Genomic DNA, 56,971 nt, shown 5'->3' with positions numbered 1-56,971 from the left:
TGCTGGAAAAAGGCGCTGATATTCTGATCGGTACCACAGGCCGGCTGATTGACTACCTGAAACAAGGCCTGTACGACCTGTCGCAAATCCAGGTGGTGGTGCTTGATGAAGCCGACCGCATGTTTGACCTCGGTTTTATCAAAGACATTCGTTTTATGTTCCGCCGCATGCCACCGGCCACTGAGCGCCTGAGTTTGCTGTTTTCTGCCACTTTATCTTATAAGGTGCAGGAACTGGCATTTGAACAGATGAACCAGCCGGAACACATTCATATTGCGCCGGAGCAAATGACCGGCAGCCGCATCACCGAAGAGCTGTTTTATCCGTCCAGCGAGCACAAAATTCCGTTGTTGTTATCGCTGATGGAAGAAGAGTGGCCGGATAAGGCCATTGTGTTTGCCAATACCAAACACTGGTGCGAAGACATTTTTGCCTGGCTCGAGGCCGATGGCCATCGGGTTGGTATGTTGACCGGCGATGTGATCCAGAAAAAACGCTTAAAAATCCTCGACGATTTCACCAGCGGTAAGCTGGATATTCTGGTAGCGACAGACGTCGCGGCCCGTGGTCTGCATATTCCGAAAGTCAGTCACGTATTTAACTTTGACCTGCCGGACGACTGCGAAGATTACGTGCACCGGATTGGCCGTACCGGCCGTGCCGGCGAAAGCGGCAAGGCCATCAGTTTTGCCTGCGAACGTTATGCGCTGAATCTGACTGCGATTGAAGACTACATCAAGCATTCCATTCCGGTCACACAATATGATGCCAGCGCCTTGCTGACAGATTTAGTGGTGCCAAAACCACGCGTGCGTCGCCGGATGGGACAACCAAGACCAGGCCAGAGCCGTACCGGTGGCCGTGGAACGCCGAATGGACCAAGACCAGCTCGCACCCGACCTCGTTGAGACCGGCTTTGTGCTGCCGGCGAGTACACAGCATCAGGATATCTATGCTGTGATTGATCTCGGCTCCAACAGCTTTCACATGTTGATGGTGAAAGTTGTTGGCGGCAGTGTGCAGGTGATAGGCCGGGTTAAACGCAAAGTACGCCTGGCCAGTGGCCTGAATGACAGCCTGGTGCTCAGTAAAAAAGCCATGACCCGCGGTTGGGAATGCCTGGCGCTGTTTGCTGAACGCCTGCAAGACATTCCATCGCAAAACATCCGCATCGTTGGCACCGCCACTTTACGCCTCGCCCATAACGTCAAAGTTTTTCTGGCAGAAGCAGAGAAAATTCTCGGCCATCGTATCGAAGTTATTTCCGGCGAAGAAGAAGCACGGCTGATCTATTTGGGCGTGGCACATACCTCCAGTTCTGACAGCAACCGCCTTGTCATTGATATTGGTGGCGCTTCGACCGAAATGGTCATCGGCCACGGCTTTTCTCCATTGCATCTGGCCAGTCTGCATATGGGCTGTGTCACTTATCTCGACCGTTATTTCAGTGATGGTTTGCTCAGCGAAGACAATTTTAATGCAGCCATTGCCGCGGCAGAAGCAGAAACCGCTAGCATCGCGCAGCAATTTCTCGGTACCGGCTGGCAGCTGTCGGTAGGCGCATCCGGCACTGTGCAGGCGATGCAGGAAATTCTGGTTGGGCAGGGCATGGATGAGGTGATCACGCTGGCGCGACTGGAAACCATCATGCAACAGAGCATTGCCTGTGGCCAAATCGATAAACTGGACATTGTCGGTCTGGCACAGGAACGCAAGCAGGTATTTGCCTCTGGCCTGGCCATTTTAATCGGCTTGTTCCGGCAGTTACATATTCCCGGCATGACCTTGTCCGGTGGGGCACTGCGCGAAGGTATCTTGTACGGCATGCTGCCGCAGCTGCAGCATACTGACGTGCGTAACCGTACGATTGCCAGTCTGATGGTGCGTTATTACATCGACCAGCAACATGCCAACCGCGTCGCTGAAATGGCACTGCAACTGGCGCATCAGCTGCAGGATCAGTGGAATCTGGCCAAGTTTGAAGGCTTGAGTATGCTCAGAGCCGGCGCGTTGCTGCATGAGCTTGGCTTGCTGATCGAATATAAAAATCACCACCATCACGGCGCCTACATAATCAGTCATACCGAATTACCAGGTTTTACCCGGGCGCAGCAACAGTTGCTGATGGCGCTGGTGTTTAATCATCGTTCTGATATTCAGCGCGATGTGATTGCCCGCCAAACCATGACGTCAGTGTTGTTGGCGGTGCGACTGACCCGTTTGCTGCGGCTGGCAGTGATTTTGTCGATGCGGCGTAAACATGAAGCATTGCCGGAAGTGCAGATCAGTGCGCAGGCCGAAGTATTAATAGTAGCGCTGCCCAAAGGCTGGCTGGAGCAACATCCGTTAATGCGCGCAGAGTTGGAGCAAGAAGTGGCTTATCAGCAGGCCGCAGGCTGGCAATTGCAAGTGCGCTAAAGCACCATGTTGCATAACAAAAAGGCCGCAAACGCGGCCTTTGTCTTTTCCGGCTGAAATCAGACAGACTTTTCTTTCAGCCAAATTGCCACTTTCTTGGCGAAATAGGTCAGGATGCCGTCGGCGCCGGCGCGTTTAAACGCCAACAAGGATTCCATCACCACCGGTTTTTCGGCCAGCCAGCCATTCTGAATAGCTGCGACATGCATGGCATATTCACCGCTGACCTGATAAGCAAAAGTAGGCACGCCAAATTCGTCTTTGACGCGGCGAACAATGTCCAGATAAGGCATACCAGGTTTCACCATCACCATGTCGGCGCCTTCTTCCAGGTCCATCGCGACTTCGCGTAAAGCTTCATTGCTGTTGGCCGGGTCCATCTGGTAATTCTTTTTGTTGCCGCCTTTTAGGTTGCCGGCAGAGCCGACTGCATCGCGAAACGGGCCATAGTAGCTGGATGCATATTTGGCGGAATAGGCCATGATCCGCGTGTTGACATAACCCTCAGCTTCCAGTGCTTCCCGGATGGCACCGATGCGGCCGTCCATCATGTCGGATGGTGCGACGATATCGGCGCCTGCTGCAGCGTGCGACAGTGCCTGTTTCACCAGTGCATCCGTCGTGATGTCATTCACCACATAACCTTTGTCGTCGATGATGCCGTCCTGGCCATGTGTGGTGAATGGGTCCAGTGCGACGTCGGTGATCACCCCAAGTTCCGGTACATGCTGTTTTAGCAAGCGCACTGCGCGTTGCGCCAGACCTTCCGGGTTCCATGCTTCCTCTGCTTCCAATGACTTTTTATCTGCGGCTGTCACCGGGAAAATCGCGATGGCAGGAATGCCTAAGGCTGCCAGTTCACGCGCTTCTTCGAGCAACAGATCCAGCGTCAGCCGTTCAATGCCGGGCATCGAGGCAATGGTTTCGCGTTTATTGTCGCCGTCGATGATAAACATCGGGTAAATCAAATCATTCACAGTAAGCTGGTGTTCGGCCATCAGCCGGCGGCTGAAATCGTCGGCACGCATCCGGCGCATCCGGCCGGCAGGGAAATAACTAGAGTTCGGATTCATCCGCAGTTCCTTCAGTTGGCTCAGGGGCAGCATCAACGGAATCAGATTCAGATTCCGGTGCGGGTGCTAATTGTACCTGATTACGCCCTTGCTGTTTGGCCTGATATAAGGCCCGATCGGCGGCCTGAATGTAATCTGAGCTGACCATATCGGCTTCTGCGACCACCGCATAACAGCCGGCACTGATCTGTACAGCAAGATCGCCGATTTCGGTCTCAAACGGTGTATCTGCAATCGCTTGCCGGATTTGCTCGGCCAGCGCGACTACACCTTCGGCATCAGTATTCGGCAGAATTAAGGCAAACTCTTCACCGCCGTAACGACAAACATGGTCGCTGGAGCGCTTCAACAGCGCCTGAATACGCTGCGCGACACCACGGATCACCGCATCCCCGGCCAGATGTCCATGCCGGTCATTGATCTGCTTAAAGTGGTCGATATCCAGCATCACCAGCGCCAGCGGGCGCTGTTCTCGACGGCTGCGTTTCATCTCCGCCAGAATTTTCTTATCAAAATATGCGCGGTTGCGCACGCCGCTTAAAGCATCAAGTGTATTTTGCTCTTCCAGCGCGCGGTTTTTTTCCGCCAATTCGGTCAGGGCAACCTGTAATTCCAGCGTGCGGGATTGGATGTTGTCTTCTAAACGTTCGGCGGTTTCTCGCTGCCAAATCAGTTGTTTGCGATAAACCACTAAGGCACAAAGTGCTGCGCCAATACTGAAACTTAAACTGATCACTAACGCAAACAGCCACGGAAACTGCAGCACAGGTACGAAGAAATTAAGGACGGGCTGGACATCAGGCATCGGCGGTGATCCCGAATAATTTCAGGCTATTGGCCCGGCTGGCGCTTGCTACCAGTGAGATATCCAACTGCAGTAAAGCAGCGACTTTGGCCCCGATAGCGGGCAAAAAGGCCGGCTCGTTGCGGCGGTTTTTCGGTTTGTCCGTTAAATTACGCGGTAACAAATAAGGTGCATCCGTTTCCAGGACCAGACGGTCCAGCGGTACAAATTTCAACGCTTGTTGTAAGTCCGTACCGCGCCGCTCGTCACAGAGCCAGCCGGTAATGCCAATATATAAGCCCAAATCGAGATACGCCCGCAGTTGTGTCGCATCACCGGTAAAACAATGGGCGATACCATGGTCTATCTGATGTGCCTGCAATAAATCGATTTGGTCGGCAAAAGCGTCCCGTTCATGCAAGTAAACCGCTTTTGCATATTGTTTGGCAAGGGAAAGTTGTGCAGAAAACACGCGTAACTGTTGCTGTTTGGCTGAGAACATCCGGTTATAGTCCAGGCCACATTCACCGACAGCAACCACGGCCGGCTTCTGCAACAGCAGTTCGAGTTGCTGCAGCCAATCGGTACTGACGTGATCGGCCTGGTGCGGGTGTACTCCGGCGGTGGTGAAACTACCAGGATGTTCAGCGCAAAATTGCAGATTGAGTTGGGTCTCAGCAAGGTCACTGCTGATCAGCAATAATTCGCTGACACCTGCCGCCTGAGCCTGACTGACGACCTGTGTTCTGTCGTGGTCGAACTGAGCGCTGAATAAATTGACGCCTGCATCAAACCAGCGGCTGGGATCAGTCGACACGACGAACCCGGATTTTGCGGTTACTACGGCCGTTATCGAGCAGGAAAGATCCAAAAGTTGCGCGGGTGATAGTGCAAACATCGCCGGGTTTCACATCTAACCGGCTGTCATCGGTTTGCAGCCATATCTGACCATTCTGCATATTGATTTCGAGCCGGCCTTTTGACGTGATGCGGACTGTTTTGGCTGTCAGTCTCAGGTCTTCGACCTGCTGCTCCGGCGCGCGGTTTTCCAGACCAAAGCTCTGGACAGGATCTGCTGCGACCTGCACCGTTGGCGTTGCAGGCTTTGCAGGCTTTGCAGGCTTTGCAGGCTTTGCAGGCGTTGCAGTGAGTTGTTGGGTGCTGCGTGCCAGTTGGTCATAGCATTGCAGGCGGGCATGGTCTTCTGCCAGCTGCAAGCAGTTGTGTAATGCCGTGGGCAAATCAGCTGCAAGCACTTGGCTGCTCAGCAATAAAAACAGGGGCAGAGTACTCAGAATTCGCATATCTCTCCTAAGACCTAAGGGCCCGGTTGCTGCCGCACTTCGCTGACGGCTTGTTTTCAGCGGACGCGTTTAACCCGGATCGATTTAGTGCCCTGTTGGCATTTCATCGTGTATGAACCAAAGACGCCGCTGCTGATCACACAATTGTCGCCCTGACTGACTTTCAGAAACCCATTATCAAGCTGCTGCCAACGTTGGCCATTTTGCATGGTCAGCAGCAGTTTTTGTCGTGAATCTGTGCTGATACTTTGCACCTGTACATTCAGGTCGGCGATTTTGGATTCGATAGTCTCACCGCTGGTACCGAACAAGGCTTCATCACGTGCTGTTTTTACTGGTTCAGTGACCTTGGCTGCTGCCGTCGCTGCAACTGCATCTGGTGCTTTGGCGCTGACGCTCTTGGCACTCTGCGTATCGACATATTGATCGTAACATTGCAAGCGGGCACTGGCGTCCATAATAGCGCGACATTGTTGCAGACTTTCTGCGGCAGTGACTGATCCAATCAGACCAAAAAATGACAAGGCAATGAGTTTGCGCATATCAGCTCTTTTCATCAATTTTTTCTTCCGTGACTGCTTCGTCTGCTTCGTCTGCTTCATCGGCTGGTCGTTCGTAGAAGCGACCTAGCCAAATGCCGATTTCATATAAAATACACATTGGCACGGCCAACAGCGTTTGCGACAGTACATCCGGCGGTGTTAAAAACATCGCGACGACAAAGGCGATGACAATAAAATACGGCCGCTTTTCAATCAGCGCTGCTCTGTCCATCACGCCTGACCAAATTAACAACAACATGGCAACCGGAATTTCAAAACTCAGGCCAAAGGCAAAAAACATCTGCAGGACAAAATCGAGATAGGTGCTGATGTCCGGCGCATTGACCACGCCTTCGGGCGTGACACTGGTAAAAAAGCCAAATACCAGCGGAAACACAAAGAAATAAGCGAAGGAAATTCCCAGATAAAACAACAGCGTCGACGAGACGATCAGTGGCGCTATCAGATGTTTTTCTTTGTTGTACAGCGCCGGCGCAATGAAGCTCCAGATTTGATACAACACATATGGAATCGCCAACACAAAAGCGACAATAAATGTCAGCTTAAAGGGCACAAAAAAAGTGGAAGCGACACCGGTCGCGATCATCGTCGTGCCTTTGGGCAACGATGCTAACAGCGGCATGGCCAGCAGGTGATAGATGTCATTGGCAAAATACGCCAGACTCAGGAATAACAAAACGACTGCGGCAATCGATTTCAGCAATCTGTTGCGCAGTTCAATCAGATGCCCCATCAGGCTGTTGGGGTCATGTCGGTGTTTTTTGCTCATTCACTTGTGCTGTTGGTTGACCACTGGAAGGGGCGACTGCAGCCGGCACCGACGGTGCTGCTACTGCAGGGGGTGTACCTGCAGCTGGTATAGCCGCAGGCAGTTGTGCCGGGATGTCGGTCGCAGCTTGTGCGGGCTTGCTGTACGGACTATTCACATCCGCGGCGGCCTGGCGCAGTTCCGCCAGTGCATTGATTTCGTCTGCAGATAAACCAAGCAGGCCTTTTTCTTCGGCCTGCCGCAGTTTTTCATGCAGTTCATGTACCCGCAGCTCATCAGACAATTCAGATTTCATCTGATGGCCGAATTCGCGGATAGAACGGATGGTGCCTGTCACAGTGCGGATAGCGCCGGGTAGCTTCTCCGGCCCTAGCACCAGCAAAGCAACGACGCCAACAACAACCAGTTCCCAGAAGCTCATCAGTGCTTATCTTGTACCTGATTCACCGGAGCCGCGCTTTGAGCCGGAGTAGCCGGCGCAGCTGGCGCTACTGGCTGTGTTGCGGCTGGCTGAGCGGTCACCGCAGCGTCGCGTTTTACTTCAGCCGGAAAAGTCGCGTCCTGTTCAGCAGGCTCTTCCGGATCTTTGATTGAACTGCGGAAACCGCGGATCGCAGAGCCGAGATCGTTGCCGATGTTGCGCAGACGTTTGGTGCCAAACAACAACACGATAATCACCAGAATAATCAGCAACTGCCAAATACTAATGCCACCAAGACCCATGATATATGCTTCCTCAGACTAAAAACTGTTCCAGTATACGCTTGTTATCTGCCCGAACTCCATGCCCGGTTCAGATCCCTGCGCCGATTCTATAAAAAAATTATGACAATATTGCTTTACCCGCACCAGCTACAGCCAGGGTAAAAGCGCCGAGAGCCAGCGTATGGTGGCCGAGCGCCAATAACAGCGTGGCGCTGATAATCAACGCCGCTGCCACAATCATCAGTTTCAGGCTACGACCTTGCTGTTGTTGTGTTTGCTGCAGTAGTTGTAACTGGGCCAGTAACTGTTGTTGTGAACGCGGTTGTTGCTGCAGATAGCTATGCAGCAGCGTAGGCATTTCCGGCAGTTTCTCGGCCCAAAACGGCAGATTCTCTTTGATTTGCCGCAACATAGCCCAAGGGCCCATTTGTTGTTTGACCCAGTTTTCCAGGAACGGCTTGGCGGTTTTCCACAGGTCGAGCTGCGGATAAAGCTGCCGGCCTAAGCCTTCGATATATAACAAGGTTTTTTGCAACAGCACCAGCTGCGGTTGCACCTGCATGTTAAAACGACGTGCGGTATTAAACAGATTCAGCAGTACCTGGCCAAAGGAGATCTCGGCCAGCGGCTTTTGGAATATCGGTTCACAAACAGTACGTATCGCGCTTTCAAATTCTTCAATAGAGGTATCTGCCGGGACCCAGCCCGAATCGACATGCAATTCAGCCACTTTACGGTAATCCCGATTAAAAAAGGCGACAAAATTCTCCGCCAGATACCGTTTATCTTCTCGGTTCAGCGTGCCGACGATGCCACAATCGATACCGATGTATTGCGGGTTATGTGGTTTGTCCGGCGCCACAAAGATATTGCCGGGATGCATATCGGCATGGAAAAAACTGTCGCGGAACACCTGAGTGAAAAACACTTCAACGCCGCGTTTGGCCAGCAATTCCATATCGGTGCCGTTGGCAATCAGGCGCTCAGTATCCGATACCGGGATGCCGTAAATGCGCTCCATCACCATAACATTTTTCCGACTATGGTCGCTGTAAACAAAGGGAATATACAGGGATTCGGAGCCTTCGAAGTTGCGGCGCAGCTGAATAGCGTTGGCGGCTTCGCGTTGTAAATCCAGCTCGTCGAGAATGGTTTTGCGGTACTCTGCCACCACTTCACGCGGTCTCAGCCGCTTGCCGTCGGGCAAAAACTTCGCGGCGGCGATGGCAAGATCTGCCATCAGTTCCAAATCGGCCTGAATTTGTTGCTCAATGTCCGGCCGGATCACTTTAATCACCACTTCCGGCGCTGAACCATCTGCCAGACGTAAGCGCGCGGTATGAACCTGCGCGATAGAGGCCGAAGCCAGCGGTGCCACGGCAAAGTCGCTGAATAATTCGTTGATATTTTTAAGGCCAAGAGCCTGTTCAATCAGCTGCTGTGCCTTTTGGCCGTCAAAGGGGGCGACTTTGTCCTGTAGTTTAGCCAGCTCATCAGCCAGCTCTGGCGGAAACAAATCGCGCCGGGTCGACAGCATCTGACCAAATTTGACCCAGACCGGCCCTAGGCTTTGCAGCGCCAGCCGCAACCGCACGCCCGGACTTTGTTCCGGATGGCGGTTTCGCAGCCAGAATGAAATGACCCGAAGTGGCTTCAGCCACCAGGGGCGCCACTGCGCCGGGATCAGCTCATCGAGGCCGTGTTGCAATAAGGTTTTAATGATTTGATAAAAACGGCTGATGCTCATGCGAAGGCCCGTGACTGCGAAAGCAGGCCAGCTAGCTGGCGTTGTAAAAGTTCGGTGCGGGCAGCGACAGCACTGACATCCTGGCTGAATTGCTGCACTTCGGCCGCGACCGGCGTCAGCCGTAGTTCATCCTGTGCCAGTTCGCGCAAGTTGTGGTCACTCTGCTGCAGATATTGCCTGATACTGCGCTGCAGCAACTGAATACCGTTCGTGGCTTTGTGCGCCATAGCATCACCCAGATAGATCGATAGACGTTCCTGCCAATCCGGGTTCAGTTGCTGAAAGAACTGCGAAAACTGTTGCAGCGTTTGCAGGTCGCCATCGATCTGCAGTTTGTCCTCGCGGATCAAACGGGTCAGCTGGCTGGGGTCTGATAACTGCTGCAAGGCCGACAAATCAGCGCTAATGCTGCAATCGACCGGTTCGTCGTGGCTGTTCAGCCAGATGCCGTTTTGCTGCGCGGTAAACACCAGCCGCAGCGGAATGCCGCGTAACCGCACGGCAAACTGCTTACCCTGCAGCCGATTCAGGCGTGTATGCGCATCCGGGTCCATACCTATCACCGGATTCAGCACTTTTTCCGCAACAGTGCACAATAAACCGGGCAATAACAGTTTCAGCATGATGTGCTCGTCAGAATTTATAACCACGGTGCAGGGCGACAATACCCCCGGTCAGATTGTGATAGCTGGTTTCAGCAAAGCCGGCCTGCTGCATCATCTGTTTCAGCGTGTCCTGGTCGGGGTGCATGCGGATAGATTCAGCCAGATACTGATAAGACTCGCGGTCGTTGGCGACCAGCTGACCCATCGCCGGCAACAGTTTAAAAGAGTACAGGTCATACACTTTGCTGAGCCAGGCTTCGGTCGGTTTGGAAAACTCGAGCACCAATAAGCGGCCACCCGGTTTCAGCACGCGGAACATTGAACGTAGTGCGGCGTCTTTGTCGGTGACGTTACGCAGGCCAAAAGCGATAGTGATGATGTCAAAACTGTTGTCGGCAAAAGGCAGTGCTTCGGCGTTAGCCTGTACATAGCTGATATTGTTGACCAGACCCAGGTCACGCAGTTTATCTTTGCCAACATTCAGCATCGATTCGTTGATATCAGCCAAAATCACCTGACCGGTTGGACCGACCCGACGGGAAAATAAGGCGGTCAAATCACCGGTGCCGCCGGCTAAATCCAGTACTTTCTGACCAGGCCGGACACCACTGCAATCAATGGTGAAGCGTTTCCACAGCCGGTGGATGCCCAGTGACATCAGGTCATTCATTACATCGTATTTGGCCGCGACACTATGAAAGACATTGGCAACCATCGAAACCTTTTCGTCACGGGCAACAGTTTTAAAACCAAAATGCGTACTGTCTTGGGTGCCGGAATGCTGTTGTTCGGACATGAAATAACCTTAGCCAGAAAGAATGTGGCGCTAGTGTAAAAGATCCCACTGCAGAGTCCAACCCAAAGCGGTGGATCAATTGTCGCGGATCAAATCGAATGTGGCAGATACGACGATGTTACCGTTGACGATCAGGTGCAGCTGATGGGCGCCGCCATAATGCCGGCGGGTCGTCAGGTCGCTGAAACGATAAGATTTTTGTAGCTTTAGCGTGCCGGGGCCGGCTTCCCGTTGTAGCCATTGGAATACTTTGTGTCTTTTGCTGCCGTTTTTCGAAGCAAAATCAATTGCATATTCAACCCTTAGCGGCGCGGGGCCGTCATGCAGCGTGAGCTGTGCGGCAAAATTCAGCACTTCTCCATAATTCAGCTGTTGCTGAGCCAGGGTCAGGCTGGCGTCCAGCGCGCGGATATTGCAGCCAAATAACTGCAGCGCCTGCGGCTGGCGCTGTTTTAACAGGCCGCGCAAGGCATGTTTCAGGATCCAGTCGGTGTGGCGGTGCTGGCCATGCCACTGCTGCGCCAGCTGCAGCACCAGGTCGGGGTGGTCTTTGCTGATATCGTTCAGATTGTTGGCCACACTGCGTCGGACGTAATCTTCCGGGTCCTGCTTTAAACGCTGTAACAGCGGGAATAACGGCGTTGGGTCAGCAATAAATTGTGGCAGTTTTTGCCCCCAGGGCAGACGGGGCCGGCAGCCTTCAGAAGCCAGCCGGCGCAAATGCATATTGTCTGACCCTGCCCATTGCTGCAGCTGTTGCATACTTTGCTGCGGGTAACGTTGCAGAAAAGGCCGGATGGCAAATTCGCCGGTGGAGTAACAGGTGAAATGCGCCAGCGCTTGCATCGAAGTGGCAAAATCGCCGAGGCCAAACTGCTCAACGATGTCCGGAAAGATAAAACCGGGCAAGCCACGGATTTCGCTGCTGACCGGTTTCAGTAACTCGCAGCAGTGAGCGAATGGCAAATCCAGCTGTTGATACAAAGTGGTGGCGATGCGGCGGACTCGCTGTTTCAGACTCAGTTCGGTGTAGGCAGAGTCCCAGAGCGTGCTTATAAATGTGTCGGCGTTAAAGCTGGGATGGTGCTGACTGACGTTAGCCGCCAGTCGTTGCAACAAAGCAAGGTCTAAAAAGTCTTTTAGCAGCGGCGCGCTCATGCGGCGGGTTTACAGCATCGCTTCGGTGGCAACCTGATTGCGGCCACGTTTTTTCGCGACATTCAGCACCTGATTGGAGCGGGCTAAGAACTGGTGCCAGTTTTCCTGCGCCTGATATAAGGCCACACCCAGCGAAATGGTGACTTTCGGTAGTGCTTTTTTGCTGCGCGATGACACAAAACGCAGCTTTTCCACGCCGCGGCGTACTTGTTCGGCGATTTCACTGGCGGTACGCAGGTCGACATCCGGCAGCAGGATCAGGAATTCTTCGCCACCGGCACGGACCGGCAGCCCGCTTTCCTGTACATAAGCACTGATTTTTTTCGCTACTTTTGACAGGATCACGTCACCGATGTTGTAGCCGTAATCCTGATTAAATTGCTTAAAGTGGTCGAGATCTACGGCGATGGCAGCGATACGGCGGTGCGGGTTTTCGGCCAGCCACTGGTCGATATGTTCCTGCATCGCCAGCCGGTTGTAGAGGCCGGTTAAGGCATCGACATGCCGCTCACGTTTTAATTGCTCCAGCTCGGCGCGTAATTGATAACTCTGTTCATTTGATTTCAACAGCTGGTCACGCAGTTTTTGCTGACTGGCTTTGAGTTCGTAGGTCGCGGATAGAATACGGCCGATAGTTTCACGTGCCTGTACCGGTGTCTCGGTTTTCAGCGCAACCAGACCGTGATCCAGCACATCAATATAATCATGAATAGCTTCACCAGCTTGTTCAGACTGCTGATTCAGCGCATTGACCATTTTATACACGGCAGCAATCATGGCTTCGTTTTGCCGGCCGGTCGGTACAATGTAATTGCTGTACAGTTCCGTCATGACAAAATCGTCGAACGGGATACGGGCGGTCAGTTTATCTTCGATGGCCTGACAAAGTTCAGCGATCACGCCGCTGATATATTCGTAGGCAACAGTGAAGTTTACCGGGTGTGCGGCCAAACGATGCCGCTGCAAGAAGGCTATGGCTAACGCCGCCTTCTCGCTGGCTTGCTCGATTGAATCCTGATACATCATGCCAAGTAAAACTCCAATGGATACTGCATAGACTTAGCGTAACTTAAGGCCGATATGTTACGGAAAAGCCATGCCAACGCAAGCGCGCGCAAAAAATTACAGCGCTGTCACACCTAAAATAACGGGACAACCTGAAGCCGCCAAGCCTTTTTTGCGGCAATAATGGATTTTTTTCTGAATATTCAGATATTTGTCTTAGCCACGTTATTCATGATTCTGACTCTGTGCATAAAATCCGCTCAAAAGGCAGAAATCTGAGCCGGTTAGCAACTGAACGACGTGCAGAATTGTATACAATCAGTGCTGTCATATAGCCATTTGGATTGCCAGAAATGAAACAAAAATTATTGGTTTCGCTGTGTTGTGCTGCGTTGATGGCCTGCGCGCAGCAACCAGCCTCAACTCCTGCTGATTTTGACCGTTTTGCTAACGACTGGTGGCAGCGTGTTGAACAGGTCCAGACCAATACCAAGTCAGGTTTGCCAGATATGTCTCCGGCAGCGCTGGAAAAGGCGCAGCAGCAGCGACTGGCATTGTTGGCAGAGTTGAATAAAACCGATGCCAGTGGTTTGTCAGAACAGCAAAAAATAAACTTGGCGATTTTACAGTACCGCGTACAAAACGACATTGACGAATACCGCTTTGGTGCGCACTACATGCCACTGACAGCGGAATCCGGTTTCCACAGTGACGTGCTGTTTATGCTGAATATGTCGTCTGTAAAAACCGAAAAAGACCTGCAGACATATCTGGAAAAACTGGCTGCGCTGCCACTGTATATGCAGCAGCAAATGGACTGGATGCGACAGGGGCTGGCCAAAGGCTATACGCAGCCAAAGGCCGTGTTAGCCGGATATGAAGACAGCATCAAATCTTTTATCAGCACAGCTCCGCAACAAAGCCCGTTCTACCGGCCGCTGCTGAAACAACCGGCCGGCATCGACCCGGCGCGCTGGCAGGCTCTACAGCAACAGGCCAGTGCGTTGATCAGTCAGCAAATCACGCCGGTGTATCAGCAATACCTGGATTTCTTTACAACCCAATATGTTCCTGGTGCGCGGGACAATATTGCGGCCGTAGCTTTACCGGATGGTGCCGTCTATTACCAGAATCGTCTGGAGCACTACACCACGTTAAAAATGACGCCGCAGCAAGTGCATCAGATTGGTTTGCAGGAAGTCGCCCGCATCCGCGCCGAAATGCAGCAGGTGATTCAGCAAACCGGCTTTAAAGGCAGTTTTGCCGAGTTTGTCCAGTTCCTGCGGACTGATCCGCAATTTTATGTGACAAAACCAGAACAATTATTAAAAGAAGCGGCTTATTTGTCGAAGAAAATCGACGCGCAACTACCGAAGTTATTCAAAACGCTGCCACGCACGCCATATGGCGTTGAACCGGTACCGGCTGAAATAGCTCCCAAATACACCACGGGCCGTTATGCCGGTGGCCGCGCAGCGGGTGAGCCGGGTTTTTATTGGGTGAATACTTACGCTCTGGACCGCCGTCCTTTATATGAACTGGAAGCGTTGACGCTGCATGAGGCGGTGCCGGGTCACCATCTGCAGGTGGCTCTCGCTAACGAGCAGGAAAGCCTGCCGGTGTACCGCCGTAGTTTTTATACCTCGGCTTTTGGTGAGGGCTGGGGACTGTATTCTGAGTATCTTGGGCTGGAAGTGGGTTTTTATACCGACCCCTACAGTAATTTTGGCCGTCTGACTTATGAAATGTGGCGTGCCTGTCGTCTGGTCGTGGATACCGGCATGCATACAATGGGCTGGAGCCGGCAGCAAGCCATTGATTTCCTTGCTCAAAACACTGCTCTATCGATGCATAACGTAACAACGGAAGTTGACCGGTACATCAGCTGGCCGGCGCAGGCGTTGTCTTACAAACTCGGCGAGCTGACCATCAAACGTTTGCGACAAAAAGCCGAAAAAGCACTGGGTGACAAATTCAATGTACGTGAATTCCATGACGCTGTGTTATCCAACGGCAGTGTGCCGCTGTCGGTGCTGGAACAGCAAATAGACTTGTATATCGCCCGGGTTCAGCGTGGTTAAATGGAACAAACCGTTGCTCAGCACTGGCTGAGCAACGGCCTTTTATGTTAAATTTCAATAAATTATTGTTATTGTAATCTGGGATGTCGCGGTGATTTGGTGGGTGTTGGCTATTGCATGCCTGATTGTGCTGATGGTTGTGATGATAGTCAGGACTGACAGCCTGGCCTCGGAGCACAAAAGGTTGTTGGTACAGTTCAAAATGCTGGACCAGGAATCTGTGCAGTTTCAGCAAATTACTTACGAACTTGCCGAAGAATTCAGTCAGTTTTTGCTGTTACAGCTTGGCGCCGCGCGCAGATTGAGCCGAATGCCAGAGGACGAGTTGTACCAGTTTGAAATCGCGATACAGTTGATCCCCACCTTATGTAAGGAGATGTCTGGCCGTCGGATGAGTTTCAAAGCCGCATTGCAACGGGCACTGAAACTTCACGCAGATATCGAAATAGCGGCTTTTGAGGCCACTATCGGCCGGCATGGCCGATTGATCACCGGCTGGCAGAAACAGAGTTTTGCAGGTTACTTGCAGATGTGTCAGCAAATGTATTTGCTGACAAAAGAATATTCACATAAAGAACAAAGGCCGGGTCAGCCAGAATTAGCAGGATAATTATTTAGTTACGCAGTGCGATCGACGGGGCTGTATCAATCTGCCCATCCTGATCTACTGCAGCCAGCCGTTCGCCAGATTTCAACACCGCCATGCTGAAACTCGGGCTACGACGGACAAAAGCCAGTTCATAACCGAAACGTTGCAATTCAGAGACTGAAAACTTCTGAGCGACATTCAGCCGGTCCCAAAAATAGTCCAGATTCTTTTCTTCAGCGCGTCTGTCTTCGGTCACTGCAACCATTTTTAACAACTCCGTTTCAGTTTAATAACCAAGGTTGGTGAAAGACTCAACTTTCACTGTAAGCCTTTGCTACACAAAGTACAAGGTCAAACTCTGCTTTTGTTGCCGGAATAATCGATAATCTGTTGCCTTTTTTCAGCAATTGCATGTCGGCTAAGCCATAGATTTGACGAAGCTCGGTCATACTCAGCACTTTGCTGAATTGTTCGACGAAGCCAACCTGCACAGCAACCCATGGCGCTTTCTCAGGTGTTGACTTAGCGTCGTAATATAAGCTACGAGGTTGAAACTGGCTTGGATCAGGATAAGCCTCGGCCAAAATAACCCCGACACCGGCAATGCCGACATGAGCACAGCTGGAGTGATGAATGAGGACCTGATCGCCAATCTTCACCTGATCACGCAGAAAATTGCGGGCCTGATAGTTTCGGACACCTTCCCAGACCACGCCCTTCGGGCCTGCAGCCTGAATGTCCAGGATACTGCATTCCGCCGGTTCCGTTTTAAAAACCCAGTACATCCTGTCACTTAGCTCAATTTTTGTAGTCAATGTAGGTAAATTAGCAGTTGTACACTTGCACCGCAAGGCCTGAACGCGTAAGTTGGATGTTGCATTATTGATAACAGGAGAATGCAATGTTCCAGCCGAAATGGATGCTATTACTGGGTTGTCTGAGTCTGACCGCCTGTACATCAACGCCGCAGTCCGCACAAGACACTAAGACAACAGGGAGCAATGCTGCACCTGCCAAAGTAACGGTTGTCAAAGCTTATACCAAGGACACGGATAAAAGTGCCTTGGTGTGTCGTAAAGAAAAAGTGCTTGGCAGTAACCGGGCCGTAAAAGTCTGCAAAACTGTTGCGCAGCAGGAAGAAGAGCGTAAGCAGGCTGAGCGAATGGTGAATGACCGTTCCTTGCAACAAAGCCTGGGTGGTGGTGGCGGCGGTCGCTGATCTGGCCATTAGAACTTGGTTCTTATCGCTGCTTGCTGCAGAATATGTGTCCATCAGGATTCTCGGGGAGCAGCGATGAGCCAGGTACTGTCAGACCTATTATCATTATTAAAGTTAGAAACCATCGAGTACGGACTATATCGTGGCCAGAGCCAGGACCTCGGGTTCAAAGCAGTGTTTGGTGGTCAGGTGATGGGGCAGGCGCTGTCTGCAGCCAAAGAAACTATTCCGGAAGACCGCAAAGTGCACTCTTTTCACTCGTATTTTTTGCGCCCGGGTGATGCGGCGCGCCCGATAGTGTACGAAGTCGAAAATATCCGCGATGGCAAAAGTTTCAGCACACGCCGGGTCAGTGCTATTCAGTATGGCAAACCGATATTCTACATGACCGCATCCTTTCAGGCAGATGAGCCGGGTTTTGCTCATCAGGATTTAATGCCGCAGGTGCCGCAACCAGAAGATTTAGTGTCAGATCTGGAGTTTTATCGCGAGAACGCCGGGCTGATCCCGGAATCTATCCGCAGTAAATTTATCTGCGAAAAGCCCATTGAGATGCGTTCTGTGGCTTTCCATAATCCATTTAAACCCCTGGTCAGTCAGGCCAAACGTTATGTCTGGTTTAAGGCGAATGGCGCCATGCCGGATGACCTGCGGGTGCACAAATATTTATTGGCTTATGCCTCCGATTTTAACTTTTTGCCGACTGCACTTCAGCCGCATGGCAAGTCGTTTATGGCGCCAAATATGCAGGTTGCGACCATAGACCATGCCATGTGGTTTCATGAAGATTTTCGCTTTGATGACTGGCTGCTGTATGCGGTGGATAGCCCAAGCGCGTCCGGCGCCAGAGGACTGGTGCGCGGTCAGTTCTTTAACCGCGCCGGCACTTTGGTCGCATCGACTATGCAGGAAGGCGTGATCCGCAGTTATGAGAAAGCGAGGGGCGAGTAGTCGCCCCAACCGCTAAGACGCCGCAGATGCACCAATCTGACGGATGCTGGCGCTGACAGTCGCCGGCAATAACTGATAAACGGCAGCTTCCAGCGCAGAAAATCTGGCGGCTGGCCGCAGTTTATGCTCTGCATCAACATGCAGATACCCCTGATCTTTTAAAGCGTTAATCAGCGTGACAAAAAGCTTCTTGTCATGAAACTCCGGCGCATCCAGCCCGTGTAACGTCAACAACCGCAGTGCCAGCTGATGTGCCTTTTGCTCTAACTCATCCCGCTCCATCGGCTCCGAGTCTGCGATTAACTGCAGAACCATCGCATGACGTTGCAGCATGCCATCGGCCAGAGTTGCCAGCAGTTCCAGCTGAGCACAGCTCTGTAGACTGAGGTGATATTCCGCACCGGCCTGCTCGACATAAATGAGTTTTTCCTGCTGCAAAAACAACAAGATGCCTTCGACATAATTTTGTAAATGCTGTGGCTGCAGGAACAATTCCTGCTCGAGCAATGGCTGGAGTTGCTGGCACAGCTGCAATAGTTGTGTCGCGGTGGACTGCTGGCGTAATAATGCGGTAGCCAAAATGGCAGGGATCATAAACAAGTGGCTGATATTGCTGCGGTAATAACTCATCAACACTTGGTCATGCGGGGCAAACCGCACCAGAGCGCCGAAATTATCCTGGTCAATCTGCACTTTTTGCAGGCGCTGCGCATGGCGTAGCCAGTCACTCACCTCACCGTCAGCAAAACTGACATTTGGATGATAGGGCACCTGCTGTAGCAGACGGCGATATAACGACATTTGAGTTAACAGCTGTTGCTCCGGCATCACCTGCTGCGGTGCAGACAGCAAACAGGTTGCCAGTAGGTTCACACTGTTGACGGCCGCACTTTGGTTGATTCGCAACATGACCTGATGTGCCAGGTCGGCGACCAATGGATTCAACCACTCTGGTTTCGCTGGTTCCAGCGGATCTATGGCACTTTTCCAGTCCGGCACTTGTTGCTGTAAATACTGGTTGACCGACAGTGGCTCACCAAAATTCACGAAGCCAAAACCATAATTGCGCAGCTTGGTGGCAGCTTTAAGAATGCCAAAAGCAGACTCTTTGGTTTTATTCAGGCCTTTTAATTCACGCAGATAAGTGCCGACTTCCATCACGTGTTCATAGCCGAGATACACCGGCACAATTGTGACCGGACGGTCTATACCGCGCAGCATGGCCTGAATGGTCATCGCCAGCATGCCGGTTTTTGGCTGTAACAGCCGGCCGGTGCGGCTGCGCCCGCCTTCACTGTAATATTTAACTGCGTAGCCTTTGCGGAATAATTGAGTCAGATATTCGCGAAACACTGTGGAATACAGTTTGTTCCCGCTAAAACTGCGACGGATAAAAAATGCGCCACCGCGGCGGAACAGTTTACCGATAGGCCAGAAATTCAGGTTAATGCCGGCGGCAATATGCGGCGAAGCCAGGCCTTGCTGGTAAATTACATAACTCAGCAGCAAATAATCCATATGGCTGCGATGACAGGGCAGATAGACAATTTCGTGGCCTCGTTGCGCCAAATCCCTGACCTGCTCGTTATTGCGGATTTGAATGCCGGTATATAACTTACTGAATAACCAGCGTAAAAAACGGTCACCCACTCTGACTGTGGACTCGCGTTGATCGGCTGCGATTTCTTCCAGTAACAGCAAAGCTTCCTGGCGCGCAGCTGTCGGCGGGATTTGTTTTTGTGCGGCTTCTTCTTCGATGGCCTGGCGGACTGAGGCCGAGCCTAACAATGCGTTGAATAAGGCGCCTCTGTCCGGTTGTCTCGGGCCTGTAGCGGCGAGCTGCTGGCGATAAAACTGAAACCGGGCCAGTCGCAGCAGTTTGTGCGCGGTGTCCTCGCTGGTGCCGTATTTTGTGGTCATCTCCCGCAGAGACAAGGGATTGGAGAACTGCACTAAAGTGTGCCGGCCAGAAATCAGTACAATAAACAGTTTTTGCAGCCAGTTCGGCGCGGCCTGTTCACCGATGATGGCTTTGACACTGGCTTCTTTGCCTGGCGCTCGTCCCCAATTGATTGAAACAGGTATCAGCTGAGCATTTTGCGCAGGGTCCAGATGCGCTTGCAGCATTTGCTGGCCAATTTGCAATGCTGTGCTGGGGTGTTGATGACCACTCAGGGTTTTCGGGTTTTCCAGATAAAGAGTTCTCGGCAAACGCACATGGCCTAACTGCACTTCGTCGTCGGGTGCCGGCAAACCCAATTGGCGACAAACCCGCATCAAAGTCGCAAGGTCAGTGGCGGAAGACACTTTGGTGATGTAAAACAGCGGCTGGTCGCTGGTACCAGTCTGGGTATTCGTGGCGACAATTTTGCATTGCACCAGTGGTTTAAGTGGCCAATATAATAACCTGGCCAGAAATTTTAATCGGGCAAACATAAGGAACCTGCGACACAGACAGCCCGCTACTTTAGCACGGATTGAAAAACAGCGCCAAATTCAGGTCTTACCAGTAAAATGTGCAGGGATAGGCTTGGCACAGCAGAATTCACTGTATATACTCCCAGTATTCACTGTATAGGCATTCAGCACCATGCGACCACTGACACCAAGACAAGCCGAAATTTTGCAACTTCTGAAAGATTATCAGGCCCAGACCGGTATGCCACCAACCCGTGCTGAAATTGCCACGCAACTAGGATTCAAATCCGCAAATGCCGCTGAAGAACATTTAAAAGCGCTGGCAAAAAAAGGCTTTATTGAGATGTTGCCCGGGACCTCAAGAGGGATCCGGCTGGTGGACGACGCTGCAGATGATGCAGCAAACGAACCGGAAATTCAGGGTTTACCATTGGTCGGTCGGGTTGCCGCCGGTCAGCCGATTCTGGCAACTCAGCATATCGAACAATACCACCAGATAGACGCCAATCTGTTTCATCCACCGGCAGATTTCCTGTTAAAGGTTTCTGGTATGAGCATGAAAGATATCGGAATTCTGGACGGCGATTTGCTTGCCGTGCATAAAACAACTGAGGCCCGTCAGGGAGAAGTGATTGTTGCCAGAGTCGATGAAGATGTCACAGTGAAGCGATTCCGCAAAGATGGCCAGTTTGTTTACTTACACCCCGAAAACAGCGACTTTAATGTGATAAAAGTAGATTTAACCCAGCAGTTTTTTGCGATAGAAGGTTTAGCTGTAGGTGTTGTACGGACTCAGACCTGGTGATTTATAATTAAAATCATTGTATTAGAGAGAAGCGCCTTAGTTTTTTTGACTAAGGCGCTTTTTTTTCGTTCTTTCCTTGGCTTTTTGTCGATTATGTCTAATTCTTAAGCAGAACCTGCCAAAACAAATGGTCAGATAAAAGATCAAGGCTGGTTTCTTACAGGAAAAAATAACAACGATAAGTTGCAGAATCGGGATGCAAAGTTGTGGGCGCGTCGGATTCTGGCAACAGTTTTTGCAAAACTGACAGAGGAGACGTGCTGTGGCGAACACGATGTATCATCGTTGCTCGCTGCTTGCCTTGTTGTGTGTCGATTCGGCTATCGCCGCAGAAATGCCCCTGAACATGACCCGGGGGGTAACGGAAATCAGTCAGAAGGTCTATGACCTGCACATGACTATTTTCTACATTTGCTGCGCCATTGGCCTGGTGGTTTTTGGTGCCATGTTTTGGTCCATTCTTCATCATCGCAAAGCAAAAGGTGTGCAGCCTGCGCAATTTCATGAAAGCACCAAAGTTGAACTGCTTTGGACCGCAATTCCCGTCGTCATTCTGGTTCTGATGGCGATTCCTGCGACCCGAACCCTCATTGCCATGGAAGATACCAGCAAATCAGAAGTCACAGTCCTGGTTACTGGTTCCCAATGGAAATGGCATTACAAATACCTTGAATATCCGGTTGAGTACTATTCGCTGCTTGCGACACCAGCCAAACAAATCCAAAACAAACTGCGCAAAAACGAAAACTATCTGCTTGAGGTCGACCGGCCTCTGGTTATTCCTACCGGCAAGAAAGTACGGTTTCTCATGACCTCTGATGACGTGATCCACTCCTGGTGGGTGCCGGCGTTTGCTGTGAAAAAAGATGCCAATCCAGGCTTTATCAACGAAGCCTGGACTCAGGTAGATCAACCGGGTACTTACCGCGGGCAGTGCGCGGAGCTGTGTGGCAAGGACCATGGTTTTATGCCAATTGTGGTTGTTGCGAAGACTCCTGAGGATTTTGATAGCTGGATACGGGTCGAAGGAGAACGACTTGCCAAGCTGAAAGCCGCAGAGCAGGAGTTGCTGTCGATGCAAATGAGCATGACTGACGCTATGGCAATGGGCGAAAAAGTCTATCAGGGCTATTGCGCGGCTTGTCATCAACCAACGGGCACTGGTTTACCCGGCGTGTTCCCGGCTTTAAAAGGCAGCAAAATGGCTACTGAAACTGGCCGAAAATCAGACCATATTCAAATTGTTCTGAACGGAAAAGCCGGGACTGCGATGCAGGCATTTGGCAAACAACTGAGTTTGCAGGAAATTGCTGCCGTCATTACGTACGAGCGTAATGCCTGGGACAACAACACCGGCGATCTGGTCCAGGCTGCAGATATTCAAGCAGCCAAAAACGGACAGAAGGAGTAAGGCATGAGCACCATCTCAACAGACACCCATCAGCATGCCGGACCGCACGATGCAGATCATGGCCACCATCATCCGCCGGCTGGCTTTAAGCGTTGGTTTTATACGACGAATCACAAAGATATCGGGACTTTATACCTGTTGTTTGCTTTGACGATGTTTTTCATTGGCGGATTAATGGCGATGGTGATCCGTGCTGAATTATTTCAGCCAGGGTTGCAATTGGTACAACCGGATTTTTTCAACCAGATGACCACTGTGCATGGGCTGATCATGGTGTTTGGTGCCGTGATGCCAGCCTTTACTGGCTTGGCAAACTGGCTCATTCCCATGATGATAGGCGCGCCGGATATGGCGTTGCCGCGGATGAACAACTGGAGTTTTTGGATCCTGCCATTCGCCTTTGCCATTCTGCTGATGTCATTGTTTATGGAAGGTGGCGGTCCTGGTTTTGGCTGGACCTTTTATGCACCGCTTTCGACCAAATACAGTGGCGACAGCACGGCACTATTTGTATTTTCTGTCCATATTATGGGTATTTCCTCTATCATGGGCGCGATCAACGTCATAGTGACCATTTTTAACCTGCGTGCCCCGGGGATGACATGGATGAAAATGCCGCTGTTTGTCTGGACCTGGCTGATCACTGCCTTTCTGCTGATTGCGGTAATGCCGGTGCTGGCCGGAACAGTGACTATGGTGCTGACCGACAAGTACTTTGGTACCAGTTTCTTTGATGCCGCCGGTGGTGGCGACCCGGTCTTGTTCCAGCATATTTTCTGGTTCTTCGGTCACCCTGAAGTCTACATCATGATTCTGCCGGCTTTTGGCATCGTCTCCAGCATAGTGCCGACTTTTTCCCGCAAGCCGTTATTTGGTTATGCTTCGATGGTGTATGCCACTTCCAGTATTGCATTGTTGTCTTTTCTGGTGTGGGCGCACCACATGTTTACCACCGGGATGCCGGTGTTCGCAGAGCTGTTTTTCATGTACTGCACCATGTTGATTGCAGTGCCGACCGGGGTCAAAGTCTTTAACTGGGTTGCCACTATGTGGCGCGGAGCTTTGACCTTTGAAGTGCCTATGATGTTCGCGATCGCCTTTATCGTGTTGTTTACCATTGGCGGTTTTTCCGGGCTGATGCTGGCGATCACTCCGGCGGATTTCCAATACCATGATACTTACTTTGTCGTAGCGCATTTCCACTATGTGCTGGTGACCGGAGCCATTTTCTCGATTATTGCGGCGGCTTATTACTGGTTGCCAAAATGGACTGGCCATATGTACGACGAGACATTGGGGCAGTGGCATTTCTGGTGTTCACTGATCTCGGTCAACTTGTTGTTCTTCCCGATGCATTTTGTCGGACTGGCGGGCATGCCACGGCGCATTCCGGATTATGCCCTGCAGTTTGCTGACTTTAATGCGCTGATCAGTATCGGCGGATTTGCCTTTGGTCTGTCACAGCTACTGTTTTTGTGGGTGATAGTCAAATGTATTAACGGCGGTAAGCCGGCGACCAATCAGGTATGGGAAGGTGCCGAAGGTTTGGAATGGCAGCTGACATCTCCGCCGCCATACCACAGTTTTACCACACCTCCGGATGTGAAATAGGACAGCATCATGCAGGCACCAGACCATCTGCCGTTATTACGCAAACTGCTAATCATCACTGTATTGATGTTTGGGTTTGGGTTTGCGCTGGTGCCATTGTATGACGTGTTTTGTGACCTGACCGGACTCAATGGTAAAACCAGCACTATGGCTGCGACTGCTGATCGGGCTATTAAGGATCAGCAGCGCACTATCACTATTGAGTTTTTAGCCAAGCCGGATCCGAAAATGCCATGGCGGTTTGAACCGGAGATCCGGCAGATTCAGGTACATCCGGGTGAAATTAAAGTCGTGCACTATGCCGCTGAGAATCCGACTTCAGCGCTGATGGTTGCACAGGCGGTACCCTCAGTGTCGCCGGGTCAGGCCGCTTTATATTTTAACAAAATGGAATGCTTTTGCTTTCAGCGCCAAACACTCAAAGCTGGCGAGAAGCTGATGATGCCACTGCAGTTTTATGTTGACCCGGCGTTGCCGGAACAATTTTCAACCATCACGCTGTCTTACACGATGTATGACGTAACCCAGCATAGTCCGGCCGCGACAGGTGCGGCTGTTTATCAGACGGGGAAGTAACATGGCCAAGACATATCAACATTATTACGTACCGGAACAAAGCCCATGGCCGATCGTCGGCGCAGTAGCGCTGTTTTTACTGGCATTAGGTGCCGGACATTTTGTCAACGAAGTGACCCGCGATAAGCAAGGCCACGGCGAATACATGCTGTTGGCCGGTGTGGCTTTGCTACTGTTTATGCTGGTCGGCTGGTTTCGTAATGTGATTGATGAATCAATGGGCGGCTTGTACAGCGATCAAATGGACAGGTCATTCCGGCAGGGGATGAGCTGGTTTATTTTCTCCGAAGTCATGTTCTTTTTTGCTTTTTTTGGTGCGTTGTTTTATGCCCGGATGATTGCGATGCCATGGCTTGACGGCGAAAGTAACAATGCGATGACTGCTGAGATCCTGTGGCCTGAATTCAGTGCCCACTGGCCGATGACCAAAACGCCGGGCGGGATCGAAACAACTGCGATGCCCTGGCAAGGGTTACCGCTATACAACACATTAATCCTGCTGGCATCTTCAGTCACACTGCAGTTTGCCCATGTGGCATTGGAGCAAGGGAAGCGCCTGCAATTGCGGCTGATGCTTTTGCTGACCATCTTGCTTGGCGCCAGTTTTCTGGGGCTGCAGGCCTATGAATATATGCATGCCTATCAGGACCTGAATCTGCGTCTGGACTCTGGTATTTATGGGAATACTTTCTTTTTGCTAACCGGTTTTCATGGCTTACATGTGACTTTAGGAGCCATCTTCCTGACTGTGATTTGGCTGCGGATCATGCTGAAAAACCATTTTACCGCACATAACCATTTTGGTTTTCAGGCGGCAGCCTGGTACTGGCATTTTGTCGATGTAGTCTGGTTGTGTTTGTTCGTGTTTGTGTATGTGTTATAGCGCCGGTGAGGGCAGACCCTGCAAGGTCGCAGGGTCTTTCGGGCGGGTTTAGTATGGCCGTTGATGAGGTTCAATCCAGCCCATGGCCAAAGCCAGAATAATCAGCGCCATGACAACGACGGAGAACATCACCCGCCGACCCAGATGCTTCGACATCGACGCCTGATTCGGATCATTTTTTAACATCAGATATAAAGCGCGAAACAGCTGAAAGACAACAAAAACTAATAAAGCGACCAACACAATTTTAATCAGCATGACAGGTGTCCTTATGACGCAACCCACAGATTTGTCAGCAACTTCTGCCGCAAAGTCATGGCAGTATTTCGCTGTGCTGATAACTGTGGCGGCATTTTTACTGTTAAGCAAGTTGGCCTGGTGGCAATGGCAGCGGGCAGAGGAGAAAACCCGGCAGTTACAGCAAATTGCCAGCTGGCAGCAACAGGATGGGGTGCCGGTTACACAGCTGAAGGAGTTGAGCTTGCCTGCGCTGGACGGTGCGCCTCTCAGGGGGCAGGTACGTTGGTTGTCGCCTTACATCTGGTTGCTGGACAATCAAATCGTCAATGGCAGAGTGGGTTACGACGTTGTGGTTCCGGTGCAGGCGCAAGACAACAAGTTTTTGCTGAATTTAGGCTGGATAGAAGGGCGATCGGACCGGGCGGATCTACCTCAGGTTGCCATTCCGGAAGTCATCGAATTACAGGGTGTGCTGCGCACAGAGCCACGGCCTTTCTTGCTTGGGCAGAATATCGAAAGTGGTAACGGCTATCCGCAGCGGATCCAGGCGGTATTGCCACTACAACTGGCTGAAGCCAGTGGTCTCCGGCTGGCAGACGCTGTGTTTTATCAGCAACAAAGCAGTTTTATTCCGCACTATAAGCCGGTGACCCTGCCACCGGAAAAGCACCGTGCTTATGCGCTGCAATGGGCACTGCTGGCTGTAGCTGTGGTGTTTGTTGCCTTAGCAGTCAGATATCAGCGAGGTCAGCATGAGTAAACAACGTTTCCTGAGTTTGTTTCTGTTGGTTGCCGCTGTGCCGGTGCTGTTGGCGCTAGTGATGTTAAAAAGCGGCTGGTATCAGGCCGGGGTCAACAACAAGGGTATTTGGTTTGATCAGGAAGTGCGGTTACTGCCGGCGATCACACCATCACAGGCGCACTGGCGTTTGGTGTATTTGCAGCCCCAGCACTGTGACCCAGCTTGTGTGGCAGTTGAGCATTTGATGCAACAAATAGATTTGGCACTTGGCCGCAAACAGGATCAATTGGATTTGGTGGTGCTGACAGAAGGTACCGCAAGGCAAACGCCTGACAACCCACAGATGAGTTTTATCCAGCGTTCTTTCGCCGGGCTGGCAGCGGGTAGCCTGATGATTGTCGACCAGCAAGGTTTAGCGCTGTTGCATTATCCGCTACCAGATGCAGCCGAGCAGTTACCTTTGCTAGGTAAGGATGTCATGGCAGATCTACAAAAACTGCTGAAATTTGACCGGGGGCCAACATGATGTGGATAAGAAGACTTGTCAGCTTTGCCATTGTTCTAACCATGGTCGTGATTGTGTTGGGAGCCTATACCCGACTGACTGACGCCGGTCTGGGATGTCCGGATTGGCCGGGTTGCTATGGTTTTTTACAGGTGCCACAGGACCATCATGCTGAGATTGCCGCCAGCCGTTTTCCTGAGCGGCCTCTGGAACCGCACAAAGCGCGTAACGAGATGGTGCATCGGTATTTTGCCGGCACACTGGGGCTGGTTATCGCCGGTATTTTTCTGCTGAGTTGCTGGCAACAACGCAAAGTGCAGTTATTGCCAGCCAGCTTATTGCTGCTGGTGGTGTTTCAGGCTGCGCTGGGAATGTGGACAGTAACGCTGAATTTATTTCCGTTGGTAGTGATGGGGCATTTACTCGGTGGTTTTACCTTGCTGACGCTGTTGTGGCTATATCGTCGGCAGCTAACACAGACGGACAGCTCTGCTCTCGTCGTGCCACTACGGTTGCGGCGGGCAGGCACATTAGCCTGCGCGGTGTTAGTCGGTCAAATTGCTCTGGGCGGCTGGACCTCGGCGAACTATGCGGCTTTGGCCTGTGTGGAATTGCCGCTTTGCCATAGCGGCTGGACCAGCCAGTTACGAATTGCTGAAGCTTTTGACTTGCATTTGGGACACGACAACTATGAGTTTGGCGTGATGAGTAAAGAAGCACGGCAAACCATCCATGTGAGCCATCGGCTCGGTGCAATTATGACCGTGCTGGTGGTTGGATTTTTTGCCTGGCAACTGTGGCGTTTCAGTCGCACTTTGCCAGTATCGGCAGCGCAATTGCACCGACGACAGGCGCAGTGGGTGTTATTGCTCTTGTTATTGCAGTTCTGCCTCGGTGTTTTGAATATATGGTGGTTGTTACCACTGCCTAACGCGGTGGCGCATAACTTCGTCGCGGCGAACTTGCTGGCGGCAACTGTACTGGCCCGTTATGGCTTACGACAGCAGTGTCAGGCACCAGTCGCAGGCACTGCACCTCAATACCTTTCTTCAGGCAGGAGTCCGGCATGAACATCAGCAGAATCGCAATGGTGCAGGAGCTTCGCCAGACCTGGCGTGACTATTACCAGCTAACTAAACCAAAAGTTGTGGCTTTGCTGTTGTTAACTGCCTGGGTGGGCATGTGGCTGGCACCAGCCACTGCATCACAACCAGGGCTGATGTTAATTGCCTTAACTGGCATTGGTCTGTTGTCAGCCGCAGCAGCAGCTCTGAATCATGTACTGGACCAAAACATTGACGCAAAAATGGCCAGGACACAACGTCGCCCGGTGGCGACAGGAAGGGTCAGCCCACAGCAGGCGCTGGCTTTTGCCTTGAGTCTGGCGATTGCCGGTTTTGCGTTGTTGTATGAATTCGTCAATCCGCTAACCGCCTGGTTAACGCTGGCCAGTTTGTTTGGTTATGCCGGTGTCTACACCATGTTCCTGAAGCGCGCCACACCGCAGAACATCGTCATAGGTGGTTTAGCTGGCGCTATGCCGCCGTTGTTAGGCTGGACCAGTATTACCGGGACTTTGTCGGCGGAACCCTGGCTGCTGGTGATGATTATTTTTGCCTGGACGCCGCCGCATTTTTGGGCGTTGGCAATTCACCGGCGCGACGATTACGCCAAAGTGAATATGCCGATGTTACCGGTCACCCATGGGATTGAATTCACTAAAACCGCGATCTTGTTGTACACGCTGTTGCTGACGCTGGTCTGCTTAATGCCCTATCTGGTGGGGATGTCTGGCTTGGTCTATCTCATCGGCAGTCTCGGCCTCAACCTTGGTTTTATGCTGCATGCCTGGCGGCTGAAATTTGGTATTGATCCAAAACAAGCCATGCAGACTTTTCGTTTTTCCATTTACCATCTGATGTTGTTATTCTTAGTGCTGATCCTGGACCAGCAATGGTTCTGGCGCTGGAACTAAGGGAGTAATATGCAAAAAGTCTGGGCAGTTTTGTTATTGGTTGCAGCCTTAGCCGCTGGTGTTTTGGTATACCGGCAGTTACAGGTGCCGGCTGAGTTTTCCAACGTGTTGATTTACCCGACGCCACGCGAGATGAAGTCTTTTCAGCTCACCAGCCATACTGGCAAGCCTGTGAGCCGTGAGCAGTTAAATGACCACTGGACTTTGGCTTTTGTTGGCTACACTTTTTGCCCTGATATTTGTCCGATGACCATGGCGATGTTGTCTGGCAGTTATGCTGCATTAAGCGAAGCTTTGCCGGCTGGCCAAAAGCTGCAACTCTGGTTTGTGTCGGTGGATCCAAAACGCGACACCGTAGCGCAGCTTGGCAATTACGTGGGGTACTTTGAACAACCGGCCATCGTCGGGCTGACAGCAAATCATGATCAACTGTTCCCATTTGTCCGAGAACTGGGTCTGATGTATGCCATCAGCACCACGACGGACGAGGATTACCGCGTCGATCACAGCGCGTCCATTGTGCTGCTCAACCCAAAGGGTCAGCTGGTAGCAATGTTTAAACCGGAAATGTCACTGGAGCAAAACGCAGTGCCAGTGGTGACTAAAACACAGTTACTGCGCGACTTTCCGGAAGTGCTGAAGGCTTTTGCGCCTTAAACAGTGAGTTATTTAACAAATACCCAGGGCTGCGAGAACCAGTAAAAATAACCCGGTTTACCTATGCTTGGTGCAGTGCAGTTGTATCTGTTGTGATAAAGCTTGAGTGGCGCAGTAGCCTGCACACTAAAAGTATCCGCATCCAGCCATTTGACTGGTAACGCTTTGCCATCAAAGAAACAATGCAGGTTCTTCGGCTTAAAATCGCTGCTGTCGACGCTGAGCGTCAGCAGTGGCGGGTTCTGGCGGCTGACCGGATCTGCGCCGCTGTAATCTGTCACAGGCAGCGCCAGAGTTTTGAGCTTAGGCACAAAGTGTTTCATCGCGGCAAACTGACTGGATGAGGGATAACGCGGGATACGGGTCAGCGCGACGCCCGGTCCAACGGCTCCTGATTGTTGACCTATACCGATAAAACCCAGTTCACTCACCAGCTGTTCCAGTTCGGCACTGAAATCGCCATAAGGATACGCCAGCCATTTGCGTTGTTGTCCGAGCTTTTCTTCCAGTTGTTGCTGCGCCAGCAGGATGTCGGTTTTTACCCGTTGCCGCCACTCAGCTTTAGTTTCGCCTTTGTTTGGCACGGCCAGACGGTGATGGTAAGAGCTGTGATTGGCGATGATCACGCCTTCCTGCTGCATAGTCTGGATTTGTGCCCAGCTCAAAACCGGGCCTTCACGACGGTCAATCAGCGCAGGACCCAGAAACATGGTGTAGGGGTAATTGAATTCTTTTAATATCGGCCGGGCATTAGTGAAAACATTGGCAAAGCCATCGTCGAAAGTAATAGCGACGGCATTGTCCGGCACCGGTTTTTGCTGGATCAGGCCATTGATAATGACGTCCAGACTGACCACCTGATAACCCAAATCTTTTAAATGCTGCATTTGCTGGCGGAATTCTGACGGCGTCACGCTGGTGCTGCGCGGTGTGTCAGTGGCGACATGGTGGTATTGCAAAATAATAGCAGCATGAGACGTAGCAGAATTGCACAACACAACGGCGAGCGCAAAAACGAGGGCGAGCAATTTATTCATCGTCAGACTCCTGCAATAACGCAACACCGATGCGTTGTAACAATATCAGCAGATAACTGGTAAGGGTCAGGACAAAACAGCCAAGCCATATCCATTTCACCAGCAAAAGTATCAGAGTCTGCTCCGCAGGTATCAGCCACAGCGCGACCAACAGCAGCCAAAACAGCACCAGACCTTTAACAAAAAAGCGGCCACATTGGGCCGCTGTCAGAGGAAGTTTGGGCATAGCTTAATAGTACGAATGCTCGCCGCGCTGGTGGTCAGTCACATCACGCACACCAGACAATTCACCGTGGAAGCGATTCAGCAGTTCTTTTTCGATGCCTTCTTTTAAGGTTAAGTCGACTTGAGAACAACCGTTACAGCCACCGCCAAACTGCAGCACAGCAACGCCGCTGTCAGTCAGTTCAACCACAGACACCCGGCCACCGTGATTGGCTAATTGCGGATTAATCTCGGCGTCGATGACATACTGCACCCGTTCTTTCAGCGGAGCGTTGTCACTCACCTTGCGCACTTTGGCATTCGGCGCTTTTAACGTCAGCTGCGAACCCATCTGATCGGTAACAAAATCGATTTCTGCGTCGACCAAGAACGGTTTGCTGTCGGCATCGATGATGGCGTCAAAGCCGTTAAAAGGCACCGTCAGGTCTGTTGATTCGACCGCATCCGGCGGGCAATAAGACACGCCACATTCCGCGGAAGCCGTGCCGGGATTGACCACAAACACCCGGATGTTGGTGCCGCTGGCCTGCTTTTCTAACAGTTTAACAAAATGCGCTTGCGCCGATTCGGAGATGATGATCATCAGTAGTACCTGACTAAATTACTAGGTTAATGCCTATGATACGCCCGCAAACCGGCCTTGCCAAGCCTGCTTGAGTGGCAGCAGGCTTTATTGCTAAGGTGAATACTTAGTTTTCAGGAGGATAGCCGGTGCGAACTTTTACTCTTTCTCTGTTGATGGCGACTGCATTTTTTCATCCTGTGCTGCAGGCACAGAATGCCCCTGTGGTGCCCGCTCCGTCGGAGGTGCTGGGCTTTGAACCCGGTCAGTGGCATGCGCGCCATGACCAGCTCGAGGCTTATTTGCGTGCCGCCGCTGCAGCAGCGCCGGATCGCACCCGCTTTGACATTATTGGCCGGACCCACGAGCAGCGGCCTTTATTGCAGCTTATTCTGAGTTCTGCCGCCAATATGCAGCGACTGGAGCAAATTCGCGAAGCGCACCTCGCGGTCAGTCGCGGTGAAAAACAACCTGATCCGACGCTGCCAGCTATCGTCTGGCTCGGTTACAGCATCCACGGCAATGAAGCCAGCGGCGCCAATGCCTCGCTGCGGGTTGTTCATCAGCTGCTGACTTCGACAGATCCGGCGGTCAAAAACCTGCTCGACAACAGCATTATTTTGCTGCAACCCAGCCTGAATCCGGACGGTAACGACCGTTTTGCGACTTGGGTCAATATGCATCAGGGCACTGCACCGGTTGCAGATCCGCAACATCGGGAGCATGTTGAGCCATGGCCGAATGGCCGGCCGAACCACTATTGGTTTGATTTAAACCGTGATTGGTTGTTACTGCAGCATCCGGAAAGCCGGGCCCGTATCGCGCAGTTCCACCGCTGGCGGCCACAAATAGTGGCGGATTTTCATGAGATGGGCACCAACAGCACCTTCTTTTTCCAGCCCGGCATTCCAAGCCGTAACAGCCCCTTTGCACCGGAATCGACTATCAAACTGACCAATCAGCTGGCGCAATTCCATGCCAAAGCACTGGACGAGGTGAACCGGCTATATTTCACTGAAGAAGCTTTCGACGATTTTTATGTTGGTAAAGGCTCCACATACCCGGATGTGCACGGCAGTGTTGGCATTTTGTTCGAGCAAGGCAGCAGCCGGGGCCACCTGCAGGAGAGCCTGCAGTCGGAACTCAGTTTTAGCTTTGCCATCGACAATCAGTACCGCACGTCGTTTTCAACGCTCAATGGCGCCGTAGCGCATAAACAGGATTTACAACAAGCGCAGTATCAGTTTGCGCAGAAGTCCAAAGAGCAGGCCCGGCTTGATCCGGTGCGTGGTTATTTGTTGCGTGAAGCGGCCGATCAAAGCCGGCTTGCGGCACTATTGAAGTTGTTAAAACAACACCAAATTGCCGCTTATGCACTGACCGAAGATTTCCAGATTAACGGCAAAACCTTTGAGGCCGGCCACAGTTATTTCGTGCCGGTAGAACAAAGCCAGTACAACCTGCTCAAAGCGGCCTTTAATACGGATACCAATTTCCGCGACAACACCTTTTATGACGTGTCAGCCTGGACCTTGCCGTACGCCTACAACATCGATTTTGCCGCCAGCCGCAAAGCGCCGTCAGAACTTGCAGCTGAAGCCTGGACCGAACCTGCAGCCACAGCACAGACGTTTAATGATGGTGCTTACGCTTATGCGCTGCCATGGGCTGATCAACAGGCACCAGTGCAAACTGCGCGTTTATTGCAGGCAGGTTTTCAGCTCAGAGTGGCGCCGAAGGCATTCAGTGCTATGACGGCACAAGGTGTTCAGCAGTTTGCTGCAGGTACTGTGCTGCTGCCCGCGGGTTTGCAAGCTGAAGGCTGGCAGCAAAAGCTACGCGAATTTGCCCAGAAACAGCCGTTAGCGCTCAGTGCATTAACTTCAGGCCTGACGCCGCAAGGCCAGGATTTGGGCAGTAATCAGGTCAAACCGCTGGTGTTGCCGGAGGTTTTATTGGTGGCAGGCCCTGGCATCAATTCAACGGAAGCCGGTGAACTGTGGTTTGCCATTGAGCGTCTGGCGGGCGTATCACCATCGATGGCCGAACCGGCACGGCTGAAACGCCTCGATCTGGCACGCTACAGCCATATTCTGTTACCGGATGGCAATTACAACAGCTGGGGCGATGCCGAAGTGGCGCAGTTGAAAGGCTGGCTGGAACAAGGCGGTGTGTTGTGGGCACAAAAAGCGGCAGTCAGTTGGCTGGCGGAAAAAAATCTGCTGCAAGCCAAGCTGAAAAAAGCCAGCGAGTTAAGAGCCTTAGTCACTATGACCGCGCCAGCTTACCAGGACAAAGAACAGTTGGCTGGTCGTCAGCGTATTGCAGGAGCGATTTTCCAGACTGACGTCGATCTGAGCCATCCACTGACTTTTGGCTTGCCGCGTCAGCAACTGCCGGTGTTTAAAAATGATCTGTTATTGATGGAGCCGGCTGAACAGCCTTTTGTTACCGTCGCTCGTTATAGCGATCAGGCACAGTTAGCCGGTTATGCCGATCCGGCGCTGGTCAATGTATTTCGTAATAGCGCCACAGTGCTGGCGCACAATGTTGGCGAAGGGCGTATTGTCGCGATGACAGACAACCCGGTATTCCGCGGTTATTTTGTCGGCTCAGGCCGGTTATTGGTTAACAGCCTTTATTTTGGCAAGTTGTTCGACTCTGGCGACGACAGTGGTGACGGCGACGAGTAGAGCCAGGTCTGAGTACCGGGCGCCGGTGTGATGGCCAGTGTGACTACGCCAACTCGCTGCACGCCGGCCTTTCGCAACAGTCGACTGAGCTGATTCAGCGTTGCGCCTGTGGTCAGCACATCGTCAACCAGCAATATTTGCGTGGGTAATGTTGCGTCCGCCGGTGATTTGAGCCGGAACTGGCGGCGCAGCTGAGCCCGGCGCGCACTGGCGCTGGCGCCAAGCTGATGCGGTAGATGACTTTGCGCAACAAAAACATGCAGCAACGGCAAGCCGCTGACTGCAGCTACTGTGGCTGCAAGCTGTCGGGACTGATTAAAACCGCGCTCACGCAGCCGTTTGGCATGCATCGGTACATAAGCCACCGCAGCGAACTGGTCCTGCAAGCGCCAGTGCGGCAGAGCCAGTGCCAGCTGCTGGCGTAACAGCTGGCCGCAGGCCAGTTCCTGCTGCAACTTCCACGCGCTGATAAAATGACTCCAGGGCTGCTGATACCAGCTTAAACTCCAGACCGCATCAAACTGCGGCGCCTGCAGCCCTCTGTTGATTGCCGGCAGCTGCAGCGCATTGCCGTTTAAAGACCAGTACAGCCGCGGTAAAGCGACCTGACAGTGATCACAAAGCTGTTCGCCGGGCTGATGCACCGGAAAATCACACCATAAACAACAATTTGGCAGGCAAAGGTGCAAAAAGCGCTGCAGCAGCTGCTTTAACGCAGGCACAATAGTGATCTGAATGGCCATCACAATCCTTGTGATTAGATATTTTACATAAATTTAACTATGACGCTGAATGCTGAAAATACCAAACCGACAGTAGTGCTCATTCATGGCTGGGGTTTAAATCATGCGATCTGGCAGCCTGTCGCGGACGTGCTTGCTGCGGAATATCAGGTGCTGGCGCTGGATTTACCCGGCTATGGCCTGGCGACGAACTATCCGGAACCTTATAGCCTGGCGGCGATCACCGACCAGCTGGCGGCGCAGATCCCGGCGCAAAGCTTTGTGCTCGGCTGGTCGCTCGGTGGTCTGGTGGCAACTCAGCTGGCATTGCGGCATCCGGCAAAAGTGCGGTCGCTGGCATTGGTCGCCAGCTCGCCGTGTTTTCTGCAGCAACCGGACTGGCCCGGTATGAACGCGCAGGTGATGCAGCAATTTGCGGGGTCCTTATCTGCTAATCTGGCGCTGACCGTGGAACGTTTTCTCGCGATCCAGGCGATGGGCAGCGACACTGCACGACATGATATCAAGCAGCTGAAGCAGGCGGTACTGAGCTTGCCATTACCACAGGCGCAGGTGCTGGCGGCTGGTCTTGAAATTCTGGCCACGACCGATTTACGTCCGGAGCTTGCCAAGCTCAGTATGCCGCTGTTTGGCTGCTTTGGCCGGTTGGATTCGCTGGTGCCGGTGGCGATGACCACTATGTTGGCAGAGCTGGCGCCACGCGCGCAGATTTCAGTGCTGGCCAAGGCGTCGCATGCGCCTTTTATCTCGCACCAGACTGAGTTTTTGTACTGGATCAGACAGTGTTTACAGGCTTAGCGGCCACTGTAAAGTTGTTTGGCCGGATCCAGATCAGAAAAACGGCAGAAAATTGCCGCTAAAGTGGCGGCAATTTGCCATTTTCCTTGTCTCAACTGCATGAGTTGGTTACTATTTAATCATAGGTTCATGTTGTGGAGATCCGCCGATGGAATTACAGTCCGCGTACAACTCAGGTTTGCAGGGTTTTCAACGCGCCTCCAATGGCATTACGGAAGCTACTGTGAATATCAATCGCGAAGCGATTAACCAGCAACGCGCCTTAAATGCCCAGCAATCCAATGCTGCAGCGCAGCAGCCGGAACCTGTCCAGCCACAGCCGAAAACGCCAGCGCTGGAACAAAGCCTGGTGCAACTCACCACAGAATCACTGTATGCCGAAGCTAATGTGCGGTCGATTAAAACGGCTGACGAAATGCTTGGCACTTTGATTGACGTCAGTGCCTGAGGACTAGAGCAACATGGCCATCACGTCGGTCTACCCTAATGTCACACCCTATGTCGGCAATCCGGCTGTGGATTTGGCACGCCGGGAAAACCTCAAACGTGACATCATCGAACCTGTTGCGCAGATGGAACGTAACGCCGCAGAAAAGGGCGTGATTTCCGAAGATAAAAGCCGTAATTCGCCACAATACAATAATCCGACTTACACGGACGAGTTAAAGAATCGCGGTACTGAGCTCAAAGAGGCAATCGAGGGTCGTTCGCAGGAACGAGACCCGGAAGGGCGTTCTGAGCAGGATAGTTCCGGGCAATCCGGCTCTGGTCGTGATGATCAACAAAGCGCCAGTGAACAGCGCAAGCTGGACGAACTGAAAAAACGCGATGCAGAAGTCCGTGCCCATGAACAGGCGCATGCTAATGCCGGTGGCGATTTAGCTGCTTCTCCGAGTTATGAGTTTGAGTTAGGGCCTGACGGCCGGCAATATGCAGTGGGTGGCGAGGTCAATATCGATTTGGCGATGGTGCCAGGCGATCCGCAGGCAACCATCATCAAAATGCAGAAGGTCAAAGCGGCGGCTTTGGCACCGGCAGATCCCTCCTCGGCGGACCGGCGTGTAGCAGCCGAAGCCACACAGCGCGTGTTACAGGCTCAGGCTGAATTAGCGCAGCAAAATATAGTTCTGAATAACCCGCCGGCAGCAGATGCAGATTATTGGCTGGAGCAAGCCGACGAACAACAGCAAGAGCAAAACACAGGTACCAGCAGCCAGAACTATTTGCAGCCAGATGCGCAGCAGTTGGAACCCGGGCGGCCAGTGAATAAAGGCCCGCAGGTCGAGCAGCGCAGTCTTGAGCTGGCAGCATTGATGCAAAAACGTAGTCAGGTGATCAGTGGCTACTATCAGCAAGCAGTGCAGCCTCAGGACAGGCCGTTATTACTGACCGCCTGAAACCATGGTTATCAGCCAGACAATAAAAACGCCGTCAAATGACGGCGTTTTTATTGGGCTGCAAGCAGATACAGACGTTACTTTTTCAGCTTGGCCAGCGCTGCGGCAAAGGCATTACCCATCGCGGCATTGCCATTGTCTTGTTGGCGCGGTGCACCTTGCGGCCGGTTGCCAGCGGACTTAGCCGGCGCTGCACGTTCTTTGGCGCCACCTGCTGTTTTTGGCTGTGGCTGCTCGTCCATCCGCATCGTCAGCGCGATGCGTTTCCGTTCGATTTCCACTTCCAGTACTTTAACTTTGACGATATCGCCGGCTTTGACCACCTGGTGCGGGTCCGACACAAATTTTTCGGTCAGCGACGAAATATGGACCAGACCATCCTGATGCACACCAATGTCAACAAAAGCGCCAAAGTTGGTGACGTTTGTGACCACACCTTCCAGCTGCATGCCCGGTTTTAAATCGGCCATGGTTTCCACGCCGTCTTTAAACTGCGCTGTTTTAAACTCCGGCCGCGGGTCGCGTCCTGGCTTGTCCAGTTCCTTCAGGATGTCGCTGATGGTCGGAATACCAAAATGCTCGTCAGCGAATTCAGCCGGGTTAATCGACTTCAGGAAACTGCTGTTACCGATCACTGCGTCGACCGGCTGTTGGTGTTTGGCCAGAATTTTCTCAACCAGCGGATATGCCTCCGGGTGCACTGCAGATGCATCAAGTGGATTGGTGCCGTTGTTGATCCGCAGGAAACCTGCCGCCTGCTCATAGGCCTTAGGGCCAAGGCGTGGCACTTTGAGCAAGTCACGACGTTGCATAAAACGGCCGTTGCTGTCGCGATACATCACGATATTTTGCGCCAGCGTTTTATTCAGGCCTGCAACACGGGCGAGCAGCGCTACAGAGGCGGTATTTAAATCCACACCAACGGCGTTCACGCAGTCCTCAACCACAGCGTCCAGCGATTTGGTCAGCAGGCTTTGGTTCACATCATGCTGATATTGGCCAACACCAATGGCTTTAGGTTCGATTTTGACCAGCTCGGCCAGTGGGTCTTGTAAGCGACGACCAATCGACACTGCCCCCCGCAGCGATACGTCCAGATCCGGGAATTCCTGCGCGGCCAGTTCTGAAGCTGAATACACCGAAGCACCGGCTTCCGACACCATGATTTTGCTCAGTTGCTGTTCTGGCAGCATTTTAATGACGTCAGCTGCCAGTTTGTCAGTTTCGCGGGAAGCGGTACCGTTGCCGATAGCGATCAGTTCGACTTTAAATTGTTTGCAGTAAGCAGCCAGAGTTTTGACTGACTTGTCCCACAAGTTTTGTGGTGCATGCGGGAAAATGGTGGTATTGGCGACCAGTTTACCGGTCTGGTCAACGACGACCACTTTTACACCGGTGCGTAGGCCCGGGTCGAGGCCTAGCGTGGCGCGCATGCCGGCCGGTGCGGCCATCAATAAATCTTTCATATTGCGGGCAAATACGGCGATGGCTTCTTCTTCGGCTTTTTCGCGCAGCTCACCGAGCAAGTCATTTTCCAGCTGCAGATGCAGTTTCACTTTCCAGGTCCATTGCACCACAGTGCGGATAAAAGCATCAGCGGCGCGGCCCTGCTGGCGCAGGTCAAAATGGCTGGCGACCATCTGCTCACAGCTGGCGTGGGCGCTGGTTTCATCGGCGTCTGGCTGCAGCTGCAGGTTCAGAATGCCTTCATTGCGGCCACGGAACATTGCCAAAGCACGGTGTGACGGCACGTTTTTCCAAAGCTCTGTGTGGGCAAAATAATCGCGGAATTTTGCGCCTTCGGTTTCTTTGCCGGCAACCACAGTGCTTTTTAACACAGCATGCTGCGCCAGATGACGGCGCAGTTTTGCCAGCAGATTGGCGTCTTCGGCAAAACGCTCCATCAGAATGTATTTAGCGCCGTCCAGGACGGCTTTCACGTCGGCAAAACCGGCTTCGACGTTGATGTAAGGCACCGCCGCTTGTTCCGGCACTAAATCGGCGTCGGCTAATAATGCATCGGCCAGCGGTAACAAACCGCCTTCAATGGCGATTTGGCCTTTAGTGCGGCGTTTGGCTTTGTATGGGCCGTATAAGTCTTCCAACCGGGTTTTATTGTCGGCGGCCAGAATGTCCTGCTCCAGCGCCGGCGTCAGTTTACCCTGCTCGTTGATCGTACGCAGGATCACCTGCCGGCGGTCTTCCAGTTCGCGCAGATAAGTCAGGCGCTGTTCCAGCGTCCGCAGCTGCGTGTCGTCCAGACCACCCGTTACTTCTTTACGGTAACGGGCGATAAAAGGCACTGTGGCGCCTTCATCCAGCAGCTGCACTGCAGCATTGACCTGATCCGGACGGGCTGCGATCTCGGCAGCGATCTGTTTGATAATCATCGACATGGTGTTATTGAGTTCCTTGCGAAGCAGCGAGATGACGGACTGCTGCTGATAAAGTGACGGCTATTGTCATACGGCTACACAAAAAAATCCATCCTGTGACGGCTGACAGCAGCAACGACGCTTGGTATAAACCGCGATGGAACAAGCCAGGTCAGGTCGCGGAGCTGTTGTGGATGAAGACAAAAGTACAAGTTAAAACCAAATTAGTCACCAGGGAGGGCTATAACCAGCTGAAAGCGGAGCATGACGAACTCTGGTTTAAAAAACGGCCTGAAGTGACCAAAATTGTCAGCTGGGCAGCGAGCTTAGGCGATCGTTCCGAAAATGCAGACTACACCTTTAATAAGCGTTTGTTAAGGCAAATAGATAGCAGAATCAGATACTTAAGGAAGCGTCTTGAGGATTTGCAAATCGTCGATTATTCACCGCAGCAGGCGGGTAAAGTGTTTTTTGGCGCCTGGGTCGAAGTGGAAGACGAAGATGGCAATAGCCTGAAATTTCGCATTGTTGGTCCGGATGAAATTTATGGCCGCACCGATTACATCTCGATTGATGCGCCGATGGCGCGGGCTTTGTTAAAAAAACAAGTCGACGACAGTGCCGTGGTTACAACGCCGGCAGGCAGCAAAGAGTGGTGGATCACCGAAATTTATTATCCGCAGCAGTCTTAATTGCCTGAATCATTCAGCCGGCTATCAGTTAAAAACTGTCAATTTATCTCATCTTGTTAACAATATGAGGTTGCTATGCCAAAAGTCGCTTTCTTAGTATTGCTGTTGTGGGCCTGCCATGCACAGGCGGATGACGAGGCCTATCAGCAGTGCATCCTGCAGTATCAAAGTCAGGTTGAAATACCGGAAGCTGCAGCATTGGTGCGCAATGCCTGTAACCATATTCATCGGGAATTGGTGGTATTACCGCGAAAAAAAGCTTATTGGCAGTGTGTCCTTGATTACATTTCGCCGGTAAAAACTCGTGAAGTAATGGCAGATTTATTACAAGTCTGTCGGGAGCAACATGATTTCAGAAAATAAATATGTTTAAAAACATATAGATAAAATTATTTTTGGAATTTCATTTTCTGTCATCTACGTGTAACAAAAATATGCTGGCGATCCGGTGAGGGGCTTCGCTATATTCAAAGCGAAACGAACGCCTTAGAGTTCCAAACTCACCTGCGGAGACAGCAACATGATGAACAAAACTGTATTTACTGTCGTAGCCGTTGCAGCTGTGTTGCTGAGCGGCTGTGCTACTGTGAAACCTGATTATGCCTTTGTGGTGGACCAGGATCAGGTCGCCAAAGCGGATAACCTGAAACGCCAACAGCGCCAGGTTGCCCATGTGGTCTGGATTAATCCACCGGTGCGTAAAGTAGCATTAGCGGAGCAGCCAAAGCCCTAAGGCCTTAATCACAAAACGGAAAGAATTTGTAACACCTGTACCCGCAATGTCTCGTCAACATTGCGGGTTTTTCGTTTATAGTGGGAAAAATTCTGTGACAAGGATCCATCATGCAAACTCAGGAAACCACCAAAATTCTGGTAGTCGATGACGATATGCGCTTACGCGCTTTACTGGAACGTTATCTGGTCGAGCAGGGGTATATAGTGCGTACCGCCGCCAATTTTGAGCAAATGAACCGGCTGATGGAGCGGGAAAATTTTCATTTACTGGTGTTGGACCTGATGTTGCCGGGGGAAGATGGCTTATCGATTTGCCGCCGCCTGCGCCAGCAGGAAAATGAGATCCCAATCATTATGCTGACTGCCAAAGGCGATGAAGTCGACCGTATCATTGGCCTCGAGATGGGTGCAGACGATTATCTGCCAAAACCTTTTAATCCGCGTGAATTGCTGGCGCGGATCCGCGCTGTATTGCGGCGGAAATCAAAAGAATTACCGGGCGCGCCGACGCAGGAAGAAACCTTAGTCAAATTCGGGCCTTTTGTGTTTAACCTGGCGACCCGTGAAATGCACAAAGGCGAGCAGCTGATGCCGCTGACCAGTGGCGAATTTGCTGTGTTAAAAGTGCTGGTCAGTCATGCCCGTGAGCCTTTGTCCCGCGACAAACTGATGAATATGGCGCGTGGCCGCGATTACTCGGCGATGGAGCGCAGTATTGACGTGCAGGTTTCGCGGTTACGCCGCATGATTGAAGACGACCCAACCAATCCGCGCTATATCCAGACGGTCTGGGGCCTGGGTTATGTTTTTGTGCCGGACGGTGTTGCCAGCTGATGCGGATTTTACCCCGCAGCGCCTTTGGTAAAACGGTATTTCTGATTGGTTTGTTATTGCTGATCAATCAGTTAGTATCGTATTTTCTGGTGGCCGTATATGTCATTCAGCCAACGCTGCAGCAGACAAATCATCTGATCGCAAAACAGATCAAAGTGGTGTTTATCGATATTGGCGGTGAGCATGGCTTATTGTCTGAGGAGCTGACACAAAAGTTTCAGCAGGCGACGGGCATCGATGTATTAACCGAGGCGCAGGCTTTGCGCCAGGGCCTGAACAACGCGATTTATTATCAGTATTTTTCCGATGAGATGTCGCGTGAATTAGGTGGTCCGGCTGAAGTGCGTATTGAGCAGGACCAACAATTCTCGTTCTGGGTGCGACCGCCGCAGGCACCGCAATATTGGATTAAAGTGCCGCTAACCGGCCTCAATGAAACCGACTTCTCACCGTTGCAAATCTATATCCTGCTGATTGGCTTTTTAAGTGTGGCCGGTGGCTGGTGGTTTGCACGGCAGTTAAACCGGCCGCTGCAGCAGTTGCAGCAAGCGGCTATCCGCGTTGGTCGCGGTGACATTCCTGACCCTTTGCCGGAAGAAGGATCGACCGAAATCATCGCGGTGACCCGCGCTTTTAACCATATGGCCAATGGTATTCGCCAGCTGGAAAAAGACCGTAGTCTGCTGATGGCCGGCGTGTCGCATGATTTGCGCACACCGCTGACGCGCATTCGTCTGGCCAGTGAAATGGTCAGTGAGCAGGACAGCTGGATCCGCGACGGCATCGTCAGTGATATTGATGATATGAATGCCATTATCGACCAGTTCATTGACTATATCCGTCATCACAAAGAAGAGACGCTGGCCGAAGAAAACCTGAATCAGCTGGTGCAGGAACAAGTCGAAGCCGATCGGCTGCAACAGCGGCAAATCAGCGCTGAACTGCTGGACGGTTTGCCACTGGTACCGATCCGGCGTATCGCTATCAAGCGGGTGCTGAGCAATCTGATTGAAAATGCGCTGAAATATTCAGAAGGTGCTGTTGAAGTGCGCACCGGTTATGAAAAAAACCGTCAGCGCGTGTATTTGCAGGTGCGGGACCACGGCCCCGGCATTCCGGAAGATCAGATGACGCGGATGTTTGAGCCTTTTACCCAGGGTGATACTGCCCGCGGCAGCGCTGGCTCAGGGCTTGGTCTCGCGATTATCAAAAAGATTGTGGATATGCATCATGGTGAGATCCGCCTGCACAATCACGCCTTTGGCGGTTTGGTGGCGACGGTTTATCTGCCCGTTCGCAAAGTGAAGCCAACAGCCTGACTTCTGATACAGAAGACACAGAAACAACAAAGGCCGCAGTTGCGGCCTTTATTATGTCAGCTATAACGCACTCAGGCTTTTGGGCCTGCGCTGCGGATGGCTTCTGATACATCGTACTTCTTGAAGTTATTGGCAAATTCCGCAGCCAGTTTAGCTGCGTATTGGTCATACTGCGCTTTGTCTGCCCAGGTTTCCCGTGGATTCAGCAGTTTGCTGTCAACGCCTGGGATTGCTACCGGCACATTCAGATTCAGCTGCGGCAGGTGGACAGTTTCGACGTTCGCCAGCTCGCCAGACACGATAGCATCGATAATGGCGCGTGTGGTCGGGATGTCAAAACGCTGACCAACACCATGTGGACCGCCGGTCCAGCCGGTATTGACCAGATACACTTTCGAGTTGAATTCACGCACGCGTTTGATCAGCAGTTCCGCATAAACACCGGCCGGACGCGGGAAGAATGGTGCGCCAAAGCAGGTTGAGAAGGTGGATTCAATGGCTGAAGTTGAGCCAATTTCGGTCGAGCCTACTTTCGCGGTGTAACCAGACAGGAAGTGGTAAGCAGCAGCTTCTTCAGACAGTACTGATACTGGTGGTAATACACCAGACACGTCACAGGTCAGGAATACCACAGCGCGTGGTTCACCGGCGCGGTTGGCTTCTACACGTTTTTCCACGTGAGCCAGCGGGTAAGCGGCGCGGCTGTTTTGCGTCAGGCTGGCGTCTTTGTAATCCGGCGTGCGGCTGTCATCAAGCACGACGTTTTCCAGAATGGTACCAAAACGGATCGCATCCCAAATGACCGGCTCGTTTTTCTTCGACAGGTCGATACATTTGGCGTAACAACCACCTTCGATATTAAACACACTGCCCGGTGCCCAGCCATGCTCGTCGTCACCGATCAGGAAGCGTTTTGGATCTGCAGATAACGTGGTTTTACCGGTACCAGACAGACCGAAGAATAGCGTGACATCACCAGCTTCGCCGACGTTGGCTGAACAGTGCATTGGCAGCACGCCTTTGGCCGGTAACAGGAAGTTTTGTACTGAGAACATCGCTTTTTTCATTTCACCGGCATAACGCATGCCGGCTAACAGCACTTTACGCTCGGCAAAGTTAATCATGACTGTGCCGTCTGAGTTGGTGCCGTCACGGGTTGGGTCACAGGCAAAACCTGGCACGTTCAGAATTTGCCAGGCTGGTTTGCCGGCCGCATTCCAGCTGGCTGGCGTGATAAACAGGTTTTTCGCGAAGATATGTTGCCAGGCGGTTTCGGTGCGAACGACCACTGGCAGGTAATGTTCCGGATCTGCGCCGACTTCCAGATGAGACGTGAAGTGCTCACGGTCGTTCAGATAATGTTCTACTTTGCTCCACAGCGCGTTGAAGACGTCTGCCGAGACCGGCTGATTGACGTTGCCCCATTGAATGTCGTTTTCAGTGCTGGCTTCACGGACGATAAAACGGTCTTTCGGCGAGCGGCCTGTTCTGTGACCGGTGCGCACGACGAGGGCGCCGTTGTCTGCCAGGACACCTTCGTTGCGGCGGATGGCATGTTCAACCAGATCTGCCACAGATAAATCATTGTGGCTGTTTGTTTGCGTGGTCATTCTCAACAGACTCCTTCGGGTACAGAGCAGGGATTAGAGTTCCTGATCATTGTACCGTAAGGCGACAGGTCGGGCGACAAAAAAATATGCGAAACACAGATCGGATCTGTAGTAATACTGCGATAAAACTGCAAATTCTGCATAAAAATGCAGATAAAAAGCGCAAGTGCAGGCATCAATTCTGATTTTTCTGCGTAATTATTACCAGAATCATTTCAGATTTTTGCGAAAAAACGGTGTTTCTAAAGCCGGCAAACAGGTCGATTGACTGCATTACATCGAAAATATGTGATTTTTTGGCATCTTTATGTTAACTGTTTCGGCCAATAACAATAAGTAGTAACAACCAGTTCCTCTGGAGGGAAACATGCAACAACTCGTGAAATCAGCGCTGGCGACAGCGGTAGGTCTGGCGATCAGCGGTAGTGCGGCCGCAGCGACGCTTGATCAGTATCGGATGAACTCGCCATTAGTCACTGACTATATTCCGCAACAACAAGATGCTGTCGCGCTGACCGAAGGTTTCGAAGCCGCCACCCCATCTGGCTTTTATGTCGTGTTAAAGCAAGCCGCTTTATCCGAATTACGTGCAGCCAAAGCCGATGACGCCGCTTTAAACAGCCTGACAGCCGATATCGATAGTCTGCAGCAGGAAGTCACTCAGCAATTGCTGACATTAGACCGGGACGCCGAAGTCCTGCTGAGTACGCGTAACCTGGCTTCAGGTCTGGTGGTAAAAGCGTCAGATGCAGCCTTGGAAAGCCTGCGTCAGTCGGCCGCAGTCGAAGCAATTTATCCGTTGTATGACAGCAAACCTATGCTGGCGCAAAGTGTTGAATATATGAATGCCAAAGGCCTGATTACGTCGGGCACTGCTACCGGCAAAGGTATTCGGGTGGCTGTATTAGACAGTGGTGTCGATTACACTCACAAAGCTATTGGCGGTGTTGGTACAGTAGCCGCTTACACTGCGGTCGATCAAAAAGCTGCACCAGCCTGGCCACAAGGCAAAGTCCTGGGCGGTTATGACTTTATCAACAACGACCCGAACCCGATTGACCCTACCAGCGGTGGTCACGGTACTCAGGTAGCGTCATCGGTCTTAGCGACAGCGCCTGATGCTAATTTATATGCTTACACCGTTTGTACCGGTACTTGTCCGGCTGCTGCGCAAATTGGTGCTTTAGAAGCTGCAATGGACCCGAATGGCGACGGCGACATGTCAGACCGTGTTAACGTGGTCAATATGTCGCTGGGTGGTCAGTTTGGTTCAGCAACTGCAGTGTCCGGTACCCAATTCCTCATCCAAAAAGCAGCGGAACTTGGCGTTAATATGGTGATTTCAGCCGGTAACGACGGCCCGAATCCATTCCGCGTCGGCGGCCCCAGCACCACGCCAAACGCCCTGTCTGTCGGCGCTATGACGCACCCGAGCGGAACCAGCCCGGTATTTGAAAGTAACACCATCGATGGTAAAAAAATCACCATGTTGGGTTCAGGCTTCAACCCAACCAGCGCCTTCGCTTTTGATCAAGCCTCTGCGCCGCTGGTGTATGTCAAAGAAAACGCCTTAGGCTGTAATGCCTTTGCGGCTGATTCGCTGAAAGACAAAGCGGTATTAATTGACCGCGGAACCTGTAACTTCACAGCAAAAGTGCTGAACGCACAAAATGCCGGTGCGAAGTTTGTCATTCTGGTCAATAACGCAGCGGGTGCAGGTGCCTTCTCGGGTGGTGGTGCAGATCCTGCCGTAAAAATTCCGTCTGTGGGCATTTCGCTGGAAGATGGTGCTGCGATTAAAGCTGCGCTGGAAAAAGGCGCTGTAAACTACAGTATCAAGTCGATTGCAATTAACACTGCAGGTGGTATCTCCACTTTCACCTCGCGTGGCCCGGCGATGCAGGGCTTGCTGAAGCCGGAAATTACCGCGCCTGGTACTAACATTCTGATGGCGGCTGTGGGTTCAGGCGATAAATTTGCGCTGAACTCAGGGACTTCGTTCTCTGGTCCATTGACTGCGGGCGCCGTGGCACAATTACGTCAGGTGCTGCCAAACCGTACCGCGCAGGAAGTCAAAGCGACCATCATGAACGCGGCGAATCCTGAGGTATACAACCTGCCAAAAGCGCATCCGCAAGCCGTTCTGGCGCCAATCTCTGCTATCGGTGCCGGTTTAGTTGATGTAGAAAAAGCGGCCAAACTGCCGGTTGCCGCCTGGGTTGAAGACACAGCCTTTAACACCAAACAAGCGGCGTTGTCTTTTGGTCTGCAAAGCATGACGCAGAAAACCACGCTGAAGAAAACGGTAACACTGAAAAACTTCAGTACCGCAGCTAAAACTTATAACCTGCGGATCAAAGACCGTTTTGCTGAAGATACTGCAACCGGCGCCTTAGCCTGGACTATTCCGGCTTCTGTCACTGTTCAACCGGGCCAGACTACGACCTTTGATGTCAGTGTCACCGTAGATCCAACCAAGCTGCCAGCTTTTGGCCTGCAAAACACCACACCAACGCTGCAAAAAGATGCCGCGCTGACCAAAGTGGAATACGACGGCGCACTGGTATTTGATGACCCGTCAGTCAGTGGTGATTATGACCTGCATCTGGTGTATCACCTGATCCCACAAGCACAGGCGCAACTGGCAGTCAGCAGCAAGTTTGTGGACGGTAAACCACAAATCGTCGTGAAAAACACTGGTGCTGTTGCGGCTGACTTGTATTCAACCCAACTAGTGGCGACTGATGCCAAAGAAGCCGTCACGCATGATATCCGTTCAGTCGCGCTGGATGTGATTTCAGTACCAACCACCACTTGTTCGTCAGGTTATTTATTAGCACCTACCATCACGTTGGATAAAGGCTTGAATCATTTACTGCAGGCGAACCTGGGTTTTGATTTAGACGTTAATAACGATGGCAAATACGACTTCTCAATGTACAGCCTGTTATTAACCCGTCTGGGCGATTCCTATGCCGGTGTACCGGGTCTGATGGGTACCTTCGCAGTGCCTTATGGTACTTTGAGCGGTTTTGTTTACAACATGTTCCATGCCACAGGCCAGCGTAATGTGACCTTGTCAGCGTGTTTTGAGCGGATTGGTCTGGTTGCCGGCGATATTGGTAAGAGTGTTTCGCTACGCGCCTTTGCCATCAACAACGGTTTCTCATTGGGCCTCGGTGCAGGCGTCGTGGCCGATGACCAGGTGACTGCACAAGCTGTCATTGCTCCAGCTGCGGATGTTACTTTCTCTGCTGGTGGCAAAGATCTGACGAAACTGGAACCGGGCAGCGAAGCTGTGGTGAACGTGCCAAAAGAAGTGACAGGTAAAGGCTTTGTATTGCTGTCTGATGTCGGTGATGCGATGTTCTCTGCCGACCTGACGCCGGTAGAAAAAGCCCCGGTTGTTCCTGCAGGCCAAGCGTTCAGTGTCAAGGAAAACTCAGCCAATGCAACAGTGATTGGCCAGTTAGTGGCTGAAGCGGATTTTAGCAACAGTCTGACTGAATTCTTCCTGGCTGGCAGTACTTCTGCCTCCATTGGTGTGGAAAAAGATGGCCGTGTTGTGGTGAAAGGCCCGCTGGACTTTGACAAAGGCGTCACTTCAGCCACGCTGGAAGTGGTGGCCATGAACACAGCTGGCTTAAGTTCAGCGCCGGCCAAAGTGGCAGTCAGCATCACGAACGTCGCCGATGAAAAACCAGTGGTGACTTTAGGCAGTCTGGCAACTGACTTACGCGAAGGTACGGCCGCCGGTACTGTGGTTGGCAAGGTCTCTGCTGAGATCCGTGAAGCGGGTGCTACGCTGAAAACGGTCACTGTCAGCCCGGATCTGTTTGCTTATGCGAACGGTAATATCGTGTTAGCCCGCACTGTGGGTAAAGGCGATACCGGGGCGCAAAGCCTCAGTGTGACTGCGACAGACAGTTCAGGTATGTCGTCGGACGCCGCTAGTGGCTCAGTGCAAATCGCGAAGAAATCAAGCGGCAGCTTCGGTTTCATCGGTTTACTGCTGTTACCGCTGGCATTGTTACGCCGTCGTAAAGCCTGATAAATCAGTATGAGATAAAAAGCCTGCAGCGTGCTGCAGGCTTTTTTTTGCGTTTAATATGCTTGATGACTGACAAAGCAAAAAAAACGCCGGTCGATTGACCGGCGTTTGCTATTCAGCGATTAACACTTAACCACGACGGTTCCGGCGCAGCCAGACCAGTGGTAATAACAGCAGAGAGAGCAGACCTGCGCCACCACCGCTGCTCTTCTTCTCTGGCGCTACGACCGGTGCCGGCACGTCAGTGATGTTCAGCGTTACTGTAGCAGGAGCCGAAGACAGTTTGCCGTCGCTGGCGACTACACTGAAAGTTGCCACTGTGTTGGCAGTGACAGCCGGAGTAGTCACACTGACTGATGCGGTACTGCCTGTGACAGTCATCGCCGGGCCAGAGGTCTGAGTCCAGGTGTATGTCAGGGCATCGCCATCTACATCTGCACCCGTTGCCGCCAATGTCGCGCTGGAACTTTCGTTTGCGGTGACAGTGGCGCCTGTTACTGTCGGTGCGTCGTTCACAGCTGTGACTGTAACTTCGACAGTAGTAGGCACCAGTTTCAGGCCTTTAGCGTCTTCCGCGGTGTAAGTGAAAGTATCTTTACCGTTGAAGTTGGCTTTTGGCGTATACATCACTTTGCCTTCAACCACTTCGGCTGTACCGTTGGCTGGCTGGGTCGCAATTGCAACTTTAGACAGTGCACCGCTGGCGCCCGCTGCAGCTTTGTTGATGGCTTTGGTTGATTTGCCGTCACTGGTGACTTCAACGTTGATGATTTTCACAAATGAGGTTTTTTCATTGGCTAAGACATCAATGGCAGCTGACTTAGTGTCTTCAGCCGTTGTTGCGGTATCTTTGGTACCCAGTTCCAGTGCGCCGGTCAGATCCAGTGCATATTTCAGGTCGACAGTACCTGACGGTGTGAAACTGACCCCGGCACCAGAATTTGAACCTGGGGCAGTGCCCGTTGCGGTTGCTCCGTCAGCGAAGTAGATAGAGTTACCCAGTGTGCGACTGGCATCCTGCACACCGACAGTCAGTGCTGACGGGGTTGCGCCTAAGTTCATGTAATTAAACATGATGTCTTCAGGGCCATTGATAGCCATCCAGGTCTGGAAGGTATAAGTTTTACCTGGTTCGTCATACACCTCTACGCCGTTCCATTCGACGATTATATAGTCTGTATCACCGCCGGAGACGAGGCCTACATGCATGGTACCTGCACCTGAGGAACCGCCAGCCAGGTCAAGGTCAGTCCAGAACGGCGCAAGAATATTGGCTGCTGCGACAGTGCTTGGTAGTTTGGCATTCACTGCAGCTGCTGCCGGTGCAGTGGCGCTGTTGCTAAGCTGCACGAAACCGTTGGTAGATACATGCAAACGCCCATAAGCGACGCCACCATAGTTGATAGTGATACCGCTGCCGCCCAGGTTGTAGCTGATGACGTTGTCGTCACATTCACCTGAACAGGTTGCTGCAGCAACAGAACCTTTGAGGACTGTTGAACTTGGGCTGCCTGTTGCCGCGACCGACAGTTTTGGCTGTTGCACTAGACCAGTCCAGGCCACCCGACCGTTATTGGCATTGCCGTCTAACAGGAATTCAGTCGCGTTTTTCAAGACTGCCGATTCAGAACCCGCGACCAGTTTAGTGCCTGCCGGAGCTGTAGCTAAAATAGTCACTTGCTTGTCATAGAGTTTATTGCCAAATGACGCGGTAACCTGAGTTGGTTCGCCTGATTTCATCACAGTGCTGCTGGCGGTAGCCAGAGTGGTTGCATCGGCCGTATTGGCAACCCGCACTGCTACCGGCATGGTTGCTGTCGGAGCCGTCGCATCAGACGAAGTCCACAGCACGTTACCAAATACCCAGCTACCGTAGGTCGCCATAGTTCCGTCGACAGACAACACAAAATCAGCTTTATCACCGGCAGTGCCGTATGGTTTCAGCGTGATGGAGGTCTTGTCGAGTTTACCGGTTGTCGCACCATCGGTGAATTGTACTGTGCCTGTCCAAGTCACTTCTTTATCCGTCATATTGCGGATAGAGCGGGTGAAGTTACAGTTGATCACACAAGGGTTTTGCGCAAAAGAAGGCTTGTCGAACGTCGCTGCGGCTTTCACTGCCCGACTTAAATCCAGCCGGCCGGCACCGATGTCAAATGGCGTGGTTGCTGTGACTGAGTCTTCTTTTTTCAGACCATTTACGGCGGTCGATGTCAGTGCAGTTTTGATCTCAACCGCAGTCCATTTCGGGAATTTCTGCTGCATGATGGCTGCAGCACCGGCCACATGTGGTGCGGCCATGGACGTCCCGCTCATCAGCTGGAAGCCACGTTTATCTTCGAATTGATCCGGCGAGGTTGCCGACAGAATATCGCTTCCCGGCGCGCCCATATCCGGTTTCAGGATATTGTTGTCGCCATCCGGCCCCCGTGAAGAGAAATCGCTCATGTTGTCAGCAAACTGGGCTGAAACCACCCGGCTGGCAAAGCGGCTGATGGTGGCTGTAGAGTTTGGCGCGGATTCCAGCGCTTTGGCTAGTTTCGCACCGTCGGCTTTACTGATCATCAGCGATGGAATTGTGGTATTCGGGTTAGACATTGACGTCGGCTGACCGTCGTTGTTCTGCACCATAATCACGCCTTTAGCACCGGCCGCCATGGCATTATTAATTTTGTCGGTGAAAGCACAGGTGCCCCGGGAGATCAGGGCAAAGCTATCTTTAAATGTGTCTGCCGGGAAGGCGGTACAGGCAAGTGCGTTGGTTGGCGCTGCTTTAGCCGCATCCACCACTTTTGCCACCGGATCTGCGGTTAAACCGCTGATGGTCGCACCAAATTGTGAGCCGGCAATACCCAACATAGCGGCTTCAGAACCAAACTTGACTGTGTTGCCAAAGAAACGGCCTGTGGTGGTACTGGCGATAGTAATACCGCTTTCGATACAGCCCGGGCAGCCGACAGTTTGTGCTGCAGGACCGCTGTTACCGGCAGAGGTCACCACTACCACACCAGCATCTTCCGCGGCTTTAAAGGCTGCCTGATACGGGCTGGTCGATGGGTTGGCACCAGCGCTGCCGCCCCAGGAGTTATTGATAACGTCGGCGCCATCTTTCACAGCCCAGTCCAGCGCTTCTAATAACATCACATTCGAGCCGCTACCGGTGACAGATCCATCGGCGCGGAACACCTGAAACAGAGCTTTATATGCCATCAGATAAGCACCCGGCGCAACACCGGACACTGTCACTTCGGTAAAACCATCTTCATTTGGTTTGCCATCTGCGGTTGGCACAATATTGGTTGAACCGTTGAATTTAATTTTCGCCGGTACGCCGACTGCTGTACCTGCAGTGTGTGTACCGTGGCCACCGTTACCGAGCGGGCTCATGTATTCTTGTGGCACTGTGGCAAAAGTTGGCGTGCTGAAACGGGCAACAATCAGTTTGTTGTTACAGAACGTCGGTTCAACAGTGGCGCAGTAGTCGTTATTAGGTTTGCTGGCAGGTGCTGCAAAACCGGTATCTTTAAACAACGGACTTTCCGGGCGGATACCGCCATCGATGACCGCAACTTTGACGCCTTTACCGGCGTTCATGTCGCCGCCCAGCTGTTCCCACACAGCTTTGGCTTTAATCAGGTCGAGTGATGTATCCATCTGCTCGTAATACATTTCTTCGCGAAACACCGCTTTGACGCCGGCTACGTTCTGCAGTTGCTCGTAAATGTCGTCAGTAGAAGTGACAACCACCGCGTTGATAACAGTATCAAAATGGCGGTCAATCTCTGCGTTCGGTAATGCTTGTTTTAGGGCTGCGGCAAAAGCGCTGCGCTCCTGCGCCAGTGCACTGCCTTGTTTTTGTGTGGCTGCAGCGCTTAGATCCAGTTTATTGCCCGGGCCCGATTGTTCTGTGACTGCAGCGGTAGTGGCTAAAGGCTCACCTTGCAGCTGGACGATGAAATATTGCGGGAAATCTTGCTTTAATGCTTTGCTTTTTAACGAAGTATCAAATTGCAATTCGCCGGATACTTCCGGTGAGAACGCCTGAGTGATTTCAACATTGGCGGACACCGGCGCGGCCAGTGCGGCGGCGATGGATATCGCCAGCAGTGATGGGGTAGAGGCTTTGACCAACATGTTGCATTTTCCTGAATTGATTATTTTTTTTCCAGCTGGCGATTTCGGGAAGCGCCATTGGCTGAGGGACAATACGACAAAGACCTGCAGTTCTCACAGCATCAGAGGCAGTTCAGGCGGTGTCGCCTGAACCAATATAGACGAATATCAGCAATGTTGAATGCGAGCGGGCAAAAGCTAAAGCGGCAGAATGGTCAGAAAAAGCAGCACGTCATTATAACGTGCTGCGGTATATCAGAATTTTTGTTTCAGTTGTTGTAAGTCTGCCGCGTCAAAATGATAAATGGTATTACAGTACTCACAACTGATATCCAGTTTACCTTCGGCAATATATTCGTCGATGACATCAGCGCCGAGGCTGACTATCGCCGAAGCGGATTTGTCGCGGGAGCAACCACAGACAAATTGCACTGGCTGAGATGGGAACAGTTCGACAATTTCCTGATGGAACAGTCGGTACAGGCTTTCTTCCGGCGGCAATGTCAGTAATTCTTCCCGGGTTAGCGTGTCTGCCAGTACCTCAATATGCGCAAAATCCTCGCGGGATTTTTCCTGGTCGACTGGTAACACCTGCAGTAACAAACCAGCGGCCTGGCTTTGTTGTTCGCCGATCTCGGTATACAGATACAGCCGCGTTGGCAATTGTTCGGACTGATTAAAATAGGCTTCTAAGGTGGCTGTCAGGCTGTCGCTGACCAACGGAATAATGCCCTGATAGCGCTCGCCCTGATTCGGCGTAATAGTCACCAGCATATAGCCCTGACCAATCAGTTCGGCGAAGCTTTCGCCCTGAATTTCGCTTTGTAGCCTTGCCACGCCGCGAAATTGCTGATGATCGTTGCCATTGACGGCAACAAACCTTACCGGACCGTCGCCTTGCAGCTGCACGGCAATCTGGCCTTCGAACTTCAGTGTTGCTGTTAACAGGCTGGTCGCCGCAACCAGCTCGGCCAGTAACTGTTTCACCGGTTGTGGGTATTGATGACCTGCCAGCATGGCATCGAGGCTGGCACCGACTTTGACCACTTCGCCGCGCACATCGCGTTCGCGGAATAAAAAACGTAGCAGCTGATCAGACTGGCTCATGGCTTCCTCAGTTTTGTGCTTTTAATAACAATAATTGCCGGCGCATTTTTTTGTCCGGCTTAGTTTCCGGATGCGGAGCAAACAACAGATTCAATTTGCGCAGTTCAGCGCGTTCGGCGCGCAGTTGCTGGCTTTCGGTAGTTTCTTCATAAAGCTGCTGTGCCAGCGGGGCAGCCTGGCGTTGTTCGCACAGACCACGGACTATCACGGTTTTTTCGTCAGTACCCTGCGTCAGGCGGATAGTGGCGCCGATTTCCACCGTTTTGCTGGCTTTACAACGCTGGCCATTATACTGAACTTTTCCGCCGTCTATCATGTCTTTAGCCAGACTGCGGGTTTTATAGAAACGGCAGGCCCATAACCATTTATCCAAACGTAATATAACTGTGGTATTGTCCTGATTTTGGGTTGGTTGAGTCATTCGTATGTTGCTCCGCTAATCGGCGCGAACATAGCATAATCAGGGCTTATGCTCCAGTATGACGGGCTGTTCAGTCCGGCTTGTGACGGATATCAGATGTTTATCATCTGTAATTGCAAGGTAAATAACTTTGCTGATCTTGTTGCTCCCGAGCCAACTGAGTAAGATAAAAACAGTTTAGATACAGAATCATTACAATGAATTGGCAACAAATTTCTGGCCTGGATTGGGCAGCACAGTGGCAGCAGTTTTACGCGAAACTGCCGGTAACACTGCTGAATCGTATTTTTGCACTGATATTCCTGCTGTTACTGGCCTGGCTCGCTGCCCGCTTCAGTTGGTTGTTAATGCCTGCCGCGCCGGCCACTGCTGTGGTTACACCGGTCGGCGTTGCAACTACCCCGGTCAGTTCAGCCCAGGATATCCAACGTCTGATTGATGCCCGTTTGTTTGGCCAATATCAGCCGAAATCTGCCGAACCGGCGCCGGTCCAAACCGTGACCGACGCCCCGCAAACCAGCCTGAATCTGAAACTAACCGGTGTTGTTGCGACGGCAACAAAGCCGGAGCAGGGCACCGCCGTCATTGAAAACAGTGGGGTCGAGCAGGTTTATGCCATCGATGAACAAATTGAAGGCACATCCGCAGTGCTGAAGCAGGTGCTGGAAGACCGGGTGCTACTGCAGGTGTCTGGCCGGATGGAAACGTTGATGTTAGATGGTGTCGAATATCAGAAACTCAGCGAAGTGAACGGTGCTGTCAATGAAACTGCGCTGGCGGAAGTAGCGCCTGCCCCTGAATCTTATAGTCCGGCTGCGGAAGAAGTTGCCAGTATGCGGCGGGAAATGCTGAATGAACCGGCCAAGTTTTTTGACTACGTCCGAATTACGCCGCGCCACCGTAACGGCCAAATGTATGGTTATGCCTTGTTGCCGGGCAAAGACGCCGAATTATTCGCCCGGATGGGGCTGAAGCCCAACGATGTGGCGATAGAGATTAACGGTGTGCGCCTGAACGATATGCAGCAGGCATATGGCGTCATCAACGAATTACGCGAGGCGAGCCAAGCGTCGATTAAAATAGAACGTGACGGTGAGATCCGCGACATTCAGGTAAACCTGTCACAATAATAACCTGTACAGAATGGCATATTTTCAATGAAATCAACTATCTTTCGCCTTCCGTCTTTGAAGCTGCAACTGGGCGCCGGTGCCTTGGCGCTGCTGAGTTTTTTCAGTACTGCGGTTGAATATCAGCCGAATTTTAAAGGCACTGAAATCACCGAATTTATTAATATCGTCGGTAAAAATCTGAATAAAACCATCATTGTTGACCCGCAGGTGCGCGGCCGTATCAATGTGCGCTCTTATGAGATGCTGAACGAGCAGCAGTATTACCAGTTTTTCCTCAACGTCTTGGAAGTGTATGACTTTTCTATTGTTGAGATGAAAAGCGGCGTGCTGAAAGTGGTGCGGCAAAAAGACGCCAAAATGTCGAATATCCCGGTGGTTGGTGACAATAACAGCGGCATTGGCGATGAAATGGTCACCCGCGTTGTTCAGGTCAAAAACGTCTCAGTGCGCGAACTGGCGCCATTACTGCGTCAGTTTACCGACCAGGCCGGTGGCGGCCATGTGGTGAACTACGACCCGTCCAACGTCATCATGATGACTGGCCAGGCGGAAGTGGTGAACCGGCTGGTGGATATTATCCAGCGCGTCGACAAAGCCGGTAACCAGGATATCGAAATTATCCGCTTAAGTTTTGCTTCGGCCGCTGAAGTGGTACGGATTTTAGAAAACATCTACAAAAAACAAGGCCAGGGCGACCAGCCAGAATTCCTTATTCCGAAAATTGTCGCCGACGAGCGCACTAACAGCGTGATTGTGTCCGGCGAATTACAGGCACGTCAGCGTGTGTCAGACATCGTCAAACGGCTGGATGCGGAACAGGAAAGCCAGGGCAATACCCGGGTGTATTACCTGAAGTACGCCAAAGCGGAAGATTTAGTCAAAGTGCTGCAGGGCGTGTCCAACTCGATGGTGGCGGCAGCCAATTCAGCGCAAAGCCAGCAAGCGGCACAAGGCAACAGCGGCAGCCGCGGCAGCAACCGCGAAGTCAGTATTGAAGCCCACACCGAGAGTAACTCAGTGATTATCACAGCGCAGCCCGACATGCTGCGCAATCTTGAAGAAGTGATCCGCCAGGTCGATATCCGCCGCGCGCAGGTGTTAGTCGAAGCCATTATTGTGGAAGTCGGCGAAACTGCCGGTATTAACCTCGGCGTGCAGCTGATTTCAGCTGAAGGCGGGATTACGCAGTTTAATAATGGTGTAGTGCCGGTTTCTTCCGTAGCTGCTGCAGCTGCATCAGCCCGCAAAGTTACGCCGCAACCACGTGTTGTGCAATCGACAATTCCGGGAGTGCCGAGTACTACAGTGCAAGATCCTGATACTCCGGGTGATTACACTGCATTAGGTACGGTTTTAGGTCAGGTCAGCGGTGCGATGCTGGGAGTAGTCAAAGACGATTGGGGCGCCATTATTCAGGCCGTCAAAGCGGACACTGACTCCAACATTCTGGCCACGCCGCATATCACCACACTGGATAACCAGGAATCGTTTTTTATCGTCGGTGAAGAAGTACCGGTCGAAACCACCACCAGCCCG

General features: G+C 52.0%; 54 protein-coding genes (2 of these 54 running past the window's edge). 28 read left to right on the top strand and 26 right to left on the bottom strand.

What is annotated here, in order from left to right; translation table 11 throughout:
* Both rhlB and gppA read left to right on the top strand, forming a co-directional pair.
* A protein-coding gene (gene rhlB, locus Q399_RS0116565; RefSeq protein WP_031570400.1) for an ATP-dependent RNA helicase RhlB crosses the window boundary here: on the top strand, positions 1-908 show its 3' portion. The gene continues 379 nt to the left of window position 1, outside the view; only the last 908 of its 1,287 coding nucleotides appear in the window; the start codon falls outside the window, past its left edge; it ends in the stop codon at positions 906-908.
* Positions 874-2,418, top strand: coding sequence for a guanosine-5'-triphosphate,3'-diphosphate diphosphatase (gene gppA, locus Q399_RS0116560; protein WP_031570397.1), 1,545 nt, complete (start codon positions 874-876; stop codon positions 2,416-2,418). The genes rhlB and gppA overlap by 35 nt, the downstream gene beginning before the upstream one ends.
* Positions 2,419-2,477: 59 nt before the next feature.
* Here gppA and hemB read toward each other — a convergent pair whose 3' ends face one another.
* The 13 genes from hemB to Q399_RS0116495 form a co-directional block, all read right to left on the bottom strand.
* Entirely contained in the window at positions 2,478-3,491 is a 1,014-nt protein-coding gene (gene hemB, locus Q399_RS0116555) for a porphobilinogen synthase (RefSeq protein ID WP_031570394.1), read from the bottom strand.
* Positions 3,475-4,296 (bottom strand): GGDEF domain-containing protein, encoded by an 822-nt coding sequence (locus Q399_RS0116550; RefSeq protein WP_084164434.1) that lies wholly within the window; start codon positions 4,294-4,296, stop codon positions 3,475-3,477. The genes hemB and Q399_RS0116550 overlap by 17 nt, the downstream gene beginning before the upstream one ends.
* Positions 4,289-5,092 carry a TatD family hydrolase gene (locus Q399_RS0116545; protein ID WP_031570390.1) on the bottom strand — a complete coding sequence of 268 codons (804 nt, stop codon included), beginning with the start codon at positions 5,090-5,092 and terminating at the stop codon, positions 4,289-4,291. The genes Q399_RS0116550 and Q399_RS0116545 overlap by 8 nt, the downstream gene beginning before the upstream one ends.
* Positions 5,082-5,579, bottom strand: a complete 498-nt coding sequence (locus Q399_RS0116540; protein ID WP_031570387.1) for a hypothetical protein — start codon at positions 5,577-5,579, stop codon at positions 5,082-5,084. Before Q399_RS0116540 ends, Q399_RS0116545 begins: the two co-directional genes overlap by 11 nt.
* Before the next feature lie 56 nt (positions 5,580-5,635).
* Positions 5,636-6,121, bottom strand: coding sequence for a hypothetical protein (locus Q399_RS0116535; protein WP_031570384.1), 486 nt, complete (start codon positions 6,119-6,121; stop codon positions 5,636-5,638).
* A 1-nt stretch (position 6,122) separates the two neighbouring features.
* Complete coding sequence (gene tatC / locus Q399_RS0116530) at positions 6,123-6,911, bottom strand: twin-arginine translocase subunit TatC (protein WP_031570382.1); 789 nt, start codon at positions 6,909-6,911, stop codon at positions 6,123-6,125.
* Positions 6,889-7,332 carry a Sec-independent protein translocase protein TatB gene (gene tatB, locus Q399_RS21965; RefSeq protein ID WP_084164430.1) on the bottom strand — a complete coding sequence of 148 codons (444 nt, stop codon included), beginning with the start codon at positions 7,330-7,332 and terminating at the stop codon, positions 6,889-6,891. The genes tatC and tatB overlap by 23 nt, the downstream gene beginning before the upstream one ends.
* Positions 7,332-7,634, bottom strand: coding sequence for a twin-arginine translocase TatA/TatE family subunit (tatA, locus tag Q399_RS22530; RefSeq protein ID WP_084164428.1), 303 nt, complete (start codon positions 7,632-7,634; stop codon positions 7,332-7,334). The genes tatB and tatA overlap by 1 nt, the downstream gene beginning before the upstream one ends.
* 100 nt (positions 7,635-7,734) lie before the next feature.
* Positions 7,735-9,363 carry a ubiquinone biosynthesis regulatory protein kinase UbiB gene (ubiB, locus tag Q399_RS0116515; protein ID WP_031570370.1) on the bottom strand — a complete coding sequence of 543 codons (1,629 nt, stop codon included), beginning with the start codon at positions 9,361-9,363 and terminating at the stop codon, positions 7,735-7,737.
* The gene (locus Q399_RS0116510; RefSeq protein WP_031570367.1) at positions 9,360-9,986 is read right to left on the bottom strand and encodes a ubiquinone biosynthesis accessory factor UbiJ; all 627 of its coding nucleotides are present in this window, start codon (positions 9,984-9,986) and stop codon (positions 9,360-9,362) included. Before Q399_RS0116510 ends, ubiB begins: the two co-directional genes overlap by 4 nt.
* 10 nt (positions 9,987-9,996) lie before the next feature.
* The gene (gene ubiE, locus Q399_RS0116505; protein ID WP_031570366.1) at positions 9,997-10,764 is read right to left on the bottom strand and encodes a bifunctional demethylmenaquinone methyltransferase/2-methoxy-6-polyprenyl-1,4-benzoquinol methylase UbiE; all 768 of its coding nucleotides are present in this window, start codon (positions 10,762-10,764) and stop codon (positions 9,997-9,999) included.
* A 75-nt stretch (positions 10,765-10,839) separates the two neighbouring features.
* The gene (locus tag Q399_RS0116500) at positions 10,840-11,922 is read right to left on the bottom strand and encodes a DNA alkylation repair protein (protein WP_037046204.1); all 1,083 of its coding nucleotides are present in this window, start codon (positions 11,920-11,922) and stop codon (positions 10,840-10,842) included.
* 9 nt (positions 11,923-11,931) lie between these two features.
* A complete protein-coding gene (locus Q399_RS0116495) occupies positions 11,932-12,948 on the bottom strand; it encodes a GGDEF domain-containing protein (protein ID WP_031570361.1) in 1,017 nt (338 codons plus the stop codon).
* A gap of 332 nt (positions 12,949-13,280) precedes the next feature.
* Here Q399_RS0116495 and Q399_RS0116490 point away from each other — a divergent pair, with 332 nt between their 5' ends.
* Both Q399_RS0116490 and Q399_RS0116485 read left to right on the top strand, forming a co-directional pair.
* Positions 13,281-15,008, top strand: coding sequence for a DUF885 domain-containing protein (locus Q399_RS0116490; RefSeq protein ID WP_031570359.1), 1,728 nt, complete (start codon positions 13,281-13,283; stop codon positions 15,006-15,008).
* A 91-nt stretch (positions 15,009-15,099) separates the two neighbouring features.
* Positions 15,100-15,618, top strand: coding sequence for a hypothetical protein (locus Q399_RS0116485; RefSeq protein WP_031570356.1), 519 nt, complete (start codon positions 15,100-15,102; stop codon positions 15,616-15,618).
* 4 nt (positions 15,619-15,622) lie between these two features.
* Here Q399_RS0116485 and Q399_RS0116480 read toward each other — a convergent pair whose 3' ends face one another.
* Positions 15,623-15,862, bottom strand: coding sequence for a hypothetical protein (locus Q399_RS0116480; protein WP_031570354.1), 240 nt, complete (start codon positions 15,860-15,862; stop codon positions 15,623-15,625).
* A gap of 46 nt (positions 15,863-15,908) precedes the next feature.
* Positions 15,909-16,382, bottom strand: coding sequence for an EVE domain-containing protein (locus tag Q399_RS0116475; RefSeq protein ID WP_031570351.1), 474 nt, complete (start codon positions 16,380-16,382; stop codon positions 15,909-15,911).
* 116 nt (positions 16,383-16,498) lie between these two features.
* On the opposite strand from Q399_RS0116475, the gene Q399_RS0116470 reads away from it, so the two are divergent.
* Both Q399_RS0116470 and tesB read left to right on the top strand, forming a co-directional pair.
* On the top strand, positions 16,499-16,816 hold the full coding sequence (locus tag Q399_RS0116470) for a hypothetical protein (protein WP_031570348.1): 318 nt from the start codon (positions 16,499-16,501) through the stop codon (positions 16,814-16,816).
* 75 nt (positions 16,817-16,891) lie between these two features.
* Positions 16,892-17,767 (top strand): acyl-CoA thioesterase II, encoded by an 876-nt coding sequence (gene tesB, locus Q399_RS0116465; RefSeq protein WP_031570345.1) that lies wholly within the window; start codon positions 16,892-16,894, stop codon positions 17,765-17,767.
* 12 nt (positions 17,768-17,779) lie between these two features.
* Here tesB and plsB read toward each other — a convergent pair whose 3' ends face one another.
* On the bottom strand, positions 17,780-20,203 hold the full coding sequence (gene plsB, locus Q399_RS0116460; protein ID WP_051686091.1) for a glycerol-3-phosphate 1-O-acyltransferase PlsB: 2,424 nt from the start codon (positions 20,201-20,203) through the stop codon (positions 17,780-17,782).
* A gap of 154 nt (positions 20,204-20,357) precedes the next feature.
* On the opposite strand from plsB, the gene lexA reads away from it, so the two are divergent.
* The 5 genes from lexA (at position 20,358) to Q399_RS0116435 (ending at position 25,471) form a co-directional block, all read left to right on the top strand.
* A complete protein-coding gene (gene lexA / locus Q399_RS0116455; RefSeq protein WP_031570340.1) occupies positions 20,358-20,990 on the top strand; it encodes a transcriptional repressor LexA in 633 nt (210 codons plus the stop codon).
* 262 nt (positions 20,991-21,252) lie between these two features.
* Positions 21,253-22,401, top strand: a complete 1,149-nt coding sequence (gene coxB, locus Q399_RS0116450; RefSeq protein WP_245612901.1) for a cytochrome c oxidase subunit II — start codon at positions 21,253-21,255, stop codon at positions 22,399-22,401.
* 3 nt (positions 22,402-22,404) lie between these two features.
* The gene (ctaD, locus tag Q399_RS0116445; protein WP_031570336.1) at positions 22,405-24,012 is read left to right on the top strand and encodes a cytochrome c oxidase subunit I; all 1,608 of its coding nucleotides are present in this window, start codon (positions 22,405-22,407) and stop codon (positions 24,010-24,012) included.
* Between the two features lie 9 nt (positions 24,013-24,021).
* Entirely contained in the window at positions 24,022-24,588 is a 567-nt protein-coding gene (locus tag Q399_RS0116440) for a cytochrome c oxidase assembly protein (protein ID WP_031570334.1), read from the top strand.
* Position 24,589: 1 nt separating this feature from the next.
* Complete coding sequence (locus Q399_RS0116435) at positions 24,590-25,471, top strand: cytochrome c oxidase subunit 3 (RefSeq protein WP_031570331.1); 882 nt, start codon at positions 24,590-24,592, stop codon at positions 25,469-25,471.
* Positions 25,472-25,519: 48 nt separating this feature from the next.
* On the opposite strand, the gene Q399_RS0116430 is transcribed toward Q399_RS0116435, so the two are convergent.
* Entirely contained in the window at positions 25,520-25,729 is a 210-nt protein-coding gene (locus tag Q399_RS0116430) for a DUF2909 domain-containing protein (protein ID WP_031570328.1), read from the bottom strand.
* Positions 25,730-25,742: 13 nt separating this feature from the next.
* Here Q399_RS0116430 and Q399_RS0116425 point away from each other — a divergent pair, with 13 nt between their 5' ends.
* Genes Q399_RS0116425 through Q399_RS0116405 form a run of 5 tightly spaced genes read left to right on the top strand, consistent with a single transcriptional unit; the run spans position 25,743 to position 29,590 of the window.
* Positions 25,743-26,471 (top strand): SURF1 family protein, encoded by a 729-nt coding sequence (locus Q399_RS0116425; protein ID WP_031570326.1) that lies wholly within the window; start codon positions 25,743-25,745, stop codon positions 26,469-26,471.
* A complete protein-coding gene (locus tag Q399_RS0116420) occupies positions 26,464-26,979 on the top strand; it encodes a hypothetical protein (RefSeq protein ID WP_031570323.1) in 516 nt (171 codons plus the stop codon). Before Q399_RS0116425 ends, Q399_RS0116420 begins: the two co-directional genes overlap by 8 nt.
* Positions 26,976-28,028 carry a COX15/CtaA family protein gene (locus Q399_RS0116415; protein ID WP_031570320.1) on the top strand — a complete coding sequence of 351 codons (1,053 nt, stop codon included), beginning with the start codon at positions 26,976-26,978 and terminating at the stop codon, positions 28,026-28,028. The genes Q399_RS0116420 and Q399_RS0116415 overlap by 4 nt, the downstream gene beginning before the upstream one ends.
* A 2-nt stretch (positions 28,029-28,030) precedes the next feature.
* Positions 28,031-28,933: a heme o synthase gene (cyoE, locus tag Q399_RS0116410; RefSeq protein WP_422784853.1), complete on the top strand. Its 903-nt coding sequence runs from the start codon at positions 28,031-28,033 to the stop codon at positions 28,931-28,933.
* A 9-nt stretch (positions 28,934-28,942) separates the two neighbouring features.
* Positions 28,943-29,590: an SCO family protein gene (locus tag Q399_RS0116405; RefSeq protein WP_031570314.1), complete on the top strand. Its 648-nt coding sequence runs from the start codon at positions 28,943-28,945 to the stop codon at positions 29,588-29,590.
* 8 nt (positions 29,591-29,598) lie between these two features.
* Here the strand turns inward: Q399_RS0116405 and Q399_RS0116400 are convergent, their stop codons facing one another.
* From Q399_RS0116400 to nfuA, 3 genes are read right to left on the bottom strand one after another with little or no spacing between them, the layout of a single operon-like run.
* Complete coding sequence (locus tag Q399_RS0116400; RefSeq protein WP_031570311.1) at positions 29,599-30,627, bottom strand: polysaccharide deacetylase family protein; 1,029 nt, start codon at positions 30,625-30,627, stop codon at positions 29,599-29,601.
* Positions 30,620-30,853, bottom strand: coding sequence for a hypothetical protein (locus tag Q399_RS0116395; RefSeq protein WP_031570309.1), 234 nt, complete (start codon positions 30,851-30,853; stop codon positions 30,620-30,622). The genes Q399_RS0116400 and Q399_RS0116395 overlap by 8 nt, the downstream gene beginning before the upstream one ends.
* Before the next feature lie 3 nt (positions 30,854-30,856).
* Positions 30,857-31,435 (bottom strand): Fe-S biogenesis protein NfuA, encoded by a 579-nt coding sequence (gene nfuA / locus Q399_RS0116390; protein WP_031570306.1) that lies wholly within the window; start codon positions 31,433-31,435, stop codon positions 30,857-30,859.
* Positions 31,436-31,563: 128 nt separating this feature from the next.
* Between nfuA and Q399_RS0116385 the strand changes: the two genes are divergently transcribed.
* Positions 31,564-34,107, top strand: a complete 2,544-nt coding sequence (locus tag Q399_RS0116385) for a M14 metallopeptidase family protein (RefSeq protein ID WP_031570302.1) — start codon at positions 31,564-31,566, stop codon at positions 34,105-34,107.
* Here the strand turns inward: Q399_RS0116385 and Q399_RS0116380 are convergent.
* On the bottom strand, positions 34,053-34,850 hold the full coding sequence (locus tag Q399_RS0116380) for a ComF family protein (protein ID WP_051686090.1): 798 nt from the start codon (positions 34,848-34,850) through the stop codon (positions 34,053-34,055). The two genes, Q399_RS0116385 and Q399_RS0116380, sit on opposite strands and share 55 nt — an antisense overlap.
* 39 nt (positions 34,851-34,889) lie before the next feature.
* Here Q399_RS0116380 and bioH point away from each other — a divergent pair, with 39 nt between their 5' ends.
* The 3 genes from bioH to Q399_RS0116360 all read left to right on the top strand — a co-directional run bounded on the left by bioH (position 34,890) and on the right by Q399_RS0116360 (position 37,045).
* Positions 34,890-35,648, top strand: coding sequence for a pimeloyl-ACP methyl ester esterase BioH (gene bioH / locus Q399_RS0116375; RefSeq protein ID WP_031570296.1), 759 nt, complete (start codon positions 34,890-34,892; stop codon positions 35,646-35,648).
* 148 nt (positions 35,649-35,796) lie between these two features.
* Positions 35,797-36,096: a hypothetical protein gene (locus Q399_RS0116365; RefSeq protein WP_031570293.1), complete on the top strand. Its 300-nt coding sequence runs from the start codon at positions 35,797-35,799 to the stop codon at positions 36,094-36,096.
* A gap of 13 nt (positions 36,097-36,109) precedes the next feature.
* Positions 36,110-37,045 (top strand): putative metalloprotease CJM1_0395 family protein, encoded by a 936-nt coding sequence (locus tag Q399_RS0116360; RefSeq protein ID WP_031570290.1) that lies wholly within the window; start codon positions 36,110-36,112, stop codon positions 37,043-37,045.
* Positions 37,046-37,122: 77 nt separating this feature from the next.
* Here Q399_RS0116360 and Q399_RS0116355 read toward each other — a convergent pair whose 3' ends face one another.
* Positions 37,123-39,441: a Tex family protein gene (locus Q399_RS0116355; protein ID WP_031570287.1), complete on the bottom strand. Its 2,319-nt coding sequence runs from the start codon at positions 39,439-39,441 to the stop codon at positions 37,123-37,125.
* Positions 39,442-39,614: 173 nt separating this feature from the next.
* On the opposite strand from Q399_RS0116355, the gene greB reads away from it, so the two are divergent.
* The 5 genes from greB (at position 39,615) to envZ (ending at position 43,000) form a co-directional block, all read left to right on the top strand.
* Positions 39,615-40,112, top strand: coding sequence for a transcription elongation factor GreB (gene greB / locus Q399_RS0116350; protein WP_031570284.1), 498 nt, complete (start codon positions 39,615-39,617; stop codon positions 40,110-40,112).
* Between the two features lie 75 nt (positions 40,113-40,187).
* On the top strand, positions 40,188-40,475 hold the full coding sequence (locus Q399_RS0116345; protein ID WP_031570282.1) for a VF_A0006 family four-cysteine protein: 288 nt from the start codon (positions 40,188-40,190) through the stop codon (positions 40,473-40,475).
* 157 nt (positions 40,476-40,632) lie between these two features.
* Entirely contained in the window at positions 40,633-40,845 is a 213-nt protein-coding gene (locus tag Q399_RS0116340) for a hypothetical protein (protein WP_031570280.1), read from the top strand.
* A 110-nt stretch (positions 40,846-40,955) separates the two neighbouring features.
* Positions 40,956-41,681 carry an osmolarity response regulator transcription factor OmpR gene (gene ompR, locus Q399_RS0116335; protein ID WP_031570278.1) on the top strand — a complete coding sequence of 242 codons (726 nt, stop codon included), beginning with the start codon at positions 40,956-40,958 and terminating at the stop codon, positions 41,679-41,681.
* The gene (gene envZ / locus Q399_RS0116330) at positions 41,681-43,000 is read left to right on the top strand and encodes a two-component system sensor histidine kinase EnvZ (RefSeq protein WP_031570276.1); all 1,320 of its coding nucleotides are present in this window, start codon (positions 41,681-41,683) and stop codon (positions 42,998-43,000) included. The genes ompR and envZ overlap by 1 nt, the downstream gene beginning before the upstream one ends.
* A gap of 71 nt (positions 43,001-43,071) precedes the next feature.
* Here envZ and Q399_RS0116325 read toward each other — a convergent pair whose 3' ends face one another.
* Positions 43,072-44,610, bottom strand: coding sequence for a phosphoenolpyruvate carboxykinase (locus tag Q399_RS0116325; RefSeq protein WP_031570274.1), 1,539 nt, complete (start codon positions 44,608-44,610; stop codon positions 43,072-43,074).
* 367 nt (positions 44,611-44,977) lie between these two features.
* Here Q399_RS0116325 and Q399_RS0116315 point away from each other — a divergent pair, with 367 nt between their 5' ends.
* Positions 44,978-48,661, top strand: coding sequence for a S8 family serine peptidase (locus tag Q399_RS0116315; protein ID WP_051686088.1), 3,684 nt, complete (start codon positions 44,978-44,980; stop codon positions 48,659-48,661).
* Between the two features lie 129 nt (positions 48,662-48,790).
* Here the strand turns inward: Q399_RS0116315 and Q399_RS0116310 are convergent, their stop codons facing one another.
* From Q399_RS0116310 to hslR, 3 genes are all read right to left on the bottom strand, one after another.
* Positions 48,791-52,795 (bottom strand): S8 family serine peptidase, encoded by a 4,005-nt coding sequence (locus tag Q399_RS0116310; protein WP_031570269.1) that lies wholly within the window; start codon positions 52,793-52,795, stop codon positions 48,791-48,793.
* 234 nt (positions 52,796-53,029) lie between these two features.
* Positions 53,030-53,881, bottom strand: a complete 852-nt coding sequence (hslO, locus tag Q399_RS0116305) for an Hsp33 family molecular chaperone HslO (protein ID WP_031570265.1) — start codon at positions 53,879-53,881, stop codon at positions 53,030-53,032.
* A gap of 7 nt (positions 53,882-53,888) precedes the next feature.
* The gene (hslR, locus tag Q399_RS0116300; protein WP_031570262.1) at positions 53,889-54,302 is read right to left on the bottom strand and encodes a ribosome-associated heat shock protein Hsp15; all 414 of its coding nucleotides are present in this window, start codon (positions 54,300-54,302) and stop codon (positions 53,889-53,891) included.
* A 197-nt stretch (positions 54,303-54,499) separates the two neighbouring features.
* Here hslR and gspC point away from each other — a divergent pair, with 197 nt between their 5' ends.
* Both gspC and gspD read left to right on the top strand, forming a co-directional pair.
* Positions 54,500-55,432, top strand: coding sequence for a type II secretion system protein GspC (gene gspC / locus Q399_RS0116295; RefSeq protein ID WP_051686087.1), 933 nt, complete (start codon positions 54,500-54,502; stop codon positions 55,430-55,432).
* A gap of 27 nt (positions 55,433-55,459) precedes the next feature.
* A protein-coding gene (gspD, locus tag Q399_RS0116290) for a type II secretion system secretin GspD (protein ID WP_106388992.1) crosses the window boundary here: on the top strand, positions 55,460-56,971 show its 5' portion. Its footprint extends 588 nt past the window's final position; the window shows 1,512 of its 2,100 coding nt (coding positions 1-1,512); the start codon lies at positions 55,460-55,462; the stop codon falls past the right edge of the window.

This window comes from Rheinheimera texasensis DSM 17496, assembly GCF_000711985.1.
In the GTDB taxonomy this organism is placed as follows: domain Bacteria; phylum Pseudomonadota; class Gammaproteobacteria; order Enterobacterales; family Alteromonadaceae; genus Pararheinheimera; species Pararheinheimera texasensis.
Note: the sequence above shows the minus strand (reverse complement) of the source record. Positions and strands in the feature narration are given on the sequence as shown.

Excerpts from the sequence above, each read along its gene's own strand:
- gppA (WP_031570397.1), top strand. The coding sequence starts at position 874 with ATGGACCAAGACCAGCTCGCACCCGACCTCGTTGAGACCGGCTTTGTG.
- hemB (WP_031570394.1), bottom strand. The coding sequence starts at position 3,491 with ATGAATCCGAACTCTAGTTATTTCCCTGCCGGCCGGATGCGCCGGATG.
- Q399_RS0116550 (WP_084164434.1), bottom strand. The coding sequence starts at position 4,296 with ATGCCTGATGTCCAGCCCGTCCTTAATTTCTTCGTACCTGTGCTGCAG.
- Q399_RS0116540 (WP_031570387.1), bottom strand. The coding sequence starts at position 5,579 with ATGCGAATTCTGAGTACTCTGCCCCTGTTTTTATTGCTGAGCAGCCAA.
- Q399_RS0116535 (WP_031570384.1), bottom strand. The coding sequence starts at position 6,121 with ATGCGCAAACTCATTGCCTTGTCATTTTTTGGTCTGATTGGATCAGTC.
- tatC (WP_031570382.1), bottom strand. The coding sequence starts at position 6,911 with ATGAGCAAAAAACACCGACATGACCCCAACAGCCTGATGGGGCATCTG.
- tatB (WP_084164430.1), bottom strand. The coding sequence starts at position 7,332 with ATGAGCTTCTGGGAACTGGTTGTTGTTGGCGTCGTTGCTTTGCTGGTG.
- tatA (WP_084164428.1), bottom strand. The coding sequence starts at position 7,634 with ATGGGTCTTGGTGGCATTAGTATTTGGCAGTTGCTGATTATTCTGGTG.
- ubiB (WP_031570370.1), bottom strand. The coding sequence starts at position 9,363 with ATGAGCATCAGCCGTTTTTATCAAATCATTAAAACCTTATTGCAACAC.
- Q399_RS0116510 (WP_031570367.1), bottom strand. The coding sequence starts at position 9,986 with ATGCTGAAACTGTTATTGCCCGGTTTATTGTGCACTGTTGCGGAAAAA.
- ubiE (WP_031570366.1), bottom strand. The coding sequence starts at position 10,764 with ATGTCCGAACAACAGCATTCCGGCACCCAAGACAGTACGCATTTTGGT.
- Q399_RS0116500 (WP_037046204.1), bottom strand. The coding sequence starts at position 11,922 with ATGAGCGCGCCGCTGCTAAAAGACTTTTTAGACCTTGCTTTGTTGCAA.
- Q399_RS0116495 (WP_031570361.1), bottom strand. The coding sequence starts at position 12,948 with ATGATGTATCAGGATTCAATCGAGCAAGCCAGCGAGAAGGCGGCGTTA.
- Q399_RS0116490 (WP_031570359.1), top strand. The coding sequence starts at position 13,281 with ATGAAACAAAAATTATTGGTTTCGCTGTGTTGTGCTGCGTTGATGGCC.
- Q399_RS0116480 (WP_031570354.1), bottom strand. The coding sequence starts at position 15,862 with ATGGTTGCAGTGACCGAAGACAGACGCGCTGAAGAAAAGAATCTGGAC.
- Q399_RS0116475 (WP_031570351.1), bottom strand. The coding sequence starts at position 16,382 with ATGTACTGGGTTTTTAAAACGGAACCGGCGGAATGCAGTATCCTGGAC.
- Q399_RS0116470 (WP_031570348.1), top strand. The coding sequence starts at position 16,499 with ATGTTCCAGCCGAAATGGATGCTATTACTGGGTTGTCTGAGTCTGACC.
- tesB (WP_031570345.1), top strand. The coding sequence starts at position 16,892 with ATGAGCCAGGTACTGTCAGACCTATTATCATTATTAAAGTTAGAAACC.
- plsB (WP_051686091.1), bottom strand. The coding sequence starts at position 20,203 with ATGTTTGCCCGATTAAAATTTCTGGCCAGGTTATTATATTGGCCACTT.
- lexA (WP_031570340.1), top strand. The coding sequence starts at position 20,358 with ATGCGACCACTGACACCAAGACAAGCCGAAATTTTGCAACTTCTGAAA.
- ctaD (WP_031570336.1), top strand. The coding sequence starts at position 22,405 with ATGAGCACCATCTCAACAGACACCCATCAGCATGCCGGACCGCACGAT.
- Q399_RS0116440 (WP_031570334.1), top strand. The coding sequence starts at position 24,022 with ATGCAGGCACCAGACCATCTGCCGTTATTACGCAAACTGCTAATCATC.
- Q399_RS0116435 (WP_031570331.1), top strand. The coding sequence starts at position 24,590 with ATGGCCAAGACATATCAACATTATTACGTACCGGAACAAAGCCCATGG.
- Q399_RS0116430 (WP_031570328.1), bottom strand. The coding sequence starts at position 25,729 with ATGCTGATTAAAATTGTGTTGGTCGCTTTATTAGTTTTTGTTGTCTTT.
- Q399_RS0116425 (WP_031570326.1), top strand. The coding sequence starts at position 25,743 with ATGACGCAACCCACAGATTTGTCAGCAACTTCTGCCGCAAAGTCATGG.
- Q399_RS0116420 (WP_031570323.1), top strand. The coding sequence starts at position 26,464 with ATGAGTAAACAACGTTTCCTGAGTTTGTTTCTGTTGGTTGCCGCTGTG.
- Q399_RS0116415 (WP_031570320.1), top strand. The coding sequence starts at position 26,976 with ATGATGTGGATAAGAAGACTTGTCAGCTTTGCCATTGTTCTAACCATG.
- Q399_RS0116405 (WP_031570314.1), top strand. The coding sequence starts at position 28,943 with ATGCAAAAAGTCTGGGCAGTTTTGTTATTGGTTGCAGCCTTAGCCGCT.
- Q399_RS0116400 (WP_031570311.1), bottom strand. The coding sequence starts at position 30,627 with ATGAATAAATTGCTCGCCCTCGTTTTTGCGCTCGCCGTTGTGTTGTGC.
- Q399_RS0116395 (WP_031570309.1), bottom strand. The coding sequence starts at position 30,853 with ATGCCCAAACTTCCTCTGACAGCGGCCCAATGTGGCCGCTTTTTTGTT.
- nfuA (WP_031570306.1), bottom strand. The coding sequence starts at position 31,435 with ATGATCATCATCTCCGAATCGGCGCAAGCGCATTTTGTTAAACTGTTA.
- Q399_RS0116380 (WP_051686090.1), bottom strand. The coding sequence starts at position 34,850 with ATGGCCATTCAGATCACTATTGTGCCTGCGTTAAAGCAGCTGCTGCAG.
- bioH (WP_031570296.1), top strand. The coding sequence starts at position 34,890 with ATGACGCTGAATGCTGAAAATACCAAACCGACAGTAGTGCTCATTCAT.
- Q399_RS0116365 (WP_031570293.1), top strand. The coding sequence starts at position 35,797 with ATGGAATTACAGTCCGCGTACAACTCAGGTTTGCAGGGTTTTCAACGC.
- Q399_RS0116360 (WP_031570290.1), top strand. The coding sequence starts at position 36,110 with ATGGCCATCACGTCGGTCTACCCTAATGTCACACCCTATGTCGGCAAT.
- Q399_RS0116355 (WP_031570287.1), bottom strand. The coding sequence starts at position 39,441 with ATGTCGATGATTATCAAACAGATCGCTGCCGAGATCGCAGCCCGTCCG.
- greB (WP_031570284.1), top strand. The coding sequence starts at position 39,615 with ATGAAGACAAAAGTACAAGTTAAAACCAAATTAGTCACCAGGGAGGGC.
- Q399_RS0116345 (WP_031570282.1), top strand. The coding sequence starts at position 40,188 with ATGCCAAAAGTCGCTTTCTTAGTATTGCTGTTGTGGGCCTGCCATGCA.
- Q399_RS0116340 (WP_031570280.1), top strand. The coding sequence starts at position 40,633 with ATGATGAACAAAACTGTATTTACTGTCGTAGCCGTTGCAGCTGTGTTG.
- ompR (WP_031570278.1), top strand. The coding sequence starts at position 40,956 with ATGCAAACTCAGGAAACCACCAAAATTCTGGTAGTCGATGACGATATG.
- envZ (WP_031570276.1), top strand. The coding sequence starts at position 41,681 with ATGCGGATTTTACCCCGCAGCGCCTTTGGTAAAACGGTATTTCTGATT.
- Q399_RS0116325 (WP_031570274.1), bottom strand. The coding sequence starts at position 44,610 with ATGACCACGCAAACAAACAGCCACAATGATTTATCTGTGGCAGATCTG.
- Q399_RS0116315 (WP_051686088.1), top strand. The coding sequence starts at position 44,978 with ATGCAACAACTCGTGAAATCAGCGCTGGCGACAGCGGTAGGTCTGGCG.
- Q399_RS0116310 (WP_031570269.1), bottom strand. The coding sequence starts at position 52,795 with ATGTTGGTCAAAGCCTCTACCCCATCACTGCTGGCGATATCCATCGCC.
- hslO (WP_031570265.1), bottom strand. The coding sequence starts at position 53,881 with ATGAGCCAGTCTGATCAGCTGCTACGTTTTTTATTCCGCGAACGCGAT.
- hslR (WP_031570262.1), bottom strand. The coding sequence starts at position 54,302 with ATGACTCAACCAACCCAAAATCAGGACAATACCACAGTTATATTACGT.
- gspC (WP_051686087.1), top strand. The coding sequence starts at position 54,500 with ATGAATTGGCAACAAATTTCTGGCCTGGATTGGGCAGCACAGTGGCAG.